Origin of the sequence: Sporosarcina sp. P13 (assembly GCF_002743055.1) — a bacterium.
Classification (GTDB): domain Bacteria; phylum Bacillota; class Bacilli; order Bacillales_A; family Planococcaceae; genus Sporosarcina.
Genome location: NZ_PDYM01000024.1, coordinates 1 through 49,258, shown reverse-complemented (window position 1 = coordinate 49,258; position 49,258 = coordinate 1). Strand labels below are relative to the sequence as shown.

Sequence of the window (49,258 nt, the reverse complement as noted above, 5' to 3'; positions counted from 1 at the left end):
AATCGGAGGTCTATCCTTATGAATACGAGTTTCGGTACTCTTTCAGTTTTCGGTATAGGAAAACAATACATGATATAATTGTATTAACAAGTAAGTTTCGGTACTCTTTCAGTTTTCGGTATAGGAAAACATTAGGCTTCATGATTCACCACCGCCTTGTGTTTCGGTACTCTTTCAGTTTTCGGTATAGGAAAACTCTTATCATCTGTTGGCTGTTCAACACGCCGTTTCGGTACTCTTTCAGTTTTCGGTATAGGAAAACAATGGAGTTGATTTCTCGTCTATCCATCATGTTTCGGTACTCTTTCAGTTTTCGGTATAGGAAAACCAATTTATAAAGGTGACGATTTACTAGTAAGTTTCGGTACTCTTTCAGTTTTCGGTATAGGAAAACTATCAAAGCGGCATCGACATTGAATTATCTGTTTCGGTACTCTTTCAGTTTTCGGTATAGGAAAACAACAGCAAAAGAAAGAAAAAGAGGTTCTTGGTTTCGGTACTCTTTCAGTTTTCGGTATAGGAAAACTTACGCGGGTTGCTCTCCCGCTCTCGTCCAGTTTCGGTACTCTTTCAGTTTTCGGTATAGGAAAACTCACGTTGCTAGGATGGGAAGAACAGACAGGTTTCGGTACTCTTTCAGTTTTCGGTATAGGAAAACTGAAACAGAAGGTGGACTCAATCTTGATACGTTTCGGTACTCTTTCAGTTTTCGGTATAGGAAAACAACGTTGGATAGCCAAGCTGATCAGACACCGTTTCGGTACTCTTTCAGTTTTCGGTATAGGAAAACTAATAGTTGGTGGTACTTCTTCCACCACTTGTTTCGGTACTCTTTCAGTTTTCGGTATAGGAAAACTATTCCGTTCAGGTGGAGTACATGGGCAGGGTTTCGGTACTCTTTCAGTTTTCGGTATAGGAAAACAATTTCGCCCGCGGCTTTCGGCCCCATCTGGTTTCGGTACTCTTTCAGTTTTCGGTATAGGAAAACGACTCCACTGCTCAACAGTTGGCAGATACTGTTTCGGTACTCTTTCAGTTTTCGGTATAGGAAAACAGAAGTCGGTTTAATCTATCAAAGCACCAGTTTCGGTACTCTTTCAGTTTTCGGTATAGGAAAACGCTATTTGTGGATGCGCGAGACATTGACGGTTTCGGTACTCTTTCAGTTTTCGGTATAGGAAAACTATCAACTGTCAACAATTATCTACTTTATTGTTTCGGTACTCTTTCAGTTTTCGGTATAGGAAAACACTAACAAAATCCGACCAAGCATTAGCCGAGTTTCGGTACTCTTTCAGTTTTCGGTATAGGAAAACGCAAGGTCGAAACCTACGGCGGCAAGCTAGTTTCGGTACTCTTTCAGTTTTCGGTATAGGAAAACTTGGCGCGTATCAAAGTTAGGTCTAACACGGTTTCGGTACTCTTTCAGTTTTCGGTATAGGAAAACTTGACTTCGCAAACAAAGATATTTATATCGGTTTCGGTACTCTTTCAGTTTTCGGTATAGGAAAACTCAAAATAACCGCAAAACTCAAATATCACGTTTCGGTACTCTTTCAGTTTTCGGTATAGGAAAACCTGGAGAGGTTTGGTATGTATTTGAGCCGGGTTTCGGTACTCTTTCAGTTTTCGGTATAGGAAAACATTGCGGCAGCAACATGATTTGGCAGAATGAGTTTCGGTACTCTTTCAGTTTTCGGTATAGGAAAACATACGTGACTGTATTCGCACCAAGTTCGACGTTTCGGTACTCTTTCAGTTTTCGGTATAGGAAAACTTGGCAGTCTCGCTATAAAAACCTAGCGGAGTTTCGGTACTCTTTCAGTTTTCGGTATAGGAAAACTAAACTAAATCACCGTCGCGCAGTTCTCTGTTTCGGTACTCTTTCAGTTTTCGGTATAGGAAAACATAACGCTAAATGGTTACTTAATATGTTTAGTTTCGGTACTCTTTCAGTTTTCGGTATAGGAAAACACAAGGTGACTAATGGATTCATGAATGAGGGTTTCGGTACTCTTTCAGTTTTCGGTATAGGAAAACGAAATCGGAGGTCTATCCTTATGAATACGAGTTTCGGTACTCTTTCAGTTTTCGGTATAGGAAAACCGAAAGCCGCCGCAGCCAAGCGCGCGCACAGTTTCGGTACTCTTTCAGTTTTCGGTATAGGAAAACTTACGACCTCTGGGTTATTGCTTCCAGCTTGTTTCGGTACTCTTTCAGTTTTCGGTATAGGAAAACAAACGATGGATGAGATCAACCATTGAGCAAGTTTCGGTACTCTTTCAGTTTTCGGTATAGGAAAACTACCCCTTACCGTTACGCCCATTATACATAGTTTCGGTACTCTTTCAGTTTTCGGTATAGGAAAACAGCTTCTCTTTAATTCCGTCAACCATTCCGGTTTCGGTACTCTTTCAGTTTTCGGTATAGGAAAACCAATGCTTTCCCTGCAACATATCGCGTTGTGTTTCGGTACTCTTTCAGTTTTCGGTATAGGAAAACTTGAAGTACGTCGGTGAGTACCCCTTAATGGTTTCGGTACTCTTTCAGTTTTTGGTATAGGAAAACCCGGTGTGTGTAAACTGTGACCAGCATCTAGTTTCGGTACTCTTTCAGTTTTTGGTATAGGAAAACTTGGTGTGGTTAACGACCACCGAACACCGTGTTTCGGTACTCTTTCAGTTTTCGGTATAGGAAAACTGAAACGCGCCCCACTGTTTACCTTTTCAGTTTCGGTACTCTTACAGCCGTCAAAAGTAAATATAGGTAGCATAAATTTGTAATGGTCACCACACGATAAATGATTTTAACAATTCATGAATTAACAGGAGTTTTAAAAAATTTAACTTCCAAAATATAACATCGGACCGAATGACTGACGAATTTCAGTTATTCGGTTTTTTTGTTGTTCTTTGGCGCTCATAGAAAGTGGCCCCGCGCTCATGGAAAGTGTACGTGTGCTCATAGGAAGTGGCTCCACGCTCATAGAGGCACAATCGTACCCAAAAAACTATCCACAAATACAGAAAAGTGGATAAGTTTTTAATCACTATGCATAATTTACCGGAATATATTCACACTATCTACAAAGGAGTTGATGAAGTGGAGGATAACTTGCTAACTATCCACAAACTGCGAACATCTTTCCTAATTGATGGTGAATTTCACCGGGCTGTGGATGGAGTTTCGTTGACTATCCACAGAAATGAAGTAGTAGCGATTGTCGGTGAATCGGGCTGCGGGAAAAGTGCGCTCGCTTTATCGATTATGGGATTGCATCCAAAGGAGCGCACTCGTATAGAAGGGTCGGTCGAGTTTCAAGGACAAAACCTACTACAGTTATCTACTGCGAAACTCAATCAAATCCGTGGCAAACAGCTCGCGATGATATTCCAAGACCCGATGACTGCCCTGCATCCGTTGTTGACAGTAGGTCGGCAAATTAAAGAAGTGATGGATGTCCATCTGCCTTTATCCACAAAAGAGAAGAAACAACGTGTGTTGCAGTTGCTTGAACAAGTCGGCATCCAAACTAGTGCACAAGTCTATCAACACTATCCCCATGAACTGTCCGGCGGCATGCGACAACGCGTACTGATTGCGATGGCATTAGCTTGTGATCCTGTTTTATTAATTGCGGATGAACCGACGACTGCGCTCGATGTAACAATTCAGGCGCAGATCATGGAACTGATGAAAGAGTTACAGCAACAATCGCAAGCGGGAATTTTATTAATTACGCATGATTTGGGTGTAGTAGCGGAAATGGCAGATCGAGTGGCGGTCATGTATGCAGGAGAAATTGTTGAGCTGGCAACGGTTCATGAATTATTTCATCATCCACTTCATCCGTATACTCGCTCTCTTCTTCACTCGCTCCCTTCTGGTCAACAGCAAAAACTGCATGTCATTGACGGGATGGTTCCCGCAATAGAACGTCTTAAGCGTAGTGGGTGTCGTTTTGCACCACGTATTCCATGGATTTCGAATGAACTGCATGAAGATGATCCTGTGTTGCGAGAAATAGCCCCTGGACATTATGTTCGCTGCACTTGCCATCAACACTTCTACTTACCTGCAGACAGAATAGGAGATGAAACGGATGCCCCTTTTACAGCTACATAATATGACGGTTCCATTGCCGCAGAAAAGAGCGTTCATTAAACGGGCTCATTCAGTAGTTCCTATTGTGGATCGAGTGAGTCTGCAACTTTACAGAGGAGAAGTGTACGGACTCGTTGGTGAATCTGGTTGTGGAAAGTCGACAACTGCGCGGGCGATGATTGGGCTCAATCGTATAACAGAAGGGCAAATTCTTTTTCAAGGCGAGGATATAGCATCCCTATCACGCAACAAACGAAGGGAACAAATGAAGGATATGCAAATGATTTTCCAAGACCCTTATTCTTCGTTGAATCCACGAAAAAATGTCTGGAATAGTATTGCAGAACCACTGCGAAACTTTGAACGACTATCGAAAGAAGAAGAATTACGGAAAGTTCAAGCGCTAGTGGAACGGGTGGGTTTGAATCCCGAGTCACTCTATCAATACCCCCATCAGTTTTCAGGCGGTCAGCGACAGCGTATCGGCATCGCCCGAGCGCTCGCTTTGCAACCGAAACTACTTATAGCGGATGAACCAGTGTCTGCACTTGATGTATCAGTACAAGCACAAGTACTAAATTTCATGAAAGACATACAGCAAGAGTACGGGCTAACGATGTTGTTTATATCCCACGACTTAGGAATCGTCCGCCATATGTGTGATCGCATTGGCATCATGTATCAAGGACGCCTCGTTGAAGAAGGGACAGTAGAAGATATTTTCGAGCGACCGTGCCATCTTTATACGAAGCGTTTACTAGCTGCGGTTCCAGAAATGGATCCAGATAAACGTCTAAAGAAGCTTCAGGAACGCCAGAGAATCCAGCATGAATATGAACAGCAAGTAGATGAGTTTTTTGATGCGGCTGGTCGTGTAAAAGAGTTACGCAAGATTACTGCTACGCACTCTGCGGCTGTGAAGTGAGGAGGTACGAAAATGATCGCATTCATAATCAAAAGGACCTTCCTAATGATTCCACAATTACTATTATTGAGTGTGCTTATTTTCTTTTTAGCCAAACAGATGCCGGGTGATGCTGTGACGGGGGCATTTATGGGAAAACCGAATGTCTCAGCTGAACAGATGGAGAAGATTCGGCAACAACACGGTTTGAATGATCCATGGATTGTTCAGTACGGGCGTTGGATTGGAGACGCTATTCGAGGAGATTTCGGGCAATCATTCGTGCATAAACAACCCGTTACACAATTACTGGCGGGGCGCATTGAAAACACGATTTGGTTATCGTTAGCAACGCTGATTGTTACGTATTTACTTGCGATTCCACTTGGCTTAATAGCAGGTAGGTGGACAGGTGGCTTCGCGGATCAATTGATTGTCACGTATAACTATGTGTCATTCGCAACACCTGTGTTTGTTTTTGCATTGTTGATGCTGTACGTCTTCGGCTTTGTATTGGATTGGTTTCCGAGCGGGGGAAGCGTCGATATTCGAATGGAAGAAGGCTCCATGGAATATATGGGGGACAAACTGAAGCATTTAGTACTACCGGTGTTGTCAGGCTCGCTTTTATTGACGTATTCGACGGTGCAGTATTTGCGCAACGAAATTATTGAAACGAAAGTGAAGGATTTCGTCAAAACAGCTCGGGCCAAAGGGGTGCCGGAGAATGTTGTGTACAATCGGCATATATTGCGCCATTCGATGTTGCCAATTGCCGCATTTTTAGGCTATGAAATAACAGGATTAATAGCCGGTTCTGTATTTATTGAAACGATTTTCAGCTATCCGGGACTCGGACGATTGTTTATTGATTCCATTATGGCAAGGGATTTCACGGTGGTGACTGCACTGGTACTTATTTCGGGTGCAGCAGTAATTGTCGGGACGATGTTGTCGGATATCATTTTGAGAATAGTCGATCCGCGTATTCGTCTTGGATGAGGAGGGGAGGCAATGATGCGTTCAAATGAAGCGAAAACAGAAAATCGCACGTTCCTATCTATGATTGTACATGAAATTCGGCATGATCGGCTTGCGTTCTATTCAATACTTTTACTCGCTTCCATAGTAGTAATCGCTTACTGTTCACCACTCTTTCTTTCCATCGACAGTATCACGAGAATCGAATTATCACGAATTTATCAACCACCGTCCACTAGTTACTGGTTCGGAACAGATGATGGAGGACGGGATGTTTTTGGTCAGTTATTACTAGGGGCTAGAAACTCGTTGACCATTGGTGTTTGTGTAACATTGCTTGCTGGTTTATATGGAATAGTGATTGGTCTGCTTGCGGGTTATTACGGGGGAATTGTCGATCAAATAATTTGTCGAGTTCTTGATTTTCTTATGATTTTGCCTTCGCTGATGATCATTATTGTATTTGTTGTGATCGTGCCGAATTATAGCGTCTTTAATTTCATTCTTATTATGAGTGCCTTCGCCTGGTTCGGAAAAGCACGTCTCATTCGATCAAGGGGGCTTGCGGAGCGAGAACAAGAATATATTCAAGCTTCCAAAACGCTTGGAACACCGGATTGGAAGATCATGTTGTTTGAATTGCTACCGAATTTGAGTTCGCTCATTATTGTCAATATGACTCTGACGCTAGCAGGTAACATCGGATTGGAGACTGGTTTGACATTTCTTGGTTTCGGCTTGCCGTCCGGAACACCATCACTCGGCACATTAATCGCGCTAGCTAAGAATCCGGATATTGTTCAAAACAAATGGTGGGTGTGGTTGCCCGCAGCTTTGCTAATTTTAGTAATTATGCTATGCATCAATTATATCGGTCAAGCAGTCAAGCGAGCAGCGGACGCGAGGCAACGCATCGGATGAAGGAGGAGAATGGTTTGCGAATGCAGTGGATCATACTAGTGATAGGTATTTTATTGGCTGGCTGTTCGGATGCACAGTCCCGTGTCGTAAAGGATCTACCCTCATTTCCCCTTGACGTATCCAATCAAAATCCACCGTTAGATAATGGGGAAATGACCGTCGCGTTAGTCAGTTCAGATCCGTTTGAAGGAACGCTTAGCCGACCATTTTACAGTGGTTCATTTGATGCGGAAATCATGACTTGGTTTGACGAATCGCTACTTTCAATAAACAGTGATTTTGAGATTACGAATGAAGGTGCTGCGACATATGAGTTGTCTGAAGATAAGCGGACAATTACTTTACGCATAAAAGAAGGCGTCTATTGGCATGATGGTGAACCTGTCAAAGCGAGTGATTTACTATATGCCTATGAATTATTAGGTCATCCTGAATATGCAGGAGAGCGCTACACGTTTACGATTGAAAATGTCGTTGGGATGGATGCTTATCATGCAGGTCGAACAAATACGATTGCTGGAATCCGTGTTCCCGATGAACGGACAATTCATGTGACTTTCAAAGAGGCGACTCCCTCGATCTTGACAGGTTTTTGGTCCGTTCCAGTGCCACGACATCATGTAGGAGATGTAACGGCAGGCGAGTTGACGATGAGAGAACTGGAAGCATCCGATAAAATACGTGTTACACCCATCGGTTTCGGTCCGTACATTATTGTTAAAATTGTGCCAGGTGAGTCCATTTTATTGGAACGCAATGAAAATTACTGGCGAGGCCGACCGCAACTGCAATCGGTTGTGTTAAAGACAGTGAATGAAGCAGTTGTCGTGGAGTCGTTGAAAAAAGGTGATGTGGATATAGCCAGAGTACCTGTGGATCAATATGAAGCGGTAAAGAAGCTAGGTAATATTGATTTGCTTGGAGACTTGGACATGGCCTATAGCTATATTGGGTTTAAACTCGGTATATGGGATGAGAAGAAAAAAGAAAATCGAATGAATCCAGACGCAAAATTGGCGAATAAACTTGTTCGCCAAGCAATGTGGTATGCGCTTGATAATGAGTCAGTCGGGATGTATTTGTACCATGGTTTGCGCTTTCCAGCGACGACACTGATCGTTCCTGTATTTGATTCGTACCATGACGTGGAGAATCTGGGACGTCCATATGATCCTATAAAAGCAAAAGCTTTACTCGATGAGGCGGGCTATATCGATGTGACAGGGGACGGCTACCGGGAAGATCCTAACGGTAAGCCGTTCATTCTGCATTTCGCTTCGATGGCGGGAGGAGATGTAGCAGAGCCAATTGCGAAGTATTATATCCAAAATTGGGCAGACATCGGTTTGCAAGTAGAATTAACGGACGGCCGTCTGCATGATTTTCACTCTTTTTATGAGTTGGTGAAATCAGATGATCCTAAAGTAGATATTTTCCAAGGTGCGTGGGGGACGGGTTCTGATCCTGATCCGTCGGGGTTATATGGACGTCAGGCGCTGTTTAATTATTCACGGTATACGAGTGATTTGAATGATCAGTTGCTGAAGGCGGGAACATCCGAAAAAGCTTTTGATACGGAGTATAGGCAAGCAATTTATAAGGATTGGCAAGCGTTGATGGTAGAAGACGTGCCGCTCGTACCAACGTTGTATCGCTATGAGTTACTTGGCGTGAATAAGCGTGTGGTAAATTATTCGATTGATTCGAGATCTGAAAATCGACATGTATGGAAGTGGGGCGTGTCAGAATGAATATGGATGGATGATGCGACTACGCGCTCATAGATCGTGGTAGTCCGCTCATTGAATCCGTCCGCGCGCTCATAGGCCTTGGCTTCGCGCTCATAGAATCTGGCCGCGCGCTCATAGCCCTTGGCTTCGCGCTCATAGACCTTGTCCGCGCGCTCATAGGCCTTGGCTCCGCGCTCATAGACCTTGTCCGCGCGCTCATAGGCCTTGGCTCCGCGCTCATAGAATCTGTCCGCGCGCTCATAGACCTTGGCACCGCGCTCATAGCCTTGGCCCCGCGCTCATAGGCCTTGGCTTCGCGCTCATAGAATCTGGCCGCGCGCTCATAGCCCTTGGCACCGCGCTCATAGACCTCGGTCGCGCGCTCATAGCCCTCGGCCCCGCGCTCATAGAATCCGTCCATCCGCTCATAACCCCACCACTTCGCGCGTATAGTTTTCATCCAAATATAAAATTACCGCAATCCAAATTTGGAACTGCGGTAGTAAGTATGTCCTTTGCTGAATATGATAGAGTAGGACGTAGAAAGGGTGATGAATAGAATGATTCGTCCAGAACGATTAGTAAAAGGTGATGTGATTGGGATTGTAGCACCTGCTAGCCCAGTTGCACGTGAACAAGTAGAGCGTTCATTTTCATTTTTAGAACAACTCGGACTGCGCTATAAAGTTGGACAGTCCGTGTATGCAAAGAATGGCTATTTAGCGGGTTCTGATGAAAAGAGACTAGCTGATTTACACGGGATGTTTAAGGATCCCGAAGTAAAAGGGATTATCTGTGCGGGCGGAGGCTATGGTTCTGCGCGTTATGCAGAACAGCTCGATATGGAATTGATTCAAGAAAATCCGAAAGTGTTTTGGGGATTTAGCGATATTACGTATTTACATACGGCGATTCGGCAGGGAACGGGCCTTGTTACATTCCACGGACCGATGCTGGCTTCCTGTGTTGCAAAAAAAGAGTTTCATGAACTGTCAGGTAAAATGTTCGGACAACTATTGGCCCCTGTGGAAGTTCACTATTCTCAAGCAATTTCGCCACTAGATGCAATAGTTGGCGGTGTAGCGGAAGGGGAAGTTGTTGGAGGTAACTTGACACTACTTGCAAACAGTATTGGTAGTGAATTTGAGATACAAACCAATCGAAAGTTATTGTTCATTGAGGATGTTGGGGAAGAGCCGTATAAAGTAGATCGCTTATTGAATCAACTGAGGCTGGCGGGTAAGCTTCGCGAAGCAGCAGGTATCATCATAGGGGACTTTGCTAAAGCTGAACCAGCTACTAAGGGAGCAACACTTACGTTAGACGAAGTGTTTGCTCATTACTTCAGCAACTTAGGTAAACCTGTTGTTAAAGGTTTCCGAATGGGACACTGTGAACCGAATATCGCTATTCCACTTGGTGTTAAAGGACGTTTGGATGCCGATGAATTAACGTTGACTATTTTACCAGGAGTGAAGTGATTGAAAATTCGCACCGTAGAAACGTTTTTGGTGCATTCACCGCTACGTAAACCATTCATCACAGCGCTACGTACCGTTCATACAGTGCGGTCTGTAGTTGTGAAGATTACTGCAGATAATGGCATGATTGGCTGGGGAGAAGCGGTACCGACACATGTAATTACAGGCGATTCGCTTGGCAGTATTCGTTATGCTATTGATCACATTTTGGCACCGATGCTAATAGGACGGGATCTTACGAGGCGTGAAACGATATTTGAACGCATGCGCCGCGTGATTATTGGCAATACGAGTGCGAAAGCGGCTGTTGATATGGCACTTCATGATTTACTAGGGCAGTTTTGCGGATTGTCGGTAGCCAAGTTATTGGGCGGTTATCGAAAGGCTTTGGTGACTGATCTGACGGTTAGTATCGGTACACCCAATGAAATGGCGGATGAAGCAGCTGAGCACGTGGCAAAAGGATTCACTACGTTGAAAGTGAAAATGGGTACAGGGAATTTTCACGAGGAAAGGGAACGGATTCGAACCATTCGTCAGCGTGTGGGTTCAGAAATCATTATTCGTGTAGATGCTAATCAAGGCTGGAAATCAAAAGAAGCAATTCGCATCATTCAACAGTTTGAAAACGATGGATTTGATATAGAACTAATTGAACAACCAGCTGCCGCGGACGATATAGAAGGATTAAGAGAAGTGACAAAGAGTACGTCGACGCTCATTATGGCGGATGAATCATTGTTTTCTGCAGTAGATGCGCGTAAGTTGCTAGCGTTACGTGCTGTAGATGTTTTGAATATCAAATTGATGAAGTCGGGGGGAATCCACGAAGCCTTGAAGATCATTGCATTGGCAGAGTCGTATCGTGTGGAGTGCATGGTTGGTAGCATGATGGAAACGGCAATCGGGGTGACAGCTGCTGCGCATTTGGCAGCAAGTCAGCCGAATGTTACCCGAGTAGATTTGGATGCACCGCTTTTAGTAATGGATGAATTTACGGCCGGCGGATTGAAGTACCAAGGGTCCGTTATTGAATTCAGTGAGTCCCCAGGTCTTGGTTTTGATACAGAACGAATGATTACGTGGGTGAAGGAGCATGCGTGTGAATGAGTGTTGGGTATGTGCGGTCAGTGTAGCGGCTGTTTGGACAGATCCAGATGCTGCTCGTCTAGTGGATCTTCCCGCTTTGGATCATCCAGTGCAGTTGGAAAAGTGGCTTGGGCAACTGTCATTTCAAGAGCGTCTCGCTTTAAGTACAGAGAAGCGTATTCAGACGCAACTTTTATATGGTGAGTCCGTCATCGTGGAAGATGTAGTGGGAGATTGGGCAAAGATTATTGCAACTTCGCAACCTTCGCAAAAAGATCCGCGCGGTTATCCTGGCTGGGTACCACTTGTCCAATTGTCGATGCGAGAAAAACCACTTGCACGACAATTTGTCAGAGTGACTGCTCGCGAAGCATGGATTACAGAGTTAACGGGAGAACCATTTCTACGTGTATCTTTCAATACCGTTTTCCCTTGCGGCCTGCCCCATGGGAAACGAATGCGTGTGTGGACTCCGCATGGTTGGAAGCTTATTGGTGTTTCTGTTGTTGAACGATTAGATGAAATAACTAACCCTAACCCACTAACTGTAGGCAGTAAATTTATCGGATTACCGTATTTATGGGGTGGTATGTCTGCATGGGGCTTTGATTGCTCAGGGTTCATCTATAATCTATGGAAGGCTTGTGGTGTCTTATTGCCCCGTGATGCTTGCGATCAAGCTAAGACTGGTAGACCTGTCTCGCGTAAACAAGAGGAATGGCAGCTAGGTGATTTGTTATTCTTTAGTACCAATGAAGATACGATTATAAGCCATGTAGGAATGTATGCAGGAAATGGACGTATGCTCCATGCACCGTCTACTGGAAAATCAGTGGAGCAAATAGATCTAACTTTATCTGATTATGCGGAGAAACTAATTAAGGTTCGTAGGGTGTGAATGGAGAACTTCCTCTGCTTTGCTATACTGTAGAGAAGGAATCCATAAGGGAGTTGTCGTAATGTCTGAAAGAAAATCAATGAGCAAATCTAGAACAATTCAAAGCAAACTAGTCTTGCCGCCAGACACCAATCACATTCAATCCATATTTGGAGGAAAAGTATTAGCTTATATCGATGAAATTGCTGCTATATGTGCAATGAAACATGCGGGCACGAGAGCGGCAGTCACAGCATCCATCGATTCAGTCGACTTCGTTTCACCCGCATTGTTAGGAGACGTCATAGAACTCGAAGCGATTGTCACTTCAGTCGGACGAACGTCTATGGAAGTATTCGTATCTGTGCATTCCAAAAACTTAGTGACAGGTGAAGTGAAGCTAACGACAGAGTCATTCTGTACGATGGTGGCGGTAGATGATACGAATCGACCGATCCCGGTTGCTGACATTTATCCCGAAACGGAAATCGAACAACGTTTGTATGACACTGCACCCGCAAGAAGAGAACTACGTCAGCAGAGACGATTGATGAAATATTAAGTAACGTAAAAACAGCAGCAAATGGAGTGGCTGGAACCACTTCATTTGCTGCTGTTTGTTAGTTTTTTTAGTTATTGCTGCTGAATGTACGAACTAAGCCTAGTATAGTTCCACCTAGGATAAATGCAAACAACGCATACATGATGTAAACGAACCACATGAATATCCACTCCTTTAATCAGTATCCTGCCTATCATTGTATCACTGAGCAAGTCGCGTTGCAATGGCGTTTGTCAGACAATTATGTCGGTAGAGCGACTAAATGCGCGGATGATATTTATTTTATTGTTGCTTCTTCAATAAATCACGGATATCAGTTAGCAATTCTTCTTTCATATCCAAAGGTTTTTCTTCTGGCTCTTCGACAGGCTCAGGTTCTTTCATTTTAAATTTCATAAGCACACGTAGGAAGACGAAGATGGAACCTGCTACAATTAAGAAATCAATTATGGATTGAATGAATAGACCATATTTTATTTCAGCATCATCAACTGTATAACTCAATCCAGAAAGATCCAGTCCGCCCAATAAAATACCAATAAGCGGTGTCATAATATTTTCAACTAGTGAAGAAACGATTGTACCAAATGCCGCACCAATTACGACACCTATTGCCAAATCAAAAATATTCCCTTTAAACGCAAACTCCTTAAAATCTTTCCACACACACATCATCCTTAACGATAACTTTTTCTTTCTTTACTAAGTGCTGTTTTACTTTGTCTTTGATGTTGAAATTGCTGATACATCGCAATGGAAGCAATTAGCCACACCATACTCGCAAGCATACCACCGACGATGTCACTAGGGTAATGAACACCTAAATAGATCCGACTCAGAGCAATCATAACAATCATCACAGTAGCCAAGATCACAACGACTACACGACTCCAAGTAAACCGTAAATTCCGCCATACGATATACGCTAGGATCGTATACAAACTAAACGCCATCATCGTATGACCGCTCGGAAAGCTGTAGCCCGTAATTTCAATCAAGCGATAGAAGTCAGGCCGCTCCCTTTTGAAAATAAATTTCAGCACTTGATTCAAAATACCCGTTCCGGCTAAAACTGAAACTAATAAAATTGCTTGTGCGCGATATTGTAACCGTAGCAGAATAGCTAATGCGAAAACGGCGAGCAGTACGACGACAGCTGTCGAACCAATCGTTGTAAAAGCCTTCATAATTGCCGTCAGCCAAGTAGTTTCTGCACCTTGTACAAAATCGATAATCGGATCATCAAAACTAGTAATTGTATGTAAATGAATAGACCGGGCAACAAGCGCAAAAAAACCTGTCAAGAAGATACATATCAACCAAATAATCAATAAACGGAGAGATAATTCACGCACGACTAACATCCTTTCTATATCAATTACATTCTGAACGAAGCTTAAAAAAATGTACAGTGAAAGATTGAATAGTGCCAACTAAATTCCCGCTCACGAATTCAACTATCTACTATCCAAACGTATCCGGTCAAAAGGGTACGTTTTTTGACGTGCTGTCATAGATGTCATGGGCGATATGACATTTGTCATATCAAAGTCATGACATCTATGTCTACCGCAAGAAGTAGATGCGCGGTATTCTTAATGTAATAGCAAACCCACTAGGAGGGAAAGTCAACCATGAGTAAAGAGAAAACGAAGCAGCTGCACAAGGACGTCGCACCTTTCGCGAAATCAGATCTAAAGAAAAGTATTGTACAGATGCTGAACACGATTCCACCTATTTTTGTTTTATGGTTCTTAGCTTATCAAAGCATTGAGGTTTCTGTAGTGTTAACAGTTGCCTTATCTATCGTGGCTGCGTTCTTCGTAGTCCGCACATTCATTATCTTCCATGACTGTACGCACGGTTCATTCTTCCGCGATAAAAAAGCAAACAACATTGTCGGAACAATCACTGGCGTCCTAACATTATTTCCTTACGAAAAGTGGAAAAGAGAGCACTCAATCCACCATGCATCTAGTTCAAATTTAGATAAACGTGGTGTTGGAGATATTTGGGTATTGACAGTTGAAGAATATGAAAATGCTTCTAAGCTTACGCGCCTAGCTTATCGTTTCTATCGTAGTCCTCTAGTGTTGTTTGGATTTGGACCTTTATATTTGGTACTAATCACAGGTCGTTTTAACCGTAAAGACGCACGTAAGAAAGAGCGTATGAATACGTATCTTATCAATATTATCTTAGTCGCATTATATAGCGTACTTATCGCAGTGGTTGGCTGGAAAGCATTCTTGTTAATTCAAGGTACGATGATGTTCACAGCAGCTGCACTTGGTATTTGGTTGTTCTACATTCAACACACATTCGAAGATTCGTACTTTGAAGAAGAAACGGATTGGGATTATGTAAAAGCTGCTGTTGAAGGTAGCTCTTACTATCAATTACCACGTGTTCTACAATGGGCAACAGGTAATATCGGTTTCCACCACGTACACCACTTAGCACCACGTGTACCGAACTATAATCTTGAAATGGCGCATGAATTAACACCGCCATTGCATAAAGCAACGACAATCACGTTGAAAACTAGTCTTGAATCATTACGTTATCGCTTATATGACCCAGTGAATAAAAAGTTCATTACGTTTAAAGAAGCGAAGCAATTTGCGGAAAAGAAGAAATTGTCATTAGATCTAAAACCAAAACGTACAAGATTACAATAAACAGGCGAGAGAAGGACTTCCTTCTCCGCCTTTTTCTTTTGTAGGAATAGCTTCAGTAGGTTAAATGTGCAAATACTTGCTATAATGAACTAAAAAGGTGGCGATGACAAGCAATGCGCAGTTGGTACAGTATTTTCCCGAAAAATCCATGGCTCAGCATTTACGCGTGGGTCGTGTTTTGTATACTACCATTCTTTTTTATTTTACGAAGTGCATCACCGTTTGATTTGATGATTGGTTTTACACTTTTAGTTTTCTTTTTCTTATCCTACTATTTTTCTACTAAATCTCAAAGTGGGCTCATGTATATGTGGATCAGCTTTGAAATTGTTATTACCGTCTTAATGACATTGTTGTTTGGCTATGTCTACTTATCTATTTTCATTGCCTTTTTCATTGGGAATATCCGAAATTCTGTAGGCTTTTTCATTATTTACGGTTTACATATTGCGATTTTAATCGGTGCAGTCGTTGCAGGCTTCTTTATTGATATCCATTTGTTTTTACCACAAATCCATTTTATAATCATCACCATTATTGGGGTCGTGTTACTTCCATTCAATTTATATAATCGACAAAAACGCGAACGGCTTCAAGATCAGTTGGAAGTTGCAAGAAAGCGCATATCGGAATTAACGATTGTTCAGGAGCGTGAACGAATTGCGAGAGATCTTCATGATACGTTAGGTCAAAAACTCTCCATGATTGGCTTGAAAAGCGATTTAGCTGTTCGTTTAATTGAACGGGATAAACAGGAGGCTGTGGCAGAACTGCAAGATATTCGGCAAATATCTAGTACCGCGTTGAAAGAAGTTCGAGTATTAGTTAGTGGGATGCGCCGAGTGAAGCTGAAAGATGAATTAATTCGCGTACAGCAATTATTGAAGGCAGCAGAAATTGAACTAGCTATCGAAGGAGATCCGAACTTTCCGGACATGTCCCCCATCGTGGAAAATGTTTTGGTTATGTGCTTAAAAGAGGCTATAAATAACGTGGTCAAACATAGCTACGCTAAGCGGTGTTGTATCGTGTTTCAACGTACAACGAAAGAGTTTACTATTAAAGTAAAAGATAATGGCATTGGGATTGCGCAAAATGGAGTCAATCTACCAGGCAACGGATTAGACGGTATGGAAGAACGGTTAGAGTTTGTAAATGGCAAGCTATGGATTGCTAATGAAGAAGGAACGGAACTTGAAATTACGGTTCCAGCGGTATTAAAGCAAATAAAGGAAGGGTGATTGGTATGATCCGCATTGTAATAGCAGAAGATCAAAGGATGATGCTCGGTGCGCTAGGGTCGTTGTTAAATTTAGAAGAAGATATGGAAGTCGTCGGTATGGCGAAAAATGGTCAGGAAGCAGTGGATCTAGTGAAAAGTCTGGCACCTGATATTTGTATTATGGATATTGAAATGCCAATTAAAACGGGCTTAGATGCAGCAGAAGAGTTACAGGATTTGGATTGCCAAATCATCATTTTGACGACATTTGCAAGAGCTGGATATTTTGAGCGGGCGCGTAATGCAGGGGTAAAAGGCTATTTGCTGAAAGATAATCCGATCGAGGAATTGGTACGGTCGATTCATTCCATTATTAAAGGTGGACGAATTTACGCGCCAGAACTAATCGATTTAGCATTTGATATGAAAGAAGAAAAGAAGAATCCGTTGACTGAACGTGAAGCGGAAGTTTTAAAGCTAGTATCTGAAGGTAAGACGACGAAGCAGATTGCGGCTGAATTATTTCTGTCACCTGGAACTGTGCGGAATTACGTTTCAACTATATTAGATAAACTAGGTGTTCGAAATCGAATTGAAGCGATTTCGATGTTCCAAGAAAAAGGCTGGTTTAAATAATTAATAAGGAGCGATCGATTGAATGAATCATCTGACGCAAAGTGATTGGATAGCCAAACTACCTTTATTACAGGCCGTTATGGAGAAGAAAGAAGTGTTATGGCGCAATCCTGCTGTTGAGCCTATGGCGACTGGGTTGGCTAAGACTAACTTATCAAAAGTACATGTAACAGATGCTAGTGAACGGTTGAAACGATTTGCACCTTATCTAGTAAAGGTATTTCAGGATACTGCGGAAAACCAAGGTATCATCGAATCACCAATTACGCCTATTGCTACAATGAAGAAAGTACTTGCGAAAGAGTATGCGATCAACATTCCAGGAAAACTCCTATTAAAACAAGACAATGCCTTGCCGATTTCAGGTTCAATTAAAGCACGTGGTGGAATTTATGAAGTATTGAAGCATGCTGAAACATTGGCGATTGAAAATCAGTTACTTAACGACGCACTAGACTACAGTCAATTTGCAGAACCTGCGTTTAAAGAGCTGTTTTCAAAGCATAAGATTGCGGTTGGCTCGACAGGGAATTTAGGGTTAAGTATTGGCATTATGAGTGCAAAATTAGGATTTAACGTCACGGTACATATGTCTGCTGATGCCAAGCAATGGAAGAAAGATCTATTGCGTTCTAAAGGTGTTCAAGTCGTTGAGTATCAAGATGATTACAGTAAAGCGGTAGAAGAAGGAAGACGTCAAGCGAACGCAGATCCAACGTGTCACTTCGTTGATGATGAAAATTCAACAGACCTTTTTATGGGTTATGCAGTCGCTGGGGAACGGGTGGCGAATCAGCTAAAAGCGCAACAAATTATAGTCGATGAAGAACATCCTTTGTTCGTCTATTTACCTTGCGGTGTAGGCGGGGGGCCAGGCGGTGTGGCATTTGGATTAAAGTTGGCATTCGGCGATCATGTGCATTGCTTGTTTGCGGAACCTACACATTCGCCATGCATGATGATCGGTATGATGACTGGGCTACATGATCAAGTATCTGTAGCTGACTTCGGTCTAGATAATAAAACTGCAGCTGACGGTCTAGCGGTCGGCACAGCTTCTGCATTTGTCGGTAAAACGATTGAGCCATTGCTAGCAGGTTGTTACACAATCGAAGATCAAACCTTATTCAAATTGTTGAAGAAACTAGCTGACAGTGAAGACATTTGGCTAGAACCTTCTGCACTAGCTGGAATGATAGGTCCGGTGCAAGCGATACAGTCCACTCTGCCGTTAGCCAATTCACCGCAAGCGACGCATCTTGTATGGGCAACAGGCGGGAATATGGTTCCGGCAGAAGAAATGAAAAGCTATTACAAACAAGCAGGAAAATAATTCGCGTTATTTCCCGGGGAATCGACAGGCAATTTGTATGTGAAAAGTATATTATTTCACTGTGTCCCAAGCCGCTCAGGCCACGCCCTCAGGAAAGCATCTTTTTATCTTCAATCCAAAAGCCACAGAGAAACCTCTCTATGGCTTTTTTGTATCGCTTTATGTAACGGATTTTAACGCAAGTTTTGAAACATTTTTAACTTCAAAAGTCGGGGAGCGAGTAGTAGACCGATGATCGTACCACTGATTGTTGACACCAAGAATGGTGGGAAAAAGAAGAAGGCTGTTACGGTTGTGCCCATTAAAATCTTCGCATACGGAACAGCGAATAAAGGAGCGATCAAACCTGTCCCTATAATCTCCCCAATCCCTGCACTCCAATTCTTTTTATATGCCTTATATAAGACACCTGCTAAAAGGGCACCAATCATACCACCGGGAAAAGCGAGCAACGAGCCAGTTCCGGTTAGCACGCGCACGAGACCAGTCATAAAAGCTACAATGACTGCAGGAATAGGCCCCATGACGATTGCCACAATAACGTTCACGGCATGCTGGATTGGATAGGCTTTTGCAATGCCGGCAGGGAAAGAAACGAAAGCAGAACCAGCGACTGCAATCGCGACAAACATAGTCATAAAAATCATTTTACGTGTATTCATAAGGACCTCTTTAAGTTTTTCATTAGTGATTTTATTTCTTCGGAAAAAGCTTGTGTAGCCTTTAACGGGTGTTCAGCAGAAGCGATTGAAGAAATAATTGCGATGCCGTCAGCCCCTGTATGGAAAACTGATTCTACGTTATTCATAGAAATGCCGCCGATTCCAACAAGTGGTATAGAAGGAAACGCAGTGCGGATTTCTTTAATGAGTACAGGTCCTACAACTGCAGATGCATCCAATTTTGTCGTAGTCGGATAAATAGGGCCGAGTCCAACATAGTCAGCACCTATGGACTCTGCAAGACGTACTTCCTCTACATTATGAGTAGAGACACCTAACCATTTATCTGGGCCAATACGTTCGCGTACAAGAATTGCTTGTTCATCATCTTGACCGACATGTACGCCATCTGCATTAAGTGCTAGTGCAAGGTCTACATCGTCATTGATGATAAAAGGCACGCGGTAAAGTCTACATAAGGCTTGGCACTTTCTTGCAAAGTTTAACAACGCTTCACCTTCTAATGCACCTTGTCCTTTTTCACGTAACTGAAAACAAGTAATTCCCCCACGAAGAGCTGCTTCTAGGACAGCTAACGGTTCGCGAGTACCTACATTTTGCGTACCCATTATAAAGTACAAACTCATTGCGTTTCGTACATCCGTGTTCCGCATCAATTCATCTCCTGATTCAACTTGCTATAAGCCCAATGATTCGTAGGTCCGTGTCCAGAGCCGATACGTAGGCCGTTTTCAATCGCGGCTTGGATAAATTGTTTTGACTCAGCAACCGCGTCAGGAAGGGAGTAGCCTTTTGCTAAAAACCCTGTCAAGGCTGCCGCGAATGTACAACCCGTTCCGTGTGTATCCTTTGTGTGTACCCAAGGAGTTGTCAGTGTGAATGACTGACCTTCGCTATCGACGTAATAGTCTTTTGCTTCTAGTACATCGTTGCGGTGTCCGCCTTTCATGACAACAGCTTTTGCACCTAACCCAATAAGTACTTGTGCAGCTTGCTGAATCTCTTCATCTGTTACAATTTTCATCCCCGTTAGTACTTCAGCTTCTGGAATATTAGGTGTCACAATCGTAGCAAGAGGAATCAAGTGATCTTTCATAGCTTGTATCGCCTCTAGTTGCAATAATGATTGCCCACCTTTAGCAATCATGACTGGATCAATTACGAGTGGAATCGGCGGATATTCTTTTAGGGCAGTAGCAATCGCTGTAATAATTTCTGCGGAGAACAGCATGCCTGTCTTACAAGCTTTCACATCAAAATCATCCAGTACCGCTCGAACTTGTGCGACCACGCCTTCTATGGAAACCGGATAGACCCCATGAACGCCTTGTGTATTTTGTGCAGTCACTGCGGTTAGGGCAGATGTGCCAAATACTTCGAGTTCTTGAAACGTTTTTAAATCTGCTTGGATACCTGCTCCACCACCACTATCTGAACCTGCGATGGTTAGCGCCACTTTCACTGTCAATGAAAAAACCCCCTTACGTTAGTTATACTAAGAACGTTTTTATTTCACGATCTAATGTATGTAGTGTATTTAAGAAGTGCATAGCAAAATCACCAGGCCCCGTTGAAACTTTAGCTGTTTCTTCGCCTACTCGTTTATAAAATGAAAGTTCCTCTGCAGTTGCTTCTAACGGCTTTTCTATTCCTGCAGTTAAAAATGCACCTACTACAGAACTAAGCAAGCAACCAGTACCCGTTATATTCGTCATCATTGGGTGACCGCCTGTAATGGTTAACGTAGAGTGTCCGTCGGTGACAATGTCTACTTTACCGGATACAGCCACGAGACATGTATGCGCGAGTGCGACCTGTTTTGCAATTTTTTCTATATCCGCGTTACCTTCGCCTGCATCCACGCCTTTAGCATGCCAAGGAATATCAGCGATTGCGGCTAGCTCACCAGCATTACAGCGAATGACAGTCACATCAACTTCTTTTAATACGTGTAAGACACTTGCTTTACGGAAAGGTGTCGCTCCTGCACCGACGGGATCTAATACAACTGGTTTCCCGGCCGCGCGCGCACTTTTTCCTGCCAAAATCATCGCATCTACGGTTTGTTGTTTTAACGTGCCGATATTTAGGACACTACAAGCCGCCACTTTCGCGATATCTTCTGCTTCTTCTATAGCGTCCGCCATCACCGGAGAAACACCAAGAGCTAATAGTCCGTTTGCTTGGAAGTTGGCTACGACGAAATTTGTAATGCAGTGAATTAGCGGTTGATCTTTTCTAAGTTGTTGAATAAGTTGCATGTTTCTCTTCCTTTCCCTAAAGGTATATATACAAAAAACCCATACAAAGATGGGCTGTTGGGTACGCGAACTACCCACTTCCCTCCGCTAGCATGTACTAGATCAGGTTCCAAGGGTTTGCATAACTACATCTCAGCCGACTGACGGCACCCCTAGTGGTGAATATGAATCAGACAGCCCAATTATAACATACACATCTAAAAGGATAAAACGATACTGCAATGAGAAGAATACATTATATGAAAATGAGTGATTACGCATAGGGAAGACAGTGTGATTATGTGTGAGTTTTACATAATTACGTAAATGAAAACAGCCCGTTCAAGTGAAATTGCTAAAAGGAGTAGATAAAAGATGAAAGATTTATTCGAAATTCAACGGATGAAGCATTCATTAGAGGATTTATTTTTTGCCTGGACAGATAGTGGGGATTACTATCGTGTCTATAAAAATAAACAGCAAATATATGAAGGTAACGTGGCAGAATTTACCGATGGAGAACTTGATCCAAGACAACCATTTCAGTATACGATTGAGCGGATAGAAGAAGGGCAAACGAAAGATGTCATTGTTATTCAAACCTACGCTTTAACAGAAGTAAAGGAGGATGAACATCCTTTGCAACATTTAGTCATTACAACGATTGTCGCTTCTTCGCAGATCGCTTTATCTTGGGAACGAATTAAAGGAGTAGAAACATTTGATATCCATCGTAACGGTGAATACTTGCAGACGGTGGAAGATAACCGTTTCATAGATCGTGAAACCGGTCTATCTGAGTCTGTCACCTACAGCGTATCGGCTACTCGTCCATTGATTGACAGCAATCAGCAAATGAATGTTAGCAAATCGATTGCAGCTACACTATTTGAAGCTGTTATACCAACGAGCACGAACAATAAACCGACAGAAGAAATCTATACATTCTCTGTTCGTGTCAATCGCCGTGATCAATTATTACGGCCTGTTGCGGATTGCAAGAAAGTAAAAGAAGTAGCACGATGGAAGTTTCGCTATACCACATTTTTGAAAGAAGATATCATCAAAAATCCGAATTTCTTGTCACCGTACCTGTACTTTACAGGGGATGACCGGGATTTTGGTGCGCATGGTAAGAGTTTCCGGACCCGTGTTGACATGCAAGGCGAATTTACGGCAGGACAAAGTTCGCTTTCGTATACAAAAGCAACTGGCCCAACAATTGGTTTGAATTATGCAAAGCGCTATAAACGACACGGCCATGCTTCAGTAGATGATATTGTAATAGAGCGCCTAGACGCAAAGCCAACAGATATTCATTTTACTATTTCTCATGATGTCGGCAATCCACTGACAGCTTCACCCCCGATTCACTATGAAGTAACTGGGTATCTTGATCGGGAAGGTAATATAGATCTAGTGGGCTATCATAATATCTCGCCCCATCATGAAATCTATCTTTCGCTCGATGATCAGGAGTGGCAGGCCGCACATCTCGCAGAAAGTGAAGGGCTAGCCTATTTGTCGGGTGTGCCAGGCAATAACTATTGGCGCTATACGACGTGTACCTAATGCAGTAACAAAAAACGCTGTATTCCTATTTGGAGTACAGCGTTTTTTTGTGATTACAGTAATCTGGCTGAAAAAAGTTCTTAAACTCTATTATGCGAGTATGCTAGAAATGTAAAAAAGACTGCTGTACGAAAATAGCATCCTTACCCTTAAAACCATCGCCCAGTAAGTATAATTCCATGTATTATTGTCAAGGCTGAATGATATAAAAATGTTAGAGGGTTTTCATATGAACAAAATAGGATCTATAAGCGTTTTACATGTTATTTTCCTGTCAATGACAATGATTGGTTTGAAAAACCATGTAACTATTATTCCATCGCTACTAAAAGGCGCAGGAAGGGATGGATGGATATCTATTCTACTAGCTACTATTGCAATCTTTCCTTGGCTTTTTTTAGTACTTTACATCCATAAGAAATCAAAACAACAATCACTAACAGAGTGGTTGGAAAAAAGTATTGGAAAAGTTGCTTCAGCCATTGTCCGGTATGTGGTAGCCATCTTTTTACTTATTATGGCCGCATTTACATTGGGTGAGACAATATTGTGGATTAAGTCCACCTTTTTACCGGAATCATCCATATTACTACCGTTAATCGTTTTTACCATTCTATGCATCCTACTTATTACGACAAACTTACAAACGATTGCAATGGTTAACGTGCTCGTTCTCTTTTGGGTCGTTGTCTTAGGTTTTTTTATTGCATTTACAAATCTACAAGTAAAAGATTATACGTTGCTCCAACCTTTTTTGGAACATGGATGGCAACCTGTTCTAACAACGACAGTGTTTGCTGCATCCGGTTTTGTCGAGATTCTGCTGTTCCTGTTCATCCAACATAAAGTCAAAGACCGTATACGATGGTATCATTTTGCGGTCATGCTATTTATTTTAATGGGGTTAACTATGGGTCCGACCATTGGAGCCATAACGGAGTTCGGTCCAACTGAAGCAGCGAAACAAAGATTTCCCGCCTATGAAGAATGGGCGCTTGGGAAAGTCGGACGATTTATCGAACACTTTGACTTTTTTTCGATTTATCAATGGCTGACTGGCGCATTCATAAGAGTGGGGCTTCTTTTATTCATTGCAGCGGATTTATTGAAGATGACGGGAGATAGACAGCGAATTTGGAAAATACTTGCGCCAGCTTTTTTCTTTATGACCCTGTCGTTAGCCCCTTTGGGTGACCGTCTATTTCATCTTATTAAAGGAGATTATTTATTGATAATTACCTTTTTCTTCATGCTTTTACTCTCTCTTTTTTTAGGAATTATTGCCCTCGTTTCAGGAAAGTCATCTCAGAAGATCAAAACATAAAATCTATTCAGAAGATGGTGAAGAGCAATGGAGTCGGATGAAAAGGAAATGGATCTAAATTCCCTGAAACAAATGTTTCAAAAATCCGCAGATGTCCAGTTTCAATCTTATACGTTCGATCAACGTCAAGTAGTATTCATCACTTGCGATGCCATGATCGACGAACAACTATTGAATCAAGTCATTATTCAGCGTGTTCAACTCATGATCAATAATTTGAAGGATGAAACAATAGAAGAAGCGGCCGTAACACAATTACACATACCCAATTTGAGAAAAGTGGAAACTACCACAGAGTTAGGTACGCTCGTGTACACCGGTCATTTGCTTCTATACTTTGAAGACGAAGGGCTTTTCTTTTCAAGTAATATTGCGAAAAAGCCGAATCGTAATCCAGAGGAGACAAAAATAGAAGTACCGGTAAAAGGTCCAAGGGATAACTTTATTGAAGATATTTCGGTTAATATTGCGTTAATCCGAAAGAGGTTACCAACAAATTCATTATGCGTAGAGAAGTTTGAATTGGGAAAACGAACTAAAACAGCGGTAGCCCTTTTGTACTTTGACGATATTGCCAGTAAAGAGACGTTGTATAGTATAAAAAAACAGTTGAAAAAGGTTAATCAAGACATTGTTTTCGGCGGGGACTTACTGATGGAAAGTGCGAATATGAGTGCAAAACTTTTTCCTAGGACTGATTATACAGGTCGACCGGACAATGCGATTCAATCACTTGCAAGAGGGCGGTTTCTTATTTTAGTTGATGGGGTAGCCTATGCCGTGATTACGCCAGTTAACTTATTTTTACTTATAAAAACAAGTGATGATAATGAGAATCCCTCTATATTCAGTTCCCTTGCCCGATTACTGCGTGTTTTTGGTATGTCAGTCGGTATAGGTTTGCCAGCATTTTGGCTTGCCTTAACTACATATCATCAAGATCAATTACCGTCCCTATTACTAGCTACAGTCGTACAATCGAATACGGGACTTCCATTTCCTTCAATACTTGAAATGCTAATTATGCTATTCATGTTTGAATTATTTCGGGAAGCCGGTTTACGTCTTCCAACAGCACTTGGAGGAACGATTGGTGTAGTTGGCGGGTTGATTATTGGTGATGCCGCCATTCGAGCGGGAATTACTAGTCCGGCGATGATTGTCATTATTGCAACTGCGACGATTGCGACTTTTACGTTGGTCAACCAATCACTAGTGGTGGCTGTTAGTATACTACGAGTGTGTTTCATTATCCTAACGGCGTTTTTGGGGATGTTTGGATTCCTTGTCTCAATTTTATTTACTGTCCTTTACTTATCAAATATTCGAGTATTTGGGGTTCCGTATATGAATATTGCAGCTGATTTAAGCTGGAAGACACTTAAGAAGTCATTTCTGCGTTTACCAGCTAATCAATATAAAGAACGCCCTAATATGTTAAATCCTAAGGATAAAACACGAAGTAAAGAGGGGAACAAATGAATAAACGTATACTTGTGATGATCATGCTACTTTTAACATTCCTTTCAGGTTGTCAGGATGCGAATGAAGCGGAAAGGATGCTTTATGTCAATGCGGTTGGTATAGATTTTAAGGATGGAAAATACGAGATATATGTCCAGTTTCCCAATTTTGCCAATACAGCAAAAACCGAACAACCTATTGATGTTGAAGTAATACAGTCGGAAATTGGACATGCTACAGGTGAGACAATGGAAGAAGCCATTTTTAAATTATATCATTCCATAGATCAAAAGGTTTATTGGGGACATCTTTCTTTTCTTGTTATATCGGAAGAAGTGATGAAAAATGGAAAATTGAGTCCGGTTATCGATAGTTTTATCCGTCACAAGGACACCCGGTATCAAATTTGGCTGTATACTACGAAAGATCCTGTGCAAGACGTTCTGTTAGTAAAAACCGTTCTCAATAAATCACTAGTGTTGTCTAAGCTTAGTGATCCCAAGAACACCTTTGAGCAAGAATCTTTTATTGAGCCAGTAAATATTCGCACGTTACTAATCGCACTGGATGAGCCAAGTTATGAAGCGATGATTCCGATCATTTCAGTGGAGGAAGATTGGGAGTCGGTGAAAGAGCCCATTAAAGCGCCTAATTTGTCGGGGGTAGGGGTGGTTACCCCAAATAGCTTCAAGGGATTTATCCCTGGGGACAAAGCGAAGGGAATGCAATGGATGTCAAATAAAATGAAAAGAGGGGAAGTTACCTTTAAATTGGATGGTGGAAATTATTTCTCAATGATTATTGAGCATGTGAAAGTGAAAATTAAACCTATTGTCAAAAAAGGGGACGTGAAGTTTGATATTGATGTTCAGTTGGAAGCGACTGTCAGTGTCATTGGAGAAATGGCGACAACAGATCAGATTCGCAAAGAGATAAAAAAAGTGGTTGAAAAAGATATACTAGCAACGTATAAAGAAGCTTTGGAAATGGACGTTGATATTTACCAGTTTTCTGAAATACTATACCGAAAAAATGTTAAGGAGTGGAAAAAGCGTCATACGAACGGTAAATTGGATTTGACCGAGGATTCAATTCGAAACCTTAAGATAACAGTTACAAAACTGTCATCTGCTAGAAAATCATTTGAAGAAACGATTACACCTTAAGGAACAGACTTACGATTATGGAAAAAGTAGCTTTCATTCGTTAGACTAAAACTGTGGCAGGGAGTAGTGACCAAACTTGGTTCCCTCCTTCCTGCTTTGTATATACTCCCTTCTTATACATATTTACAGTAAAATGCAATTAGTTGAAAGAAACACAACCTTCCGCTAGAATGATAGATAATACTTGTAAGCGCATTCATTATGCATAAAGCTAGCTATAGACTCGTATAGTAGCTTTGTGTGCAAAAACGATTGCACTAAAGTACAAGCAAACTAAGGGGAATAGGGAGTGTGACGCAATATGGTACAAACTACAGAAAATCAGGTGTATGCGAATCCGAATACAGAAGGTGCAAAGGTTCATTTTAAAGAACGCTACGATAATTTTATCGGTGGCAAATGGACTGCGCCTGTAAAGGGTCAGTATTTTGATAACTCAACACCTGTGACGGGGAAAGTATTTACACAAGTAGCGCGGTCCACAGCAGAAGATATTGAACTAGCACTCGATGCAGCTCATGCAGCAAAAGACGCGTGGGGTAAAACATCCGTTACGGAACGTTCAAATATTTTATTGAAAATTGCAGACCGTATTGAAGAGAACTTGGAAATGCTTGCGATTGCGGAAACTTGGGACAACGGTAAGGCCGTTCGAGAAACATTAAATGCGGATCTTCCGTTGGCGATCGATCATTTCCGCTACTTTGCTTCCGCTATTCGTGCGCAAGAAGGTGGAGTTAGTCAGATTGATAATGATACGGTGGCTTATCATTTCCATGAACCACTTGGCGTTGTCGGACAGATCATTCCTTGGAACTTCCCGATCTTAATGGCAGTGTGGAAACTTGCTCCCGCACTGGCAGCTGGGAACTGTATCGTCTTGAAGCCGGCAGAGCAGACACCTACCTCTATCTTAGTATTGGTCGAGTTAATCGAAGACTTACTTCCGGCGGGCGTTCTTAACGTCGTCAACGGCTTTGGTCTAGAAGCGGGTAAGCCTTTAGCATCTAGTCCACGAATCAGCAAGATTGCATTCACGGGTGAGACGACAACTGGCCGTATGATCATGCAATATGCGTCTCAAAATTTAATTCCTGTTACGTTGGAATTGGGTGGGAAGTCACCGAACATTTTCTTTGAAGATGTGATGGCAGAAGATGATGCATTCTTAGATAAAGCAATTGAAGGGTTTGTCATGTTCGCCTTGAACCAAGGAGAAGTATGTACATGTCCATCCCGTGCATTGATTCAAGAATCCATTTACGATAAGTTTATGGAGCGTGCATTGGAGCGCGTAAAAGCGATTAAGACGGGTAATCCGCTAGATCCAACAGTGATGATGGGTGCACAAGCGTCTTCAGAGCAATTGGAGAAAATCCTTTCGTACTTAGACATTGGTAAGCAAGAAGGGGCTGAATGTCTGACGGGTGGAGAACAAAACATGCTAGAAGGTGACTTGGAAGATGGATATTATGTGAAACCGACTGTATTTAAAGGCCATAATAAAATGCGTATCTTCCAGGAAGAGATTTTCGGTCCAGTGTTAGCGGTAACAACGTTCAAAGATAAAGAAGAAGCGCTAGAAATCGCGAATGATACATTGTATGGACTTGGTTCTGGTGTATGGACGCGCGATATGAATACAGCGTATCGTTTCGGACGTGGTATTCAAGCAGGTCGTGTTTGGACGAACTGCTATCACGCATATCCTGCACACGCTGCATTTGGCGGTTATAAAGCTTCTGGAATCGGACGCGAAAATCATTTGCAAATGCTAGCACATTATCAGCAGACGAAAAATATGCTAGTGAGCTATGATGAAAGCAAACTAGGGTTCTTTTGATCAAATCTGTCCCGAGGATTCGAAGTGAAAAGGAGGAGTCCACCATGCCAGATCGTGTAACGACAACAGAAGATGCATTAACTCTCATTAAACTGCTCCAAGAAAAGCATGGTCCTTTAATGTTTCATCAGTCAGGTGGTTGCTGTGATGGTTCGTCTCCTATGTGTTATGAGGAAGGTGATTTGCTTATCGGCGATCAAGATGTTCTACTAGGTCATATCGGCGAAGTACCTTTCTATATGATGAAAAGTCAATATGAGTATTGGAAACATACTCAATTGATCATCGATGTGGTGGATGGTCGAGGGGGGATGTTTTCGCTTGAAGGAGTAGAAGGCAAACGGTTTTTGACCCGATCCCGTGCATTTACAGATGAAGAATATAAACAGTTAACCCCTTAAGAAATGCCTTCCGGTTTATCGGAAGGCATTTTTGTTATGCGATGAAACGTTTGCGTTCTTCTGGGGTAGGTAACATGCAAGATAGCTCTTTTTTGCCGAACCATTTATAGCGATTGGCTGCAATGTAATCATAGACTCGATTGCGTATAGCTAATGGCACGATAATGAAAAGAAAGGCCAAATGCCAAAGTCCATCTAATTTTTTGGCAATCCGCAATGCAGCGCTGGACTTCGTGTGAGCTTTTCCATTTTCAATCAATACTAAACTATCTACATCGTCTGGAATCTGATGTTTTTCGCGTAGTTCTTTCCCTGCAGCATCCTGTAAAGATGCAAAAGAAAAGTGCTGGTAGGGATCACGTTTAATGATGAACTGCACACTGGCATCGCAAAAGTTGCATTCACCATCAAATAATATAATTCGATTTCGATTCATATATATTCACTCCTTACTAATCGGCTATATCTTATTATACCCAGTTCTATTATACTTCACTCTTATTGTATATGACAGAATGTTTGAACTGTTTAGATAGTGGGGTATAATTGATAATATATAGGTTGGTCTGGTCGTGTGAATAGTCTAATTAGAAAGGGTGAAAGAGTATGGAACGTCAATTCATTGATCCTGCTGAGCTTGAGTTACGGCGTGATTCTGACTTTTTACGCTCTCAACATATGGTGGGCGAAGGTGCGCCAGTCTACGATGCATTGAACGAATGTGAGATTATGGTGAAGAAGCTTGAATTGATTGAAGCTGCAAAAGGTTATGATAGTCCTGCAGTACCTAGAAGTTGCGAATTATAAAAAAACAAAAGTAATCCTCCCTGTCTGAATCACATGGGAAGGGTTACTTTTTTTATATATATCGTCAAATTTCTGCTTCCCATGGCGCTAGCCCGTAGTAAGTGCGAAGACTCGCATGTAATAGGGTATAGGAGGTGAGATGATGAATCAAGGACAATGTGGAATGTCAGGACATCACCAGGGAATGCCGGGTTATCACCAAGGGATGCCAGGTCACCAACCAGGCTTTCCAACGCAACCAATAGTTTGCCCAACGCAATACCGTTACAACGATTGTTTTACTACGAAAGAAATTCCTTATATCCATCCGATCGTCAACGTCAATCGTCATAACGTGGTGGGCGTACCGCAACACTATTATACTGAAACAACACAGGACGTCATGGGTTCTACAATTATGCCAGGTAGAGGACCAGGAATGGGTCCAGGATATGGTCCAGGAATGGGACCAGGATATGGACCGGGAATGGGACCAGGATATGGACCAGGATACGGGCCAGGACCAGGTTACGGAGGATGTGGCCGCCGCAGAAGATGTGGTCGCTAATTTCTCAGTAAAATAAGTAAAACCGCTGTCTCTGTTTTATTAGAGATAGCGGTTTTACTTATTGTCGGTTAGGACTCATGTGCCGATTTCGCTTTTGTTATCGTCCAGCTACAACGGCTAGAGGCTCGGGTCATAAGGCAAAGCTGCTGTGTGGCAAAAGGCGCCACGTCGCATCTTCGTCTTATGCCTGCCGCCTCTGACCAGCCGTTTCCGCTTTTGTTATTCCACGTTAAAGTATCTAGCGTCTGGATGCGCGAAGACGATGGCGGATACGGAGGCTTCTGGTTCCATCATGAATTCTTCGGTTAGTATGACGCCGTGGTCTTCGGGTTTGATGAGGCCGAAGAGTTTGGCTTGGTCTTCTAGGTTCGGGCATGCAGGGTAGCCGAATGAGAAGCGTTGGCCTTGGTATTTGGCTGCGAAACGTTCGCGCATAGTGAATTCTGTTGCGTCAGGGAATCCCCACTGGTCACGAATTTCTTGGTGAATTCTTTCTGCGAATCCTTCTGCTAATTCTAGGGCGGTTGCTTGGAAAGCATGGCTCTCTAAGAATTTGCCTTGTTCTTTTAGTTTGTTTGCGTATTGACGAACACCTTTACCTGCAGTTACTTGCATGAACGCCACGTAATCCATTTCACCGCTATCGACTGTTTTTAAGTAGTCAGCTAAGCAAAGGAACGGTTCTTTTGCTTGGCGAGGAAATGTGAATCGTTCAATTTCTGTTTTTGAATCTTCTGGGTCATAGATAATGACATCATCGCCATCTGCTTGGGCAGGGAAGAATTGATAAATACCAGAAGCCGTTAATTTATCGGATTTCAAGAACTCTGTCACCATTTCGTGAAGTTGTACTGCGCGTTCTTCTTTTTTTGCTAACATACTGTCGACATTTCCGCGTAAACCTAGGTGATGACCGATCAGTGTGCGCATATTTACATAAGGGTGTAAGTGAGCTACTGAATAATCTTTAACTACGCGTCTTCGTAGGTCTGTTGGCACGAACACAGGGACATCTGTGCGAACCGTTTTTACTGGACGGGGGGCGACGGCTACATTTGTCGTTCCGCGACTTGCTTTAATCGCATCATTCGTTTCGCGTTTTTCAAGGCTCTCCTGCAATTCATCAAGAAGTGCTTCTTTGCCGTCGCTTTGTAGTCTGTTTGCTAAGTCTAGTCCTTGCATCGCATCTTTCGCGAAAATTACAGGACCGTCATATTCAGGTGCGATTTTTGTTTCCGTAAATCGTCTTGTCAAAGCAGCTCCACCGACCATAACAGGCAAATCGATACCTGCTGCTTTGAAGTCCTGCGCTGTAATGACCATTTGCTGTGCAGATTTTACAAGTAAACCTGATAAGCCAACGATATCCGGTTTTTCTTTACGAATCACTTCAATTAATGCTGCCGGAGTAACTTTGATGCCAATATCGATTACTTTAAAGCCGTTATTGCTTAAAATGATATCGACTAAGTTTTTCCCAATATCGTGTACATCGCCTTTGACAGTAGCTAGAATGATTTTGCCTTTTCCGCTGTCGTCTTCTTTCTTATCCATGAATTGTTCTAGGTACGAAACGGATGCTTTCATCACTTCGGCACTTTGTAGTACTTCCGCTACGATTAGCTGGTTGTCGTTGAATAAACGACCAACTTCCCCCATTCCTTTCATCAACGGCCCGTTAATAATATCGAGCGGCGTGTCATATGTTTTCATGGCAGCTTCTAAGTCTTGGATTAGACCTTCCTTCGTGCCTTCTACTACATAATAGGCAAGACGTTCAGGCACTGTTTTTGGAATATCGTCTTCCGTTTTTTCTTTTTTCTTATCACGATAAAAGTCCGCAAAATCTGCTAACGTTTCATCAGTTGTCGTGAATAATAAATCATTAGCTAGTTTGATTTCCGCTTCGGGAATTGAAGCAAAACGTTCCAGTTTTTCTGTATTTACAATCGCGTAATCTAAACCAGCTTGCGTACAGTGGTATAAATACACAGCGTTTAATACTTCACGACCTACTGGCGGCAAGCCGAATGAAACGTTACTGACACCAAGTGTCGTCAAGGTACGAGGTAATTTTTCCTTTATCAAACGGATTCCTTCAATCGTCTCGACAGCGGAACCGATATACTGTTCGTCACCTGTTCCTACAGGGAAGACTAGTGGATCGAAAATAATGTCTTCCGGTGCGATTCCCCACTTATTTACGAGTAAGTCATATGAACGTAAGGCAATTTCAAGTTTACGTTCTCTTGTAACAGCCATTCCAATTTCGTCGATTGTACCGACAACGACAGCTGCTCCGAACTTTTTCACAAGTGGTAATACAGCGTCAAAGCGTTCTTCTCCATCCTCTAAGTTGATCGAGTTAATGATTGCTTTCCCTTGAGAAAACTTCAAAGCTTCTGCAATGACGTTTTCGTCAGTGGAGTCAATTACTAAAGGAACTTTAACCTTTTTAACAACTTCCTTCATAAATCGTGTCATATCATACAGCTCATCACGGTCTGGGTTTGCTAAACAGATGTCCAATACGTGTGCGCCACGCTTTACTTGAGCACGTGCGATTTCCGAAGCTTCTTCAAACTTTTCATCAACGATTAACTGCTTGAACTTTCGTGACCCGATAACGTTTGTCCGTTCACCAATTAGTAGTGGTCGCAATGTATCGTCATAAAGTAAAGGTTCTATACCAGATACGGCATGTCCGTATTCTTCTTCTGGCATTTGACGGGGAGCTTTATCCTTTACTGCTTCTCTAATTGCACGGATATGGTCAGGTGTCGTACCGCAACAGCCACCGACCATATTCAGCCAACCTTTATCAGCAAATCCTTCTAGTTTTTTCGATAGGGACTCAGGAGATTCATGGTAATGACCTTCTTCGTCCGGAAGTCCAGCGTTCGGATAACACGTTACATAGCTAGTTGCCAAATCTGAAAGTGAACGTAGGTGGTCTGTCATGAATTCAGGACCTGTCGCACAGTTTAGACCGACAGAAAGAGGGCTAACGTGTTCAATGGAAATATAAAATGCTTCTATACTTTGACCAGCAAGTGTTGTACCCATCGGCTCAATCGTACCTGAAATCATAATAGGTACTTCGCGTCCAAGTTCTTCAAATGCTTTCTTAATGCCAATTGTACCTGCCTTAACGTTCAGCATATCCTGGCTCGTTTCCATCAAAATCAAGTCGCTTCCTGCGGCTACGAGTGCTTTTGCTTGGACGTAGAAATCATTGGATAATTCATCAAATGTAATACCGCCTGTAACGGAAAGAGTCTTAGTCGTCGGCCCAATCGCCCCAGCTACAAAACGGGGCCATTCAGGAGTCGAATACTTTTCGGCACTTTTCTTTGCAATTTCAACGGATTTCGTGTTGATTTCATCTGCACGGTGACCAAGGGAGAATTCATTTAACACGAGTGGAGTACCACCGAATGTATTTGTACAAATAATATCGGCTCCAGCTTCCAAGTACTCATCATGAATTCTTTCCAAAATATCGGGACGCAATACACTTAAGTACTCGTTACAACCGTCATACTCTTCGCCGCCAAAGTCTTCAGTAGAGAGATCTTCTGCTTGCAGCATCGTTCCCATCGCGCCGTCAATGATTAGGATTCGTTTCTCTAGTTGCTCTTCAATAGGATGTCTCTGCATGTGTTAATTCCCTCTCCTTCTTCTCATCAATTTCTTTAATATATTCATATAACTCAAGTGTCATGTCGTAACGTAGGAATGGAGTGATCAAATAGATTCCATTAAAGTATTTTGCAGCGGTATCGATCAGCTCTTTTGCAATCTCAATACCCGTTGCAGTGGATTGCTCTCGATCATCTCCACATTCGCGCATTCTTTCCAACACTTCCTCGGATAGCTTGATCCCTGGAACTTCGTGATGTAAGAATTCCGCGTTACGAATATTAGTCAACGGCATGATACCGATGAAAATCGGAGTATCTAAATGCTTCGTAGCTTCATACACGTCAATGATTTTTTCTTTTGTATAAACAGGCTGAGTAATGAAATAATCCGCACCTGCTTCAATTTTCTTCTCAAGTCGCTGTACTGCACGATCGATAACGCGTACATTCGGATTGAAAGCAGCAGAAACAGAGAAGTTTGCTTTTTTACGTAATGGTTTACCAGAGAATGAAATACCTTCATTCAATTGCTTAATCAGTTGTAATAGTTCCATGCTCGAGACGTCATAGACACTTGTCGCGCCAGGGAAGTCACCTACTTTTGTTGGGTCACCTGTTACTGCGAGAATGTCATGTATGCCTAGTGCATCGAGCCCCATCAAATGTGACTGTAAACCGATTAAGTTATGGTCACGACACGTCAAGTGGACTAAGGGGCGGATATTGTGTTGCATCTTAATGATAGAACCCATTGCCATATTACTGATTCGAGGAGATGCCAATGAGTTATCTGCCATAGTGACAGCATCTACACCTGCATCATATAAGAGGTTTGCACCTTTAATGTAATCTTCAGTTTCTAAATGGCGTGGTGTATCCAGTTCAACGATGACAGTACGTTCTGTCTTCGCTTTTTCGTGAAGTGGCTGATGTTTAACAGGACCAGCTTCTTGAATAATAATTGGTTTTGCTGGTGTTACAACTTTCTCAGTAACAGGAGCTAACCCTTCCAAGCGTGTTTTAGCTGCCTTAATATGTTTAGGCGTTGTTCCACAACATCCACCGATCAAACGAACGCCTTGATCACGGAGTAATACTGCAGCGCGACCGAAATACTCGGCTTCTGATTCGTAGACGATACGACCATCTTCTACGTCTAGCAAGCTAGCATTAGGAAATGCTGATAAAAATGCCTTGTCCGGCAATAAAACGTTTTCGAATGCTTGAATTGTATGGTAAGGTCCTAAACGGCAATTCACTCCAACGATGTCAGCACCTAGTGATTCCAACTGATGTAGTGCATCATTTAATGAAAGTCCATTTTGCAACACACCAGGATCATGCATCGAAACTTGCGCAATTAACGGAATATCTGTAATTTGACGCAAAGTAGTGACGACGGATGAAAGTTCTTCGAAATCATAATAGGTTTCTAACAATAAGCCATCTGGATCGCCAGTCAGTAATGCATTCGCTTGTTCAAGCACAACTTTCTGGATCTCATCTAATGAAGCATCGCTTTTCCTAATCCCACGCAAACCGCCAATCGTCCCAAGCACAAACTGACCACCTGGTGCTGCTGCGCGTTTGGCAATTTGAATCGCTGCTTTGTTGAACTCTGTAACGCGACTTTCCAATCCGTAACGCGCTAACTTCACCGCATTGGCACTGTATGTGTTCGTTTGGATTATATCTGCCCCCGCAGTAATGTAATCTTGGTGGATTTTCTCTACAATTTCAGGTTTCTCTATGTTTAGTTCCTCATAACAATAATCTATACCGTATGAATACAAAATTGTCCCCATTGCCCCATCCGCTGTCAGGACATTTGTTTGAAGTTTCTTTAGCAATGACATGATCGAGTCTCCCCTTTACCTTTTATAATCTAGTTACATGCACTAAGACCTTTGGATATTTCAGCTTTTTACTAATCAAAAAAAGCCTTCAAATATATAGAAGGCTTTGTAATCATAATGACTAGTTCCCTCTCATCTTTCAGTTTGCCACTAGGACATCCCGCTGGAAGTAGCACCTTGCCTATAATGGCTGGTTGCTGAAGCGTCGACGGGCCAGTCCCTCGGCTTCTCTTGATAAGATACGATTCTTATTAAATTATTTCGATTATTCTAACCACATCATAGCGAGTTTGTTGGGTATCGTCAAGTGAATGTTTGGTGAAGTTGATAAAGAGGACTGGTCGCATAGAGAAAACTGGTGGAATGTGATAAAATTAAAAGAATAACTTGAAAAGGTGAGGGATTATGCAATTTTTTAAATACTCTATTCCGATTGCCTTCTTAGTAGGTACGCTTGCTTGGATTATGCTAGGTAATAGTTATGAAGAAGTACCCTATGATTCACGTGTCTATATTACATTTGCCGCAGCTGTATTTAGTGGTGTAATTGCTTTTGTTTTATTCCGGAAAGAAAAAGAAGAGAAAATTGATAAAAAGAAGTAAGCCGACAAAAAGTATGTCGCCAGCTCAAGCTGTAGCTAAACTCTCGAAAAGGAGTTTAGCTACAGCTTTTTGTATGTTAACTAAATCACATACAGTGTTGACATAACATAAGTTAACCATTATTATTTTTATGGTAACTAAAATGTGAAGAGGTGGAATGATGGCGACAGTAACAGAAGGACGTCCCAAAAGTAAGTTCAGTGCGTTAAGCATTGTTTATAGTGGAATGTTCGCGGCATTAATGATGATTGGTGCGAATATAACTTCATTCGTTCCGTTTTTGGTGGTCGGTGGAGTACCGATTACGTTGCAAACATTCTTCGCGGTATTGTCAGGATTGTTATTAGGTAGTCGGCTAGGTGCATTATCTATGACTGTCTATATGTTGATTGGTCTTGCAGGAGCACCTGTATTTGCTAGATTCTCAGGTGGTTTTGGACAAATACTAAGCCCGACATTTGGCTTCATCGTTACCTTTATCTTAATCGCCTACATAGCAGGTAAAATAGTCGAGCGGAAAGGAACATTATCCGCATTCATTATTGCATCTCTTGTAGCAACTGCAGTTAACTATTTACTTGGTACGAACTGGATGTATTTCGCCTATAAAATGTGGGCTGCTGCACCAGAAGCATTTACGTATAAAGTCGCTTGGCTTTGGATGGTTCCGCCACTGCCAAAAGATATCCTATTAGCGGTACTTGCTGGAATCTTTGCTTTTAGAATTTCAAAACACTTGAAGGTGAGGCGTACACTTTGACAAATTATCAGCTGTTGGCAGACAAAGTATTGGCAGGACATATTCTTACAGACGCAGAGGCGCTCTCTATATTGAACAGCCCAGACGAAGATTTATTGTTGCTACTTCACGCGAGCTATTCGATTCGTTCTCATTACTATGGGAATAAAGTAAAACTTAATATGATCATCAATACAAAGTCGGGATTATGCCCGGAGAATTGTGGCTACTGTGCACAATCTATCATCTCAAAAGCTCCTGTTGAAAAGTATGCGATGATGAAAGCAGAAGAAATCTTAGAAGGTGCAGAACGTGCAGCTGCAAATAAAGCAGGCACGTATTGTATCGTGGCTAGTGGACGTGGACCCCGCGACAGTGAGCTTGAAATCGTTATTGATTCCGTTAAGCAGATAAAAGAAAAGCATCAAGGGATGACTGTCTGTGCATGCCTTGGTATCTTGAAGCCTGAGCAAGCTGTTCGATTGAAGGAAGCGGGCGTAGATCGTTATAACCATAACTTGAATACTTCTGCAGAGCATCATGAAAGCATCACAACATCACATACGTATGATGATCGTGTAAATACAGTTGGCCATGCAAAAGAGGCAGGGATTTCACCATGCTCAGGCGTGATCGTTGGTATGCGTGAAACAAAAGAAGACGTAATTTCCATGGCGCATAGCTTACGCGTTCTTGACGCAGACTCTATTCCAGTGAACTTCTTACATGCTGTAGATGGTACACCGTTAGAAGGTACATCCGAGTTGGATCCGCGCTATTGTTTAAAAGTGCTTTGCTTATTCCGTTACATTAATCCAACAAAAGAAATCCGTATTTCAGGCGGACGCGAAGTCAACCTTCGCAGTCTACAGCCACTCGGTCTATACGCAGCAAACTCCATCTTCATCGGTGACTACCTGACAACGGCGGGTCAAGAAAATGATCAAGATCGAAAAATGCTAGAAGACATGGGCTTCGAAGTAGATTTGGAACCATTGAAAAAAGAGCCAGTTACTATATAAAGTACAAAAAACCACGTAAATCCATACGTGGTTTTTTAGTATGTTCAAAAAGATTGAGACACTATGAATAATCGTCTATGAATAGTGAAAGCCTATCGCTATAATTCTGAAATAAAAAGCAAACACCACCAATCAAATGAATTGCATCTCGCCTAATTTCTGCGATACAATCAAGTCAAAGATAGTCAAAGTCAACTAGAGAATGATCAGAAACGAGGTGACGAGATGCGGAATATTTCTGACATTATAGAAGGGTATTTGAAGTCGATTATCGAAAAGGAAGATAATGCTTCTATTGAAATCAAACGGAATGAAATTGCCGAGAGATTTCAATGCGTTCCTTCGCAAATTAACTATGTAATTAAAACGCGCTTCACGGTTGAAAGAGGATATGCAGTTGAATCAAAACGTGGAGGTGGGGGCTACATTCGGATTTATCGTGTGCAGACGAACTCCCGTAAGGATCTGCTAGAACAAGCATTAGACATCTTAGAGGTAGAAGCGTCCTCCACTATGGCGGAAGATGTAATCTATCGTTTAATTCAAGAAGAAGTAATTTCAGAGCGAGAAGCCAAACTCATGCTAGCTGCAGTTGGTCGTGCGACACTACGCTACATGTTACCTGAACGAGATGCATTGCGTTCGCGTATACTTCGCGCCATGTTAGTTACGTTATTATACGAAGAAGTAGAATGAGGTGGATACAGATGCTTTGTGAAAACTGCAAAGAACGACCTGCAACTGTAGTCTTTAAGCAAGAGACGATGAATGGTGCAACCGAAAGACATTTGTGTGATAAATGTGCATTTTATTCTCAGACATTTTCATTCAGTCCAGATCAAGAACCGTTATCCATTCAACAATTTTTAGCGCACTGGCTAGGTGGTACGGAACTGTTATCAGGACAAAAGCCGAACGAAGTAGTCGCGGGTCCGGAATGTCCAAATTGTAGTCTGACGTTTCATCGCTTTTTAGACGTCGGAAAATTTGGTTGCGCGACTTGCTATGACACATTTCGTGAACAATTGCCTCGTGTGTTTGCCAAATTGCATAACGGCAACACAAGTCACAGCGGGAAGATCCCGGTTTCTCTAAACGAACGTTTTGCTTTGAAAAAGAAGCTAGATGATATTCGAGTAAAGATGCGAGAAGCTGTAGACAATGAACGTTTTGAAGAAGCCGCGGTCTTGCGTGACGAAGCCAATCAAGTCAAACAGCAATTGGCCGATGGAGGTGATGATTAAAATGTCATTTGAAAAATTCATCAAACGTGAATTGACCGGTTGGATGGTCGCGGAAGGCGAGCATTCAGACATCGTTCTATCTACGAGAATCCGTTTGGCACGCAACTTACAAGACCGGCTATTCCCGATTTGTTCCTCCAAAGAAGAAGCCCAACGTGTCAAAGAAGCGGTCGATCAGGCAGTAACAACGGTGGAAGAACATCAATTTGCAGGGATATCGATGGCAGACTTATCATCTCTTGAGCGACAAATTCTGGTGGAAAAACATTTAGTAAGTCCTCAGTTGATCGAACCTGATAGGTATGGATCTGTTTTATTATCTGAAGACGAGACAATTAGTATTATGGTGAATGAAGAGGATCATATTCGCATTCAATGTATTTATCCAGGCTTTCAAATCGATACTGCATATGAACAAGCGGATCAAGTGGATAGTGAACTAGAACGTAATCTAGAGTATGCATTCGATGAGGCATTTGGTTATTTAACTAGCTGCCCATCGAATACAGGAACGGGCATGCGGGCATCTGTCATGATGCATTTGCCAGCGCTAACCATCACCAAACAGATTGAGCGTATCATTCCGGCGATTTCGCGGCTAGGTATGGTCGTCCGTGGAAGCTACGGTGAAGGTAGCGAAGCGCTTGGTAATATTTATCAAATATCTAATCAAATAACACTAGGTAAATCAGAGTCGGAAATTTTGAAAGATCTGGAAAGCATTACGAAACGTTTAATAGCACATGAGAAGAAATCGCGTGAGTTGCTACTTGCAAAATCCGAAGTGCATTTAGAAAATCGTCTATTCAGATCTCTTGGTACGATTACACATGCGAGAATACTTCCTTCAGCAGAAGCGGCTAGATGTTTGTCGGACGTTCGTTTGGGTATTGATTTAGGTATCATCCAAAATATCGAAATGACAATTTTGAATGAATTAATGATTTTTATGCAGCCAGGTTTTCTTCAGCACTTTAAGGGTACAGAATTAACATCTGAACAAAGAGACGTTCTTCGCGCACAATTATTCCGCGATCGCCTGTTAATGGCAAGGTCGACAGTTGAGGGAAATGAACCTGAAGAGTCATAAGCAAACTTTTTGCAAGATGATTAATTAAGATTTATAGTTAATCAAAGATAGTCAAAGTCAATATAGATTTTACGGCTTTTTATGAATTGGTTTGAATATGTATAGTAATGCGGAGTAAAGCAAGGTTGCTTCAATTGGCATACCATAGAATATATCTACTAATGAAGGAAAGAGGGGAATGGATATGATGTTCAATCGATTTACACAACGTGCACAAAAAGTATTACAACTTGCTCAAGAAGAGGCGATCCGCTTAAAGCATGAATCTATCGGTACGGAGCATATTTTGCTTGGATTAATCCGAGAAGGTGGCGGAATTGCAGCGAAGGCACTGGAAGCGATTAATGTGAATGCGGATACAATCGAACGTGAAGTAGAGATTCTTGTAGGTGTGGGTTCGAAAGATGTGGGCCCGATCGTTCATTATACGCCGCGCGCAAAACGTGTCATAGAACTTTCGGTTGATGAATCACGTAAATTGGGTCACTCTTATATTGGTACAGAACATATTTTATTAGCTTTGATTCGCGAAGGTGAAGGTGTAGCTGCTCGCGTACTAAATAATGCAGGCGTTAGTTTAAACAAAGCTCGCCAACAAGTGCTCCAATTACTTGGAAATGATGAAAGTTCTGTTGGAAGTGCAGCGAACTCAGCATCAGCTGCGACACCGACTTTGGATAGTTTAGCAAGAGACTTAACAGAAATTGCTCGTGAAGGCACACTTGATCCAGTCATTGGACGAAGCAAGGAAATACTGCGGGTTATCGAAGTGTTAGCCCGACGTACGAAAAACAATCCAGTACTAATCGGAGAGCCTGGTGTAGGTAAGACAGCGATCGCCGAGGGATTGGCGCAACAAGTCGTCAATAACGAAGTGCCTGAAATCCTACGCGATAAACGCGTCATGACACTTGATATGGGTACAGTCGTTGCAGGGACGAAATATCGTGGTGAGTTTGAAGATCGTATGAAAAAAGTAATGGAAGAAATTCGTCAAGCGGGGAACATTATTCTCTTCATTGATGAGTTGCATACATTGATCGGTGCAGGTGGAGCTGAAGGTGCAATTGACGCATCTAACATCTTAAAACCTTCGCTTGCACGTGGAGAACTGCAATGTATCGGTGCTACGACACTTGATGAATACCGAAAATATATTGAAAAAGATGCAGCACTTGAACGTCGTTTCCAACCGATTCAAGTGGATGAACCTACAGTAGAAGAAACAATACAGATTATTCAAGGGTTGCGTGACCGCTACGAAGCGCATCACCGTGTAAAGATTACAGACGAAGCTGTGGAAGCAGCAGCGAAAATGTCTGACCGTTATATTTCAGATCGTTTCTTACCGGATAAAGCGATTGACTTGATTGATGAAGCGGGATCAAAAGTTCGACTTCGTTCATATACAACGCCGCCGAACTTGAAAGAGCTTGAAGTAAAGTTAGAAGCCATTCGTTCTGAAAAGAATGCAGCTGTTCAAAGTCAAGAATTTGAAAAAGCTGCTTCATACAGAGATAAAGAACAGAAGATGAAAGAAAAGTTGGAAATAACGAAAACGGCTTGGAAAGAGAAGCAAGGGAAGACGGAATCTGAAGTAACAGTCAACGACATCGCGACGGTTGTAGCGATGTGGACAGGGATTCCAGTCGATAAGATTGCTGAAACAGAATCTGCGAAGTTGCTCAATATGGAAGAAATACTACATGAGCGTGTAATCGGTCAAAATGAAGCAGTGCTGGCTATTTCTAAAGCAATTCGCCGTGCGCGTGCTGGATTGAAAGATCCGAAGAGACCAATTGGTTCATTCATCTTCTTAGGTCCGACGGGTGTAGGTAAAACAGAACTAGGTCGTGCACTAGCTGAAGTAATGTTCGGTGATGAAGACGCTATGATTCGTATCGACATGTCGGAGTACATGGAAAAACATGCGACATCACGTCTTGTCGGATCCCCTCCAGGGTACGTAGGCTACGAAGAAGGAGGCCAGTTGACTGAGAAAGTTCGCCGTAAACCATATTCTGTAGTCTTGCTTGATGAAATTGAAAAAGCACATCCAGACGTCTTCAATATTTTACTGCAAGTATTGGAAGATGGACGTTTGACAGATTCTAAAGGACGAACAGTTGATTTCCGTAACACGGTCATTATCATGACATCGAACGTCGGGGCGACGGAATTGAAGAAGAACCGTTATGTCGGCTTTAATATCGGTGATGGTGATTCTGGTTATGACGATATGAAAGAAAAGATGCTTGCTGAATTGAAGAAAGCATTTAGACCAGAATTCCTAAACCGTGTGGATGACATGATTGTGTTCCACTCGCTTGAAAAAGAACACCTACGCCAAATCGTTAGCTTAATGTCAAATGAGCTATCTAAGCGATTGGCTGAACAAGATATCGAGTTAGTATTGACTGAAGCAGCAATGGACAAAATTACCGATGAAGGATATGATCCGGAATATGGTGCTCGTCCACTACGTCGAGCATTACAAAAACATGTTGAGGATCGTTTATCTGAAGAGTTATTAGAAGGTAAAGTTCTGATGGGTGAAACAGTGGTAATTGATGTGGAAGAAGATAAGTTTGTTGTTAAGACAGAAAAACAAACACAAACAGTAGAAAACTAATTGAATGAAGACTTGGATAGCTCGCTCGCTTGGAATTTCAAAAAGCGTAGCGGGCTGTCCTTTTCGTATTTCAAGTAAGGAGATAGTATATGGCAAAGCGAAAATCCAAGTTCATGTGTCGTTCCTGTGGGTATGAATCCCCTAAATGGATGGGGCGCTGTCCAGGCTGTGGAGAATGGAATACGATGGATGAAGAAGTAGAAGTTGTACAAAAAGGACCGCGTGGTGCTTTTCAGCATGGAGAGAAAGTGAAACAAAAAGCATTACCAATTAGCAAAGTTGAAATGGTGGAAGAACCACGAGTGAAAACGGAGCTAGAAGAATTGAATCGCGTATTAGGTGGAGGAATCGTGCCTGGCTCGCTTATATTGATCGGTGGAGATCCGGGTATCGGTAAGTCGACTTTGCTCTTACAAGTGTCTTCTTTGCTTGCAAATCAGCAACAGCGCGTCCTATATATTTCTGGTGAAGAGTCGATTCGACAGACGAAACTGCGGGCGGAAAGACTAGGTGTGAAATCGGATGAGCTTTACATTTATGCGGAAACTGATCTTGGCATGATTCATGAAACGGTCGATGCAGTTCAGCCGAAATTCGTCATAGTGGACTCTATCCAAACAGTACATCACCCGGAGGTTACTTCTGCACCTGGTAGCGTTTCACAAGTTCGTGAGTGTACAGCTGAACTTATGAGAATTGCGAAGACTCAAAACATCGCTATTTTCATCGTGGGTCACGTGACTAAAGAAGGGCAAATTGCTGGACCAAGATTGCTCGAGCATATGGTGGATACTGTGTTGTATTTTGAAGGGGAACGACATCATACATACCGTATTTTACGTAGCGTGAAAAATCGTTTTGGTTCGACTAATGAGATTGCTATATTCGAAATGTTACAGTCAGGTTTAAAAGAAGTATTGAACCCTTCCGAATTATTTTTGCGAGAACGATCGCAAGGCGGAGCGGGTTCTACCATTGTCGCTTCTATGGAAGGAACCCGTCCAATTCTAGTTGAGATCCAAGCGTTAATGACGGCTTCCAGCTTTAATTATCCAAAACGAATGGCGACCGGCCTAGATCAGAACCGCGTGTCGTTACTGATGGCAGTACTAGAAAAGCGAGCGGGTATGCTACTACAGACGCAAGATGCGTATATTAAGGTGGCTGGCGGTGTGAAGTTAGATGAACCGGCTATTGATTTAGCAGTCTTGCTGAGCATCGTATCAAGTTATAAGGATACCGCAGTTGGTGCACGAGATTGTTTTGTTGGAGAAGTAGGGTTAACAGGTGAAGTTAGACGGGTATCTAGAATAGAACAGCGTGTAACAGAAGCAGCTAAGCTGGGATTTGAGCGGATAATTATTCCGGCTTCAAACCTAGGTGGTTGGGATATCCCTTCTGGCATCGACGTGGTTGGCGTAGAAACTATTACAGAGGCGCTAGGGATTGCATTTAGATAATAGTAGCTCAATAAAACAATAGGATCCTCAATCTTTTTAAATAGTCCTAGTAAAGGGAGCGGAGAATTTTTTGGGAACTCCTCACTTAACCTAAGCGGCTTAGCGTAATTCGTTGTATACTAATAGGAAGGAAAAGGAGGTGGAAGAATATGTTGAAAAGAGTGGTTCAAGTTTCTTTCCTATTAATCGGAGGAACTCTTGGTGTTTTATTTTTACCGTACTTATTTGCCATGTTTGCATTTACATCAAAACCCATGATCAACAATGCATACGTAGAGGCCATTTTAGGAGCCATTATTTTATATTTATTAAGCTTATTTTTAACAGAACCGATTGTGAATTTTATTAAATGGATTGAAGAGCGACTTTTGAAAGCGCCAATTATGGATCTGTTATTTGGGACTATAGGGTTAATTGGAGGTCTGAGCGTCGCGTTCTTATTCAGTTTTGGTTTGAATGCTATTGATATTCCTGTAATTTCGTCCGTAATACCGGTCTTGTTGTCTATTCTTTTAGGGTATTTAGGATTCCAAGTTGGATTTAAAAAGCGTGAAGAGTTTATCGGCGCTATGACTAGTATGCGTAATACGACGACTAAAAAGAAAGAGCCTGTGGAAACGACAGAGCCAATTGCGCCGCAGAAAGACGTCTATAAGTTATTAGATACTAGCGTTATTATCGATGGACGAATCGCGGATATAGTAGCGACTGGGTTTTTGCAAGGAATTTTAGTTGTTCCACAATTCGTGTTGACTGAACTTCAGCATATAGCGGATTCTTCGGATACGCTGAAACGAACGAAGGGTAGACGGGGGCTGGATATACTTAAGCGTCTCCAAAATGATGACGGTCCGCATGTTATGATTACAGATGAAGATATACCAAACGTTGCAGAGGTTGATTTGAAGCTTGTGAAGCTAGCAAAGAAAATGCAGGGGCTTGTGGTGACGAACGACTTTAATTTGAACAAAGTTTCAGACTTGCATGGTGTGGCGGTATTGAATATTAATGATTTAGCAAACGCGGTAAAGCCAGTTGTCATTCCGGGTGAAGAAATGCATGTTGTGGTCATTAAAGATGGTAAAGAACATAATCAAGGCGTGGCTTATTTGGATGACGGGACAATGATTGTCATTGAAGATGGCAGGTCATATATCGGCCAGGCAATCGATGTTTTAGTGACGAGTGTTCTGCAAACATCTGCAGGACGAATGATTTTCGCAAAACCTAAAGGTCGATGAATTAGTGAAAGAAAGCAGAGGAACGAATGTGAAATATACAGTGATGATTCCAGCTGCAGGTAGCGGTAAACGCATGGGAGCCGGAAAAAACAAGCTTTTCTTAAAAATTGGTGAACATCCTATTCTGTACCATACGATTAGTGTGTTTCAACAAGACCCTCAGTGTGAGGAAATTATTATTGCGGTAAAACCTGAAGAACAAATGTTTATTCGAGAAATTCTTGAACAACATGAAAGTATTACGTTTGTAGAAGGTGGAGGCGAACGACAGGACAGCGTAGCAGCGTGTATAGCAGCATACAAAGGGAACGGCATTGTGCTTGTGCATGATGCTGCGAGACCTTTCGTGAACTCGTCAGTCATAGATGATTTGGTCAACACAGCAAACGACAAAGGTGCTGCAATTGCAGCGGTTAAAGTAAAAGATACGATTAAATATGCGGAAAACGGCACGGTACAGCAAACGGTAGACCGGGAAAAGTTATGGATGGTACAGACACCGCAAGCATTTCGTTATGAACTATTGAAAAAAGCATCTGATCAAGCCACTCAGGATGGTTTCCTAGGTACCGATGAATCGATGCTTGTAGAACGTCTTGGGCATGGCGTGCAAATCGTAGAAAGTTCTTATGATAATGTGAAAATGACAACACAGGAAGATTTAGCGATAGGCGAAATCTTGCTGGCGAGAAGAAAGTAGGATGAATGATGTTTAGAATTGGACAAGGTTTTGATGTACACGCATTTGCGGAAGGTAGACCACTTATTATTGGAGGAATTACAATCCCGCACACGAAGGGGTTAATCGGTCACTCCGATGCAGACGTTTTATTGCATACTGTCACCGATGCGGCGCTCGGGGCTATTGGGAAAGTAGATATAGGTACACATTTCCCGGATACAGATGATGCATTTAAAGACGCAGACTCTGCCATATTACTTGAAAAAGTATGGGAAATGGTAAAAGAGGAAGGTTACCGCTTAGGCAATATCGATTGTACGATCATAGCTCAGCGACCGAAAATGGCACCATATATAGGAGATATCCGTCAACGCGTAGCAGAATTGCTTGAAGCTGATTTATCGCAAGTGAATGTCAAAGCAACGACTACGGAGCGTCTAGGCTTCCCGGGGCGTGAAGAAGGTATTGCGGCGATGGCGACAATCTTACTGATGAAAAACCAGTGACTTTCAAAACTTTCTACAGAGTGCTAAAATAGATAGGCAATTACGCTAAGGTGTAATAGATCTAGAACGGAGAGGTAAATTTATGACACAAGAAGTACGTGTGCGTTATGCACCAAGTCCAACAGGCCAATTACATATCGGTGGTGCACGGACCGCTTTATTTAACTACCTATATGCTCGCCATTACGATGGAAAGTTTATCATTAGAATTGAAGATACAGATACAGAACGCAATATTGAGGGCGGCGAATTATCGCAGTTAGAAAACTTAACATGGCTCGGTATTCATCATGACGAATCTGTCGACATTGGTGGAGACTATGGTCCGTATCGTCAAACAGAGCGTTTAGATTTATATAAGAAATATGCAGATGAAATGCTAGAGCAAGGACATGCATATAAATGTTTCTGTACACCTGAAGAATTGGAAGCGAAACGTGATGCTCAAAAGGCAGCGGGTATTGCAGCTCCGATGTATGATGGAACATGCCGTCATCTAACGGCAGTTGAAGTGGCAGAAAAAGAAGCAGCGGGTCTTTCTTACAGTATTCGCATGCGTGTACCTGAAGATGTAACGTATACAATCGAGGACCTAGTTCGAGGTGCAGTAACGTTCGAATCGAAGGATATCGGCGATTGGGTCATGGTCAAAACAAACGGTATTCCAACATACAACTATGCGGTAGTAGTGGATGATCATCTGATGAAAATTACTCACGTATTCCGTGGAGAAGAACATCTGACAAACACGCCGAAACAATTAATGGTGTTTGACGTGTTTGGTTGGTCGCATCCGCAATTTGGTCATATGACGTTAATCGTTAATGAAGACCGTAAAAAACTTTCAAAACGTGATGAATCAATCATTCAATTCATTACACAATATAAAGACTTAGGTTATTTACCTGAAGCGATGTTCAACTTCTTTGCGTTGCTCGGTTGGTCGCCAGGTGGAGAAGAAGAGATTTTCTCACATGATGAATTAGTTGAATTATTCGATGAAACTCGTTTATCTAAGTCACCATCTATGTTCGATACGCATAAGTTAACATGGGTGAACAACCAGTACATTAAAAAGTTATCACTTGAAGAAGTGATCGACTTGGCGTTACCGCATCTACAAGCCGCAGATCTTGTTTCAAAAGAAATGACTGCTGAAGAACAAGCGTGGGTACACGACTTAATTGCTTTATATCATGGGCAATTAAGCTTCGGAGCTGAAATTGTTGAGCTATCCGCCCAGTTTTTCACCGATGCAGTTGAATATGATGAAGCAGCACAGGAAATCTTAGCGGGTGAACAAGTGCCAGAAGTGATGGCTTCATTGAAACAACAACTAGAAGCGCTTGAGACATTCGATGCGCCATCTATCAAATCGGCGATTAAAGCTGTCCAAAAAGAAACAGGGCACAAAGGTAAGAATTTATTCATGCCAGTCCGTGTAGTAGCAACTGGTCAAACATCAGGACCAGAACTACCAGACTCCATTGCGTTGATAGGTAAGAAGAAAATTATCGAACGTGTCGAAAGATTCGCAAAATAATCAATATTGACATTTTTGAGGTTTTGTGTAAAATGGACGTAATATCAATTTGCATATGAAAAGCGTTGAGAAGGAAAGTATATGTTGAAAGCTCTATAGAGAGGGTCATCTAGGCTGCAAATGACCTGAGCTCATTCAACATAGAAATGCACCTTTGAGCGATGAGCTGAACAGTGTAGTAGGCCATACGTAGCGTCTGCGTTAAAGACATTAAGCGGGGAGAAGTGCGTCTCCCAAGCGGAGTGGAACCACGCAAACTATGCGTCTCTGTCATCATAAGTGACAGGGGCGCTATTTTTTATTTACAATCAAAAGTGGAAAGCGCCGTTCAGCCTCGAAAGGCGTTGGAGGGCTAGTCACAAAAGGTGCGCACTTTGCACCTTTTTGAAAAGACCGAAACGACCCGAGAGGCTGGCGCTTGGAACTGG

At 42.2% G+C, this 49,258-nt stretch carries 43 protein-coding genes, 1 CRISPR repeat array, 2 riboswitches and 1 other annotated feature; of the genes, 33 read left to right on the top strand and 10 right to left on the bottom strand.

Translation table 11 applies throughout. The annotated features are described in order from the left end of the window. Positions 1-28: 28 nt before the first annotated feature. A CRISPR array of direct repeats spans positions 29-2,700; the repeat unit is 36 nt; unit sequence GTTTCGGTACTCTTTCAGTTTTCGGTATAGGAAAAC. 142 nt (positions 2,701-2,842) lie between these two features. Continuing rightward, a complete protein-coding gene (locus CSV79_RS17315) occupies positions 2,843-2,965 on the bottom strand; it encodes a hypothetical protein (RefSeq protein WP_255407439.1) in 123 nt (40 codons plus the stop codon). A 137-nt stretch (positions 2,966-3,102) separates the two neighbouring features. Between CSV79_RS17315 and CSV79_RS11400 the strand changes: the two genes are divergently transcribed. From CSV79_RS11400 to CSV79_RS11355, 9 genes are all read left to right on the top strand, one after another. Then, complete coding sequence (locus CSV79_RS11400) at positions 3,103-4,125, top strand: ABC transporter ATP-binding protein (protein WP_304442591.1); 1,023 nt, start codon at positions 3,103-3,105, stop codon at positions 4,123-4,125. After that, the gene (locus CSV79_RS11395) at positions 4,103-5,029 is read left to right on the top strand and encodes an ABC transporter ATP-binding protein (RefSeq protein ID WP_099689179.1); all 927 of its coding nucleotides are present in this window, start codon (positions 4,103-4,105) and stop codon (positions 5,027-5,029) included. Before CSV79_RS11400 ends, CSV79_RS11395 begins: the two co-directional genes overlap by 23 nt. 12 nt (positions 5,030-5,041) lie before the next feature. Beyond that, positions 5,042-6,010: an oligopeptide ABC transporter permease gene (gene opp4B / locus CSV79_RS11390; RefSeq protein WP_099689178.1), complete on the top strand. Its 969-nt coding sequence runs from the start codon at positions 5,042-5,044 to the stop codon at positions 6,008-6,010. 12 nt (positions 6,011-6,022) lie between these two features. Then, positions 6,023-6,910, top strand: a complete 888-nt coding sequence (locus CSV79_RS11385; RefSeq protein ID WP_099689177.1) for an ABC transporter permease — start codon at positions 6,023-6,025, stop codon at positions 6,908-6,910. A 20-nt stretch (positions 6,911-6,930) separates the two neighbouring features. Continuing rightward, the gene (locus CSV79_RS11380) at positions 6,931-8,661 is read left to right on the top strand and encodes an oligopeptide ABC transporter substrate-binding protein (RefSeq protein WP_233201427.1); all 1,731 of its coding nucleotides are present in this window, start codon (positions 6,931-6,933) and stop codon (positions 8,659-8,661) included. Between the two features lie 530 nt (positions 8,662-9,191). Continuing rightward, the gene (locus CSV79_RS11370) at positions 9,192-10,121 is read left to right on the top strand and encodes a S66 peptidase family protein (protein WP_099689181.1); all 930 of its coding nucleotides are present in this window, start codon (positions 9,192-9,194) and stop codon (positions 10,119-10,121) included. Next, complete coding sequence (locus CSV79_RS11365) at positions 10,122-11,231, top strand: mandelate racemase/muconate lactonizing enzyme family protein (protein WP_099689174.1); 1,110 nt, start codon at positions 10,122-10,124, stop codon at positions 11,229-11,231. It begins immediately after the preceding gene. Continuing rightward, complete coding sequence (locus CSV79_RS11360) at positions 11,224-12,108, top strand: C40 family peptidase (protein WP_158232522.1); 885 nt, start codon at positions 11,224-11,226, stop codon at positions 12,106-12,108. The genes CSV79_RS11365 and CSV79_RS11360 overlap by 8 nt, the downstream gene beginning before the upstream one ends. A gap of 61 nt (positions 12,109-12,169) precedes the next feature. After that, positions 12,170-12,649, top strand: coding sequence for an acyl-CoA thioesterase (locus tag CSV79_RS11355; RefSeq protein WP_099689172.1), 480 nt, complete (start codon positions 12,170-12,172; stop codon positions 12,647-12,649). Between the two features lie 282 nt (positions 12,650-12,931). Here the strand turns inward: CSV79_RS11355 and mscL are convergent, their stop codons facing one another. Both mscL and CSV79_RS11345 read right to left on the bottom strand, forming a co-directional pair. Next, entirely contained in the window at positions 12,932-13,315 is a 384-nt protein-coding gene (mscL, locus tag CSV79_RS11350; RefSeq protein WP_099689171.1) for a large conductance mechanosensitive channel protein MscL, read from the bottom strand. Between the two features lie 11 nt (positions 13,316-13,326). Continuing rightward, entirely contained in the window at positions 13,327-14,004 is a 678-nt protein-coding gene (locus CSV79_RS11345) for a phosphatase PAP2 family protein (RefSeq protein ID WP_158232521.1), read from the bottom strand. A 279-nt stretch (positions 14,005-14,283) separates the two neighbouring features. Here CSV79_RS11345 and desA point away from each other — a divergent pair, with 279 nt between their 5' ends. From desA to CSV79_RS11325, 4 genes are all read left to right on the top strand, one after another. Beyond that, positions 14,284-15,330 (top strand): Delta(5) desaturase DesA, encoded by a 1,047-nt coding sequence (desA, locus tag CSV79_RS11340; protein ID WP_099689169.1) that lies wholly within the window; start codon positions 14,284-14,286, stop codon positions 15,328-15,330. Positions 15,331-15,443: 113 nt separating this feature from the next. Continuing rightward, positions 15,444-16,571 carry a sensor histidine kinase gene (locus tag CSV79_RS11335; protein WP_099689168.1) on the top strand — a complete coding sequence of 376 codons (1,128 nt, stop codon included), beginning with the start codon at positions 15,444-15,446 and terminating at the stop codon, positions 16,569-16,571. A gap of 5 nt (positions 16,572-16,576) precedes the next feature. Then, positions 16,577-17,188, top strand: coding sequence for a response regulator transcription factor (locus CSV79_RS11330; RefSeq protein ID WP_099689167.1), 612 nt, complete (start codon positions 16,577-16,579; stop codon positions 17,186-17,188). 22 nt (positions 17,189-17,210) lie between these two features. Further along, complete coding sequence (locus CSV79_RS11325) at positions 17,211-18,521, top strand: D-serine ammonia-lyase (RefSeq protein ID WP_099689166.1); 1,311 nt, start codon at positions 17,211-17,213, stop codon at positions 18,519-18,521. A 173-nt stretch (positions 18,522-18,694) separates the two neighbouring features. Here the strand turns inward: CSV79_RS11325 and thiW are convergent, their stop codons facing one another. The 4 genes from thiW to thiM are packed head-to-tail and all read right to left on the bottom strand — an operon-like array spanning position 18,695 to position 21,465. Further along, entirely contained in the window at positions 18,695-19,183 is a 489-nt protein-coding gene (gene thiW / locus CSV79_RS11320; RefSeq protein WP_099689165.1) for an energy coupling factor transporter S component ThiW, read from the bottom strand. Then, entirely contained in the window at positions 19,180-19,857 is a 678-nt protein-coding gene (gene thiE / locus CSV79_RS11315; RefSeq protein ID WP_099689164.1) for a thiamine phosphate synthase, read from the bottom strand. Before thiE ends, thiW begins: the two co-directional genes overlap by 4 nt. Further along, positions 19,857-20,672 carry a bifunctional hydroxymethylpyrimidine kinase/phosphomethylpyrimidine kinase gene (thiD, locus tag CSV79_RS11310; protein ID WP_099689163.1) on the bottom strand — a complete coding sequence of 272 codons (816 nt, stop codon included), beginning with the start codon at positions 20,670-20,672 and terminating at the stop codon, positions 19,857-19,859. Before thiD ends, thiE begins: the two co-directional genes overlap by 1 nt. 22 nt (positions 20,673-20,694) lie before the next feature. Further along, positions 20,695-21,465, bottom strand: a complete 771-nt coding sequence (thiM, locus tag CSV79_RS11305; protein ID WP_099689162.1) for a hydroxyethylthiazole kinase — start codon at positions 21,463-21,465, stop codon at positions 20,695-20,697. 62 nt (positions 21,466-21,527) lie between these two features. Then, positions 21,528-21,629: riboswitch (TPP riboswitch) on the bottom strand. 190 nt (positions 21,630-21,819) lie between these two features. On the opposite strand from thiM, the gene CSV79_RS11300 reads away from it, so the two are divergent. The 6 genes from CSV79_RS11300 (at position 21,820) to CSV79_RS11275 (ending at position 29,214) form a co-directional block, all read left to right on the top strand. Further along, positions 21,820-23,016 carry a DUF3238 domain-containing protein gene (locus CSV79_RS11300; RefSeq protein WP_099689161.1) on the top strand — a complete coding sequence of 399 codons (1,197 nt, stop codon included), beginning with the start codon at positions 21,820-21,822 and terminating at the stop codon, positions 23,014-23,016. Positions 23,017-23,245: 229 nt separating this feature from the next. Further along, positions 23,246-24,340, top strand: coding sequence for an endospore germination permease (locus CSV79_RS11295; RefSeq protein WP_099689160.1), 1,095 nt, complete (start codon positions 23,246-23,248; stop codon positions 24,338-24,340). Positions 24,341-24,367: 27 nt separating this feature from the next. Continuing rightward, positions 24,368-25,822, top strand: a complete 1,455-nt coding sequence (locus CSV79_RS11290; protein ID WP_099689159.1) for a spore germination protein — start codon at positions 24,368-24,370, stop codon at positions 25,820-25,822. After that, positions 25,819-26,970 carry a Ger(x)C family spore germination protein gene (locus tag CSV79_RS11285; protein ID WP_099689158.1) on the top strand — a complete coding sequence of 384 codons (1,152 nt, stop codon included), beginning with the start codon at positions 25,819-25,821 and terminating at the stop codon, positions 26,968-26,970. The genes CSV79_RS11290 and CSV79_RS11285 overlap by 4 nt, the downstream gene beginning before the upstream one ends. 301 nt (positions 26,971-27,271) lie before the next feature. Then, positions 27,272-28,813 (top strand): aldehyde dehydrogenase, encoded by a 1,542-nt coding sequence (gene adh / locus CSV79_RS11280; RefSeq protein ID WP_099689157.1) that lies wholly within the window; start codon positions 27,272-27,274, stop codon positions 28,811-28,813. Between the two features lie 44 nt (positions 28,814-28,857). Continuing rightward, entirely contained in the window at positions 28,858-29,214 is a 357-nt protein-coding gene (locus CSV79_RS11275; protein WP_099689156.1) for a DUF779 domain-containing protein, read from the top strand. 34 nt (positions 29,215-29,248) lie between these two features. Here the strand turns inward: CSV79_RS11275 and CSV79_RS11270 are convergent, their stop codons facing one another. Continuing rightward, on the bottom strand, positions 29,249-29,650 hold the full coding sequence (locus CSV79_RS11270; protein ID WP_099689155.1) for a thiol-disulfide oxidoreductase DCC family protein: 402 nt from the start codon (positions 29,648-29,650) through the stop codon (positions 29,249-29,251). A gap of 170 nt (positions 29,651-29,820) precedes the next feature. On the opposite strand from CSV79_RS11270, the gene CSV79_RS11265 reads away from it, so the two are divergent. Together CSV79_RS11265 and CSV79_RS11260 are read left to right on the top strand one after the other, a co-directional pair. Further along, the gene (locus tag CSV79_RS11265) at positions 29,821-30,021 is read left to right on the top strand and encodes a hypothetical protein (RefSeq protein ID WP_099689154.1); all 201 of its coding nucleotides are present in this window, start codon (positions 29,821-29,823) and stop codon (positions 30,019-30,021) included. A gap of 139 nt (positions 30,022-30,160) precedes the next feature. Continuing rightward, on the top strand, positions 30,161-30,568 hold the full coding sequence (locus CSV79_RS11260; protein WP_158232520.1) for a hypothetical protein: 408 nt from the start codon (positions 30,161-30,163) through the stop codon (positions 30,566-30,568). Between the two features lie 219 nt (positions 30,569-30,787). On the opposite strand, the gene metH is transcribed toward CSV79_RS11260, so the two are convergent. Both metH and CSV79_RS11250 read right to left on the bottom strand, forming a co-directional pair. Beyond that, the gene (gene metH, locus CSV79_RS11255; RefSeq protein WP_099689152.1) at positions 30,788-34,228 is read right to left on the bottom strand and encodes a methionine synthase; all 3,441 of its coding nucleotides are present in this window, start codon (positions 34,226-34,228) and stop codon (positions 30,788-30,790) included. Next, the gene (locus CSV79_RS11250) at positions 34,209-36,068 is read right to left on the bottom strand and encodes a bifunctional homocysteine S-methyltransferase/methylenetetrahydrofolate reductase (protein WP_099689151.1); all 1,860 of its coding nucleotides are present in this window, start codon (positions 36,066-36,068) and stop codon (positions 34,209-34,211) included. Before CSV79_RS11250 ends, metH begins: the two co-directional genes overlap by 20 nt. A gap of 129 nt (positions 36,069-36,197) precedes the next feature. After that, a riboswitch (SAM riboswitch) is annotated at positions 36,198-36,309 on the bottom strand. Positions 36,310-36,473: 164 nt separating this feature from the next. Between CSV79_RS11250 and CSV79_RS11245 the strand changes: the two genes are divergently transcribed. The 12 genes from CSV79_RS11245 (at position 36,474) to gltX (ending at position 48,830) form a co-directional block, all read left to right on the top strand. Further along, complete coding sequence (locus CSV79_RS11245) at positions 36,474-36,671, top strand: hypothetical protein (RefSeq protein WP_099689150.1); 198 nt, start codon at positions 36,474-36,476, stop codon at positions 36,669-36,671. A gap of 160 nt (positions 36,672-36,831) precedes the next feature. Beyond that, positions 36,832-37,431, top strand: a complete 600-nt coding sequence (locus CSV79_RS11240; protein ID WP_369824953.1) for a biotin transporter BioY — start codon at positions 36,832-36,834, stop codon at positions 37,429-37,431. Next, positions 37,428-38,432 (top strand): biotin synthase BioB, encoded by a 1,005-nt coding sequence (bioB, locus tag CSV79_RS11235; protein WP_099689148.1) that lies wholly within the window; start codon positions 37,428-37,430, stop codon positions 38,430-38,432. The genes CSV79_RS11240 and bioB overlap by 4 nt, the downstream gene beginning before the upstream one ends. A gap of 225 nt (positions 38,433-38,657) precedes the next feature. Next, positions 38,658-39,128 carry a CtsR family transcriptional regulator gene (locus tag CSV79_RS11230; RefSeq protein ID WP_099689147.1) on the top strand — a complete coding sequence of 157 codons (471 nt, stop codon included), beginning with the start codon at positions 38,658-38,660 and terminating at the stop codon, positions 39,126-39,128. Between the two features lie 11 nt (positions 39,129-39,139). Further along, entirely contained in the window at positions 39,140-39,676 is a 537-nt protein-coding gene (locus tag CSV79_RS11225; protein WP_158232519.1) for a UvrB/UvrC motif-containing protein, read from the top strand. 1 nt (position 39,677) lies between these two features. Beyond that, positions 39,678-40,766: a protein-arginine kinase McsB gene (gene mcsB / locus CSV79_RS11220; protein WP_099689145.1), complete on the top strand. Its 1,089-nt coding sequence runs from the start codon at positions 39,678-39,680 to the stop codon at positions 40,764-40,766. 184 nt (positions 40,767-40,950) lie between these two features. After that, positions 40,951-43,398, top strand: a complete 2,448-nt coding sequence (locus tag CSV79_RS11215) for an ATP-dependent Clp protease ATP-binding subunit (protein WP_099689144.1) — start codon at positions 40,951-40,953, stop codon at positions 43,396-43,398. A gap of 89 nt (positions 43,399-43,487) precedes the next feature. Further along, positions 43,488-44,858 (top strand): DNA repair protein RadA, encoded by a 1,371-nt coding sequence (gene radA, locus CSV79_RS11210; protein WP_099689143.1) that lies wholly within the window; start codon positions 43,488-43,490, stop codon positions 44,856-44,858. A gap of 149 nt (positions 44,859-45,007) precedes the next feature. Continuing rightward, positions 45,008-46,099, top strand: a complete 1,092-nt coding sequence (locus CSV79_RS11205; RefSeq protein WP_099689142.1) for a PIN/TRAM domain-containing protein — start codon at positions 45,008-45,010, stop codon at positions 46,097-46,099. A gap of 28 nt (positions 46,100-46,127) precedes the next feature. Beyond that, a complete protein-coding gene (gene ispD, locus CSV79_RS11200; RefSeq protein ID WP_099689141.1) occupies positions 46,128-46,799 on the top strand; it encodes a 2-C-methyl-D-erythritol 4-phosphate cytidylyltransferase in 672 nt (223 codons plus the stop codon). An 8-nt stretch (positions 46,800-46,807) separates the two neighbouring features. Then, complete coding sequence (gene ispF / locus CSV79_RS11195; protein ID WP_099689140.1) at positions 46,808-47,287, top strand: 2-C-methyl-D-erythritol 2,4-cyclodiphosphate synthase; 480 nt, start codon at positions 46,808-46,810, stop codon at positions 47,285-47,287. A gap of 82 nt (positions 47,288-47,369) precedes the next feature. After that, complete coding sequence (gene gltX / locus CSV79_RS11190) at positions 47,370-48,830, top strand: glutamate--tRNA ligase (protein WP_099689139.1); 1,461 nt, start codon at positions 47,370-47,372, stop codon at positions 48,828-48,830. Positions 48,831-48,886: 56 nt separating this feature from the next. Next, positions 48,887-49,102, top strand: a binding site (T-box leader). Positions 49,103-49,258: the final 156 nt, after the last annotated feature.

Excerpts from the sequence above, each read along its gene's own strand:
- CSV79_RS17315 (WP_255407439.1), bottom strand. The coding sequence starts at position 2,965 with ATGAGCACACGTACACTTTCCATGAGCGCGGGGCCACTTTCTATGAGC.
- CSV79_RS11395 (WP_099689179.1), top strand. The coding sequence starts at position 4,103 with ATGCCCCTTTTACAGCTACATAATATGACGGTTCCATTGCCGCAGAAA.
- opp4B (WP_099689178.1), top strand. The coding sequence starts at position 5,042 with ATGATCGCATTCATAATCAAAAGGACCTTCCTAATGATTCCACAATTA.
- CSV79_RS11385 (WP_099689177.1), top strand. The coding sequence starts at position 6,023 with ATGATGCGTTCAAATGAAGCGAAAACAGAAAATCGCACGTTCCTATCT.
- CSV79_RS11380 (WP_233201427.1), top strand. The coding sequence starts at position 6,931 with ATGCAGTGGATCATACTAGTGATAGGTATTTTATTGGCTGGCTGTTCG.
- CSV79_RS11370 (WP_099689181.1), top strand. The coding sequence starts at position 9,192 with ATGAATAGAATGATTCGTCCAGAACGATTAGTAAAAGGTGATGTGATT.
- CSV79_RS11355 (WP_099689172.1), top strand. The coding sequence starts at position 12,170 with ATGTCTGAAAGAAAATCAATGAGCAAATCTAGAACAATTCAAAGCAAA.
- desA (WP_099689169.1), top strand. The coding sequence starts at position 14,284 with ATGAGTAAAGAGAAAACGAAGCAGCTGCACAAGGACGTCGCACCTTTC.
- CSV79_RS11335 (WP_099689168.1), top strand. The coding sequence starts at position 15,444 with ATGCGCAGTTGGTACAGTATTTTCCCGAAAAATCCATGGCTCAGCATT.
- CSV79_RS11330 (WP_099689167.1), top strand. The coding sequence starts at position 16,577 with ATGATCCGCATTGTAATAGCAGAAGATCAAAGGATGATGCTCGGTGCG.
- CSV79_RS11325 (WP_099689166.1), top strand. The coding sequence starts at position 17,211 with ATGAATCATCTGACGCAAAGTGATTGGATAGCCAAACTACCTTTATTA.
- thiW (WP_099689165.1), bottom strand. The coding sequence starts at position 19,183 with ATGAATACACGTAAAATGATTTTTATGACTATGTTTGTCGCGATTGCA.
- thiE (WP_099689164.1), bottom strand. The coding sequence starts at position 19,857 with ATGCGGAACACGGATGTACGAAACGCAATGAGTTTGTACTTTATAATG.
- thiM (WP_099689162.1), bottom strand. The coding sequence starts at position 21,465 with ATGCAACTTATTCAACAACTTAGAAAAGATCAACCGCTAATTCACTGC.
- CSV79_RS11300 (WP_099689161.1), top strand. The coding sequence starts at position 21,820 with ATGAAAGATTTATTCGAAATTCAACGGATGAAGCATTCATTAGAGGAT.
- CSV79_RS11295 (WP_099689160.1), top strand. The coding sequence starts at position 23,246 with ATGAACAAAATAGGATCTATAAGCGTTTTACATGTTATTTTCCTGTCA.
- CSV79_RS11290 (WP_099689159.1), top strand. The coding sequence starts at position 24,368 with ATGGAGTCGGATGAAAAGGAAATGGATCTAAATTCCCTGAAACAAATG.
- CSV79_RS11285 (WP_099689158.1), top strand. The coding sequence starts at position 25,819 with ATGAATAAACGTATACTTGTGATGATCATGCTACTTTTAACATTCCTT.
- adh (WP_099689157.1), top strand. The coding sequence starts at position 27,272 with ATGGTACAAACTACAGAAAATCAGGTGTATGCGAATCCGAATACAGAA.
- CSV79_RS11275 (WP_099689156.1), top strand. The coding sequence starts at position 28,858 with ATGCCAGATCGTGTAACGACAACAGAAGATGCATTAACTCTCATTAAA.
- CSV79_RS11270 (WP_099689155.1), bottom strand. The coding sequence starts at position 29,650 with ATGAATCGAAATCGAATTATATTATTTGATGGTGAATGCAACTTTTGC.
- CSV79_RS11265 (WP_099689154.1), top strand. The coding sequence starts at position 29,821 with ATGGAACGTCAATTCATTGATCCTGCTGAGCTTGAGTTACGGCGTGAT.
- CSV79_RS11260 (WP_158232520.1), top strand. The coding sequence starts at position 30,161 with ATGATGAATCAAGGACAATGTGGAATGTCAGGACATCACCAGGGAATG.
- metH (WP_099689152.1), bottom strand. The coding sequence starts at position 34,228 with ATGCAGAGACATCCTATTGAAGAGCAACTAGAGAAACGAATCCTAATC.
- CSV79_RS11250 (WP_099689151.1), bottom strand. The coding sequence starts at position 36,068 with ATGTCATTGCTAAAGAAACTTCAAACAAATGTCCTGACAGCGGATGGG.
- CSV79_RS11245 (WP_099689150.1), top strand. The coding sequence starts at position 36,474 with ATGCAATTTTTTAAATACTCTATTCCGATTGCCTTCTTAGTAGGTACG.
- CSV79_RS11240 (WP_369824953.1), top strand. The coding sequence starts at position 36,832 with ATGGCGACAGTAACAGAAGGACGTCCCAAAAGTAAGTTCAGTGCGTTA.
- CSV79_RS11230 (WP_099689147.1), top strand. The coding sequence starts at position 38,658 with ATGCGGAATATTTCTGACATTATAGAAGGGTATTTGAAGTCGATTATC.
- CSV79_RS11225 (WP_158232519.1), top strand. The coding sequence starts at position 39,140 with ATGCTTTGTGAAAACTGCAAAGAACGACCTGCAACTGTAGTCTTTAAG.
- mcsB (WP_099689145.1), top strand. The coding sequence starts at position 39,678 with ATGTCATTTGAAAAATTCATCAAACGTGAATTGACCGGTTGGATGGTC.
- CSV79_RS11215 (WP_099689144.1), top strand. The coding sequence starts at position 40,951 with ATGATGTTCAATCGATTTACACAACGTGCACAAAAAGTATTACAACTT.
- radA (WP_099689143.1), top strand. The coding sequence starts at position 43,488 with ATGGCAAAGCGAAAATCCAAGTTCATGTGTCGTTCCTGTGGGTATGAA.
- CSV79_RS11205 (WP_099689142.1), top strand. The coding sequence starts at position 45,008 with ATGTTGAAAAGAGTGGTTCAAGTTTCTTTCCTATTAATCGGAGGAACT.
- ispF (WP_099689140.1), top strand. The coding sequence starts at position 46,808 with ATGTTTAGAATTGGACAAGGTTTTGATGTACACGCATTTGCGGAAGGT.
- gltX (WP_099689139.1), top strand. The coding sequence starts at position 47,370 with ATGACACAAGAAGTACGTGTGCGTTATGCACCAAGTCCAACAGGCCAA.